This window comes from Cytobacillus sp. NJ13 (assembly GCA_030348385.1).
Classification (GTDB): Bacteria; Bacillota; Bacilli; order Bacillales; family Cytobacillaceae; genus Cytobacillus.
In genome coordinates this window covers 2,870,861-2,928,531 of the sequence record JAUCFP010000006.1, presented here as the reverse complement: position 1 = coordinate 2,928,531, position 57,671 = coordinate 2,870,861, and the positions used below count along the sequence as shown (strand labels likewise).

The window sequence follows — 57,671 nt, the reverse complement described above, 5'->3', positions numbered from 1 at the left end:
TGTGTTTAATTAGATCCGTCACAAAGGTGGCGGTTATTTTTTTATAAATATGAAGAAATTTTAAGATTAAGTTTATCTTTCTTTAAGAAATTATTTAGAGGGAGTTTACATTTTGGTACTAACATAATAGAAGTAGTAACTAAGTTCATTGAGTGGATCTGAGTCATTTTATTTAAAGAACGATAGGCAGGTGAATTTAATGCGGAGGTGGCTAACAATAGTTATTGGAGGTGTTATCCTCCTTCAAGGCTGTGTCTCAGATAATAATGCAGACACAAAATCACAGAAAAAAGAGGTAAGGGAATTTATGGATATGAACGAGCAATTGCTTCAAGCTGCAGAACGCAAGGAAACAGAGACAATAAAGAGATTGATTGAGGAAGGTGTCGATATAAATAAGAAGGACTCAGACGGACGAACTGCTGCTATGATTGCAGCTTATAATAATGATGTCGAAACCGCTAAAGTCCTGATTAAAGCGGGGGCTGACGTCAACATTCAGGATGACATGAAAAACAACCCTTTCTTATATGCCGGTGCAGAAGGATTTGTTGAGATTCTAAAGCTTACGATCGAAGCAGGTGCGGATCCAGCGATCATTAACCGTTATGGTGGAACTGCATTGATTCCTGCTTCCGAACATGGCCATATAGATGCCATCAAGGAACTTCTAACTAAGACTGATATTGATGTAAATCATGTAAATGATCTCGGCTGGACAGCTTTATTAGAAGCAATTATTTTGAATGATGGAAATGTAAAACAACAGCAAACTGTGCAATTGCTAATCGATCACGGGGCGGATGTGAATATTCCGGATGGAAATAATGTAACTCCTCTGCAGCATGCACGTGAGAAAGGATTTAAAGAGATTGAACAAATTTTGTTAACAGCAGGAGCAAAATAGGCTTGGTAAAAGCCTAATTTTCCTCAAAAAATGAGAATAAGGAGACGATAAAAATGAACAAAAAAGCAAAAGCAATAACAGCAATACTGCTCGGATTTACATTAGTATCAACAGGGTGCAGTGCTGGTGCTAACGCTCAGGAAAATCATAGTAAGCAAAAGCAAGAACAAGCTGTTAAAGAGTCTGAAAAGGAAAATAAAGTAACTAAAGGACAGGAAATGGCTAACATTCTTGGCAGTACAAATTGGCAAGGTACAAGAGTGTATGACAAACATAAAAACGACTTAACAAAAGAGAATTCAAACTTCATTGGCCTTGCGAAATATGATGTGAAATCAGGAAGATATGAATTTTTCGATGCGGAGACAGGAGAAAGCCGCGGCGATAAGGGAACGTTCTTTATCACTAATGATGGAAAGAAGAGAATATTAATTTCAGAATCAATGAATTATCAAGCTGTTGTGGAAATGACAAAACTAAATAAAGATATTTTTACTTATAAAAGAATGGGAAAAGATGCTAATGGCAACGACGTAGAGGTATTTGTTGAACATGTTCCATATAAAGAAAAAGAGCTTTCTTTTACTGATCCGGACAAGCAGCTGGACGCTGTTACGGGAGATATCGTTAAAGACATAGATGGAGAAAAAATTTTAGGCAGTACCCTCTGGAACGGAACAAAGGTATTAGATGAAGACGGCAATGATGTTACAAAATATAATACGATGTTTATAAGTCTGGCAAAATTTGATGACAAAACGAATAGATATGAATTTTTCAATCTTGAAACAGGCGAAAGCCGCGGTGACTATGGCTACTTCGATATTGTAAACGAAAATAAAATAAGAGCCCATGTTTCAATTGGAGCCAATAAGTATGGTGCAGCTCTTGAACTTACAGAACTTAATAATAATAAATTTACCTATAAAAGAACGGGTAAAGACAAAGATGGCAAGGACATAACTGTGTTCGTTGAACATGAACCTTATATGGGTGATTTTAAACCGAAATTTACTAAATAAAAAACATCAAATAAGAGCAGCATCTATTCAAAAAGGAATGGATTTTTCCGTTCCTTTTTTGTTTTCCTTTATCTTACACTTTTCTTTTTCTTCTATAGAAACGGGTTAGCTTAATTTGTCATTGAAAAATTCTAATACTAATGGATTTTTCAATTCTTATAATGGAAATGAATATTATGATTATGTACAAATAAAAGGCATATCAGGGCAATTTAGTAAAAGAAGGAAATACTAAAGAAAAAACGAATGAAATTATAGAAAGATATATTTGGGTTGGGGATTCTATGTCAAAGTATATTAGTATTTTTTTCTTATTTGTCATCGTAAGTGTCTTACTCTTTTTTATGTTTGGTTCAGTATATATGAGTGGAGGCAATCCCGCAGAACAATCCGTTTATATATTTGGAACAATAATTGTATTACTGCTATCATTTATAATTTCACAGCTTTACTATTTAATAGATTTGTTTAAGAAGAAACGGTAATTCCCTGCCTTTATGACTGTAAAAATATATTGAAGAAAAGCATCGTTTTTGGGGTAATATGCGTTGGCTATTTTCGATGTGTGCATAGTTAATATGACAATTAATGCAATAAAGTCCGAACGGTTAAATAATCAAGGACTCTTTTTTATTTCCGCTTAGTGAAAGAATAACTTTTAGATTGAGGTGTCACTAATGATATTAGTCAGTTCTTGTTTAGCAGGGTTGGAAGTAAGATATAACGGCACTCATTGCTTAAATCAAAAGATTCGTCAAATGCTGGAGCAGAAGCAGGCAATTACTGTTTGTCCTGAGTTGCTTGGAGGTTTTTTAACTCCAAGAGAACCTGCTGAGATAATAGACGGTGACGGAGCAGCTGTTCTTGATGGCAAAGCTAAAGTAATTGAAAAATCAGGCAGAGATGTTACGGATTTGTACATAGAAGGAGCCTATATCACGTTAAGAAAGGCCCAAGAGCTGCAAGTTACTGCAGTGGTGCTAAAAGAATATAGTCCATCCTGTGGAAGTTCAATGATTTATAACGGTGAGTTTAAGGGCAATAAAATTCCTGGAGAGGGGGTTACATCAGCCTTACTTAAAAGGAATGGAATAAATGTAGTATCAGAAGAGGGGCTGGCAGATTTACTTTTGGAAGAAGGGTCCAATTATACAGACTAAAAATCAAGGGGCTGCGCTTAAGCACCCTTTTTTCAAATGGGAAAATAGCAAAGCATACCCAAGAAATCACGGGTATGCTCGCGTTATTAACTCCGGCTTTGTTGAGCCAATCCTTTATCATGGGTGTTTTTTGGTGATTTTTTAGGCACAAAGAAAACTAAAAGAAGTGTTGCAATGGATAGGACTAACATAAAGACATAGGCAGAACTTGAACCAAAAATAGAAGCTAAGCTCTCCAGTTTGTCCGCTGTCATGTTTTCTGAGAGTTCCGAAGCATGTGAAGCTGCCTGGATCGTATATAAAGTGATGACAACTGCAGTTCCAATCGCACCTGCCAATTGGCGAATGGTGTTGTTAACGGCTGAGCCGTGTGATCCCAGCTCTCTTGGCAAAGCATTCAATCCTGCTGTATTTAAAGGCATAGTAATAAAGCTTAGTCCTATTCTCAAAATAATGGTGCGGACCATTAAATACATATAAGTAGTCGATTCGTTCAAATCGATTACTCCCCACATGGAAATACTGACAAATACTAAACCAGTAATAAAGAGTGGTTTAGCACCGTATTTATCATACATTCTGCCAGTGACAGGCGATAAGAACGCGTTGATGATAGCTCCAGGCAATAAAAGCAAGCCTGCTTCGAACGCTGTGAACCCGCGTCCATCCTGCAGGTAAATAGGCAGAAGGATTAAATCCGCATACATCATCATCGTAACCAGGACATTGATTAGTGAAGTAAGAGTGAAAATCTTATACTTAAAAACAGATAAGTTTAGTAACGGCTCCTTTGATTTTATCTGCCGCAAACTGAATAGGGCTGTTGCGATTATTCCTGAAATAATGGAAATAAGGACGGAGAGATTTTGCCATCCCTTGCTTCCTGCTGAACTGAATCCAAATAAAATGCATCCAAAGCCAATTGTGGATAAAATAACACTTGGGAGATCCAATCTCGCTTTTGATGTTTCCGATACGTCCATTAAATATTTGAAAGCTAGGGCGATGACGATGAGTAAAAAGGGGATTAACCCAATAAACAGCCATCTCCATGAAACAAATTCGATAATGAAACCGGACAGGGTAGGAGCGATGGCCGGTGCGAAGATCACTGCAAAGCCAATTTTCCCCATCACACTTCCGCGCTGTTCAGCGGGATATAAATATAAAATGACGGTCATCATCAGAGGCATGATGATTCCGGCGCCTATTGCCTGAACCATTCTTCCCGTCAGCAGCGTGCCAAAGTTCATCGCAAAGGCGCTGATGACAGACCCAATCAGCAAAAAGAGCATAGAACTAATAAACAGCTGCCTTGTTGTAAACCGCTGCATCAGAAATGCTGTGATGGGGACCAATACCCCATTTACAAGCATAAATCCGGTTGATAACCATTGGACCGTTGCTGCTTTTACGTTGAATTCCTCCATGAAACTGCTCAATGCCACATTTAATAAAGTCTGATTTAAGGTGGATAAGAAACAGCCGGCAATCAGAACGAATAATAATATTTTTTTATTGCTTTCTGTTATTTCCTTGCTCATTTATAAACTCCTTCGTTCTGAACTTGTATTCTCAACATGTTGTCGATAAAATACATAGTAACAAAAGCATCTACTCTTGACCATGAACAGTTTTCTTGTGTGTGTTCACTAATCGACAGGCCGAATATGGGCTGTTGAGAAAGTCCGTGAAAATCTATAAAGGAGGGTTAGAATGTCTGCGCCGAAAAAGGAAGATCCCCGTACAATCCGTTCAAAGGAAATGTTCAAAACAGCAGCTTTTTCTCTGCTATCAGAGGAATCCGATATTTCAAAACTGACCGTTCAGAAAGTTGCGGCCAAAGCAGGATTAAACCGGACAACATTTTACTTGCACTATCAGGATATTCAAGATTTTCTAACGCAAATTACCGTAGAAATTTTAAGCGGGCTATCTGATAAAATCGCAGCATTGATACAATCGGAAGATCTATCAGAGAAGCAGCAGCTGACCCAATTGCTTGATTATTTATATATCCACAGAAAGTATTTGCTGGTCTTATTCAAGATGAATCAATTCGAGGAAAAACTATTCGTATTATTAAAACAGTTAGTAGAAATAAGAAGAAAGAATACACAGAAGGAATTGCCGTATGAATATGTTTCGATAGATATTAAAACAGCCTCACTGGTAGGCATCATCATGTGGTGGCTAAAGAAGGGACTTCACTTTAGTTCCGATTATATGGCTAATGAAATTCATTTAATGTATCAGGTGAGGCCGCAGTAATGTGCTGATAGGAAAAACGCTGTGCAGGAGAATTGATCCCACCTATTTAAGCAGGACTGGATCCCCAAATTGATCAAATGCATGTCTAAAGTCAAATGCAAAAGAATCTGGTCCATGCTGGATATAAAAATCATATCTTTTGAAAGCTTCCTTCCAGGATACATCCGATAACATATCCGTCCACCACACCACATAATTTGGCTGTCTCTCTGGAAGAGGCCCAAACCACTTATTCCTGTCCTGCAATGCCTGCCTATGCAGGCCAGAATAGGTAAACTGATATAAAGATTGAAGGTTTTTCCATACTGTTAAGGTGAGAATGGGGGTACCCTCTCCTTTGATCGTTTCTTCAGGGAACTTCGCTCTATTTGGTGAGAATACTTTCATGAGGTGCCCGGTTTTAGCAGCCTCCCGCATGACTTCATTTCCAACTTCAAAAAACTCCCGGGAGGCAGGATGTTCTTCTGAATGCTTCAGCCGTCCAACCGTCAAAATAGCCACAAATGCCAAGTTAATCCCTCCATTACCATTTTTACCTACATATATTCTATAAGGACTGGACTAATACCTAACTCAACTGGATAATAATTTAATGGTTGCTGCCAGATATAAAACCGTTCTCCAGCAAGTTTAAGAATGGGCATTTAACAGGGGAGGGTTACTTAACTTCCCTTAAGCCCTTCCCTGCAAGAATATCTTGAATACCTTCCTCACAAACGCCATATGAACGCCAGGAACACGATTCGCAAACAGTTTGTATATCTGAGGGAACGGCATACTTTTGGATGTTCGACTCAATATCCTTCCAATACAGGATTTGCCCGATTTTAAGGCCTAATTTTTCTAAAATAGCGGCATCTCTTTCATAAATATCGTCGTGTTCACAATGGTATTCACCTGAGTTGGGATACTTTTCACACAGTTGATCAGGCCCTTTTACAAGCTGTATCCATGTCCTGGGGTTGTCTCTCAAGTCTTGATGCAAACGTGTCATATTTTCCACGTATTCCTGGGAATAGCCCATTCCACGATATCCCAGAAGGCAAAAAAGATGATGACCTCGCAGCTTATACATAAATTCCCCCCAATTTCATCAGGTTCAATTATGTTAAAATGTTAACTAAAACAATAATTTAGTTAACATACTTTTTTATCATAACATATAAAATTGATCAGCTGAGGATCTTTTTGGCTAATCTGGTTCGCTGCCTTTCGGGGCAGGCCATTCAAAATGGAAAAATAAACACTTGTAAATATTGAATTGCCTGTGACAAGTTGATATATTAACTTATATATATATGGAATCAATGATGTGATCAAGTAAATAAGGATTGTGAAACAGAAAATATAGCCTGGGCTGAAAGCTATATCACCCCTCCTTATTGAACCCTGCCACGGAGATGTTAGTAAAGCTAACCGGGTCGTTTCGTTATAAACGCTAAGAGGACTTTAATTTTGATTAAAGTTGAACTAAGGTGGTACCACGTCTATTAGCGTAAAGACGTCCTTTTCATGGACTCTTTATGCTTTTTTTATTTTTTAAAGGAATTTCATTATCCAAGGAGGAAAAGAAGATGTCTCAACAAAAACCAAACAACTTTTCAAAATGGTATCTTGATACGATCCAAAAAGCCGATTTATTTGATTACACCCCAGTTCGCGGCTGTATTGCCTTTAAGCCGGATGGCTATGAAATATGGGAACATATTCAGGCAGAGATGGATATGCGCTTTAAAGAAACCGGTCACCGCAATGCATATTTCCCGATGTTAATTCCAGAATCCTTCTTTCAGAAGGAAAAGGATCATATTGAAGGGTTCTCGCCAGAGCTTCCATGGATAACGGAAGCGGCAGGAGAGAAATTGGAAGAACGTCTGGCACTGCGCCCAACTTCTGAAACAATGATCGGACATTTGTATTCAGATTGGATTAAAAGTTATCGGGATCTGCCTGTATTAATCAATCAATGGGCAAATGTATTCCGTTGGGAGAAGAAAACTCTTCCATTCATCCGCACTTCTGAATTTTTATGGCAGGAAGGCCATACGGCTCATGTGGATGAAGAAGATGCGCGTAAGGAAACCATGCAAATGCTGGCCATTTATAAAGAAGTTGTAGAAGGATTACTTGCGATTCCGGTTTATGATGGCCAAAAGACACCATCAGAACGCTTTGCCGGCGCTGTGGATACATTCTCCATTGAAGCGATGATGAAAGATGGAAAAGCTGTGCAGGCAGGAACCTCACACTACTTAGGTACAAAATTTGCGGAAGCCTTCGATATCAAATATTTGAATAAAGAAAATAAACACACATATGTCCATACAACATCATGGGGTACGTCTACACGGTTAATTGGCTCCGTCATCATGGTTCATGGAGATGAGCAAGGCCTTGTGCTGCCTCCAAAAATAGCACCGACTCAAGTTGTGCTGATTCCAGTAGGGCCATGGAAAAAGAACCCGGCCATTATGGAGAAGTTAGATGAAATCTTTGCCGCATTAAAGGCAGAAGGAATCCGTGTCCGTCTGGATGATTCCGATCAATCACCAGGCTATAAATTTAATGAGTGGGAACTGAAAGGTGTACCTGTCCGCATCGAACTTGGCCCACGTGATTTAGACCAAAATCAATGCTTAATGAAGGCCCGTGATCTTGGAGACAAAGTCGCGGTCCCGCTTGAATCCATTATTGACAGCATTAAAAAAGAGCTTGAAACCATGCAGACTCGTCTATTCGATAAAGCAAAAGCGTTCCGCTCGGAGAATTCGCACACACATATTGATACAATGGACCAGTTAGAACAGCACATAGCAGAATCCGAATCAAATGAGACCATTCCTGGATGGATATTAGCTGGCTGGTGCGGAGAAGACGCCTGTGAAGAAAGTGTAAAAGAAAAAACAAAATTCACCACACGGAACATCCCATTCAATCCGCCGGCATCTAAGCACACATGCATCCATTGTGGAAAAGATGCGAAGCATACGGTTTGGTTTGCGCGTGCTTACTAAGCTGCGAATATGAAATATTACGTGATCTTTCAGGGTCATTTATTTTTAGGGCCGCCCACTCAGGCGGCCTTTTTTCTTAAAGATGATTTAATGAACGTCCTGTTTTCACAGTAATGTATTTAAAAAAGAAACTTTAACATATTTTATTAAACAGATCTTTATGTTAAAATCTAAAATGTCTAAAAATTTCGATAACGTTTTTGGACAATGTTTTAATTTAGGAGGCAGATATTATGACAATCAAATATATTGGCGTGAAAATACTAAGGGGAACAGGTCTAAAATAATTTTATAGGTATTGAAAGGGGAAAATCATTTGAATCAAACCTTATTAATTATTGATGCCCAACAGGAGTTAATTGATGGGAATCAGGAAGAAAGTAAAGTCTTTAATAAAGAGCAGCTTATTGGGAATATCAATTTAGTGATTGAAAAAGCAAAAAAATCCAGTGTTCCAGTTGTCTTTGTCAGGGATTTAGATGTTGCTGAAGGGAAAGGCAAAGGATTTCAGGTTCATGAAGAAATTAATGTGCCTGCGGAAACAAAGTTCTTTGATAAAGCTGCAACGAATTCTTTTCATGGAACAGGACTGCTGGATCATCTAAAATCTCAAAAGGTCAAGCATGTTGTTATAATGGGGTGCAAAACCCAGCACTGTATAGACAGTGCAGTTAGAACTGCAACTATTAGTGGATTGGATGTCACATTAGTAGGTGATGGACATTCAACAACGGACAGCAATGCTTTAAGTGCAGAACAAATTATCAAGCATCATAATGATACTCTTCACGGCCATTACAATGTGGAACATTTTTCAGTTGTCAGAAATGCAGCGGAAGACCTGTTTCATCCAATACATGATTCATATAGGTAAATTGAAATTATAGTATAGAGATATTCCGCATTAACAATAGATTCCCAATTTCTTACTAAGAAATTGGGATATTTAATTTGTTAAAGATACACATTGATGATAGTAGGGGCATAAAGGAGTTTCCTGAACATCAAGAATTCTAACCCCGTATTTTTTCCTCTTTTTTCGCTTTTAGAATCCATTTAATGAACTGTTCCCGGTCATATAGGCGCATATTGTTTGCTTCGGCAAATTCAATTGCTTGACGGGTGAAACGCTCGTTTGTGATGACCCAGCATTCAGCAGCATTATAAAAATCCATTTGTTTTAATGTTTTTTGGACATGGCGTATTCCTGCCTCTCTTTTGTGGCTTTTGACTTTAACAATCGCTTGATACCCAGTTGGAGAGGTCAGTAAAAAACTGATATCCGGATTTTCATCATTCGATTTTGTAACTGTATATCCTAATTTGGATAATAGAGAGCTGGTGAAAGCCTCTAATTGCTTATCTGAAAGTTTGCTGATCTCCCAGATTTCGGAATCCGCCTGCCTTTTCTGATCCCGGCGAAACCAAAACAATCCGTAAACGAGATAAAAAATCACCCCTCCCAAAAAAGTCAGAAATGCCTTTTCCAAATTGTTCGTGTTTATAAATACAATTATCGGCACCAGCATGATCATAATCCAAAGTATTTGATGATGGCGGTCGTTCAAACTGTAACACATCCTTCTTTCTAAAAGTCTTCTAATCTTGTTATATCACAAATCACTTGGGCGGCAACACAGCAGGCTGTAAGAAATAGGATTAGGAGAGCAGAAGTTCATATTGGTAAAATTTACAATTACGAACATGTGTTTTATAATATGATTATCTTAAAATGAAGTTGGATGGGCAGGAAATGGTGTGGTTGGAGCAACAACTAATTGTGGATGAATTACCCAATGTAAATTTCATAATGGAGGTCTCCAAATGAAGATTCGGCTAACGGAATTTAGCGACAATTGGGCACTCATGTTTCAAAAAGAGGCAGAATTTCTCAAAACAATCTTTGAAGATGAAATCATAAAATGTGAACATTTTGGCAGTACCTCGGTCCGGGGGATGAAGGCAAAGCCTGTAATCGATATGATGTGTATTGTGAAAGACATCGAGAAGATAGATGAATCTAATGAAAAAATGAAAAAACTAGGATATGAGGCTGCTGGTGAATGGGGCATTACAGGCAGAAGATTATTTCGAAAAGGCGGAGAAAACCGATCTCACCATTTACATTTCTATCAATTTGATAACCCCCAAATTGAACGGCACCTTGTATTTAGGGATTATCTGCGGACCCATCCTTCTGAAGCAGCAAGGTACACTATTTTCAAGGAAGAATTAGTAAAAAGGTTTGATAACACGAGTGAGTACAGCCAAGCAAAAAAGGCATTTGTGAAGGAAATGGAGCAGAAGGCACTTGTTTGGTTTGGGGAAGTAAGGAAATTAAACTGCTGAGGAATAGACCACATATATTCTGCACCGACTATGATGGAGAAATTAAAATAGATAAGGAAGTTTGAAAATGGAAAATAACATGAAGTTTTTGGCAGTACTGCTAACAGTAGGATTATCAGGTGTAATGGCTGCTTGTGGAAACTCATCGGAAGAATCGAGCAGCCTGCCAGCTAGTAACAGCTCGGCTCAAAATGAAGATGGCGGCTCAATTGATAAGGGTTTTACAGATTCAGAGGGAAGTGAGGCAGAAAACTCTTCTGGCAGCAGTGATAACACACAGCTCAATGAACAAGAAGATACAGACAATCCTTCTGCAGCCTCAAATGAGGGAGAGTCAGTGGAGTCCAGCAATGATCAAAATGAAAATCATGAAAGTAATAAGGATGAATATCTCAAGAAACTAAACAAAATGGAAGAAGCGGACAGATACGCAGAAGCCAAGACAACCACGGCAGAATTGGTGGAACAAGAGGCAGAAAGATATAGAACCTGGGATGAGGAATTAAACAAAATTTATGGTCTGCTAGAAGAGCAGCTTGATAAAGGACAGATGGACCAATTAAGAGAAGAACAGCGGAACTGGATCCATCAAAGAGATGAAACGGCGAAAAAGTCTTCACTAAAATACAAAGGCGGATCGATGGAGCCATTGGAATATGTGGCTACACAAGCAAGTCTTACAAGAGAAAGGTGTTATTTGCTAGTTGCAAGGTATATGAAGTAGTTTTCGGCACTAACGAGTATGTTGCTTTTCCAATTACCCCAATACCCTCTGTACTTAAATTAAATACAAGCTTCTTTTATAGACAGGGACGGAACCGGCACTTATCCGCAAAAGGGTAAGTGCCTTTTTTCTAAAAAAAGAAATAGAAAAATGAAACCTATATCTAACTCATTCGTCTTAGCATTAAAGTGAAAATGGGGTGGGAAGTGTGTGAGGATGGTCAGGGATGAAGGCCCATTAGAAAATCGTGATGCTTGGCTGGAGTTTATTATGGATGAGTATGGTGAACGGCTCACAAAGCTGGCTTATAACTATGTGAAGGACTGGAAGCTGGCGGAAGATATTGTTCAGGATGTATTCATCGTGTGCTACAAATATTATGACAAAATCGATGAAGTGATCTCCTTTAAATCATGGATTTATCGATTGGCTATTAATAAATCAAAGGATGTCTTGAAGAGTTATGCGTTTCGAAAAGTGGTGATGAATTCAAGCTTGTTTACTCTTTTTTCATCTAAGGAATTGTCGCCGGAAAAGAATCTGTTAAAGCGGAGCGAGGAAGAATTTCTTTCCTTGTGTGTATTGTCTTTGCCTGTAAAGTACCGGGAAGTGGTTACACTCTATTATTATGAAGAATGTTCGATTGAAGAAATCCAAGGAATATTAGGCGTGAACCACAACACGATCAAAACCAGGCTGAGCAGAGGGAGAATGAAGCTGAAGAAAATGATGGAGAGGTGGGGATATAATGGAGAGCAAGCTTAAGCAGCTGCGGAGGGCGATGGACTCGACGACTTACAAAGGTGATCACTTTACGGAATTTCAAAAAATGAATATTAGAAAAGCTGTCCGTACAGATAGAATAGTGAAGCCAAACAGGCCCAATAAATTCCTTATATTCGCTATTTCCTCTTTTGCCATCTGTCTCCTGGCCTTCTTTGTTTCAACTGAGATTTTGGTCAGGCAAGATCCCGAAAAGATAAGTGGCGGCATGAATAATGAATGGGAAATACGGCATGAATATAAGGTGAATCAAACTATAAAATTTAGCATATTACCCGATCCTAATCTGAAAGCAGGAATGCCTTATGGCTATATTTTTAGTTTCGCAGAGCCTTTTGACACCTATAAAGGAAAAGAACTTTCCATTTCTGCCCTTCATAAAGAAACAGGTGAAAGAATACAAGTTTTGCCTCATCAAGAAATAATAGAACCATCTCCTGGATACCCAAGTTTGCAGAGGTTCACGACTACATTCACACTTCCTTACGAAGGTCTGTGGAAGTATGAGGTGTACCTGGATGGCAAAGCTTATGGGGATGTAGTTGTCACCGTGGCTGAAAAAGCAAAAGACGCCCCTATTACTTTGCCAGAGGATATACCAGATTTTGTTCAAGTGAGTGATTTTGACACTATTGATTGGGAAAGAAAAGCTGTGGAGTTCGGTGACAGGGGCATTATCGGAAATGAAAACAAGTCCGGTGTGATTGGTGCTGACATGCCGAGTTTAAACGGCCAAAAGTGGATGTGGCATCTTTGGGGAGTTGAAGATGCAGATCTGACGATTGTTGGATTCCATAAAAAATCGCAAACTGTCCATAAAGTATTAAATGGAATGGGATGGACCATTCGTGCTTATGGTCCAAACAACGGGGCCGATGCACATACACCATCATCTGTTAAAATTCCTAAAAAGGGAGAATGGGCCATTTTGCTTTACGTGGATGGGGAGTTATTCGATCATTTGATTTTCGATATAAATGAATGAGTATGCTTTATAAACTTTTCTTCGCAAAAATTTGAAAGTCTTATTTTATACGATATTATTGGGAGGTCTTATATGAAACCGCGAATTTCAGTCATCACATTAGGTGTAGATGATTTAGAAAGGTCCTTACATTTCTATCAGAATGGTCTTGGGTTTCCAACACAGGGCATAGTAGGAAGAGAATTCGAGCATGGTGCTGTTGCTTTTTTTGATCTGCAATCAGGATTAAAACTGGCACTTTGGAATCGTAAAGATATCGCTCATGACACGAGCATGAACCAGACAGGAAAAAGCCCAACTGAATTTACGATTGGGCATAATGTTGGGAGTAAAGAAGAGGTAGATACGGTAATGGAACAGGCTGAGAGTGCGGGTGCCGTTATTACGGTTCAAGCTCACGACACCTTTTGGGGTGGATATTCTGGATACTTCCAAGATCCAGATGGACATTTGTGGGAAGTGGTTTGGAATCCTGATTGGGAACTTACAGAATAAGTCCAAGGCAATGCCATTATCAACAAATAGGTAAAAGAGCTGCCGATCCAGCATGTGGATCGGCAGCTCTTTTTTTATCCAGTCCTCTTATTCTGAAAAAGCTTTTGAATACTGGACAACACCGGCAGCATTTTCAAGAGCATTCTCCGTCAATTCCAGAGCCATGAACACTTCGTCAGGCACTTCAAACGGGGCCTGGATATTCCAAAGGCTGGCTGGCTTAAAGCCGAACTTTGGATAGTAATCTTTATGGCCTAGAACAATTGCGGATTGATATCCGGCCTCTTTTGCCTTGTTAAGTGCAGTACGAATCAATTGACTGCCGATGCTTATTCCTTGATAACCGGGAGCAACAGAAACGGGGGCAAGTGCCAGAGAATCTGCAGCTTTCTCACCATCACCTATTGTGATCTTAGATAGAAGTATATGACCCACAACCTCCTTAGCCTGAGTTAACGCTACTAAAGAAAGCTCCGGAATAAAAGCATCTGAATTTCTGATTCTTTTAACAAGGAAATGTTCTGTCTTGTCGCTGTATTCTTCATTTAAAAAAGCTTCTTTTATCATTTCTTCCGTGGAATGATAGTCTGCAGGGAATTCTTGCCGAATGACAATATCCATTTATAGTCTCCTGTTCTTTAAGTGATGATAAAGTTCAATATAAATGGCACTTTCTCATGCAAATAGTCATGAAGAAAGTGTTACTCCTCCAGCTCTGAACATAAGTTCAACAAACAAAAACCTCCAATTTGGGATGTTTTCATTTTATTAAGGAATGCTGCAGTGGTCAACTATATAAGCACCTCGTGAAAATTGCCTGCAAAGGAGAAATTGCTTTTTTATTGAATATGTAGGTAATGAGCTTAATAAAGAGGTGATGTCTGTGCTTTTTCATTATCATTTTTGGACCCCGCATGTGGAAGAAACAGAAAGATTTTACGTGAATAACGGCTTTCGTATATATCAGCGAATTGGAAAATACCAGGGGGATTTTCAGAACTTTGATCCCCCTTTAGTGTGGGAGGACTTCCGGGAGAAGAAAATCCTTTTTCGTATAATCGAAGCAAGAAAAGGGTCCATAAATATCACTTTTGGATATGGAAAGAAGATAATATTTGACCATATAGGCTTTTGGGTATCTGAAAAAGAACAAGAGCTTATATGTCAAAATGCAGATAATATGAATTGGACTGTTGATAGGGGGGAACGAAGAACGTTTATTACAACCCCTTATTCTTTTAGGATAGAACTTCAATCAAACAAAGATATAGTAGATTCGATGACTGATAACATAAAGATAAAGGAATTAAGATTAGGAACAAAGAAAAAGGGGTTAGAAGATGACCTTTCCATTTTGTTTGGAAAGCCTGTCAATTCCATCAAGTCGATAATTGGTGAGACAGTTACCATCAGGGAAGCTGTTATAAAGGGGTTTTCACCAAAACCATTAGTGGATCCTAATGGTGTAAGGATTTTGAATGGATACTGCTGATTTTTAAAGAGTTATTTAACCTTTCATGAACATTCTGTGACGATTACTAAATTACCACCTGATTTTAGTATCAGGTATTATATTTATCACTATTCAATTAACCCCATTCGCACAATAATGGAGAAGAAATAATTCGACGATGAAATGGGGTATTCTTTTGAGATTTCCGCAATTAAGAATTGGTCATATGGAACCTAAATTTCCAATCATGCAAGGTGGTATGGGCGTAGGTATTTCTTTAAGTGGTCTGTCGTCAGCTGTTGCGAATGCCGGGGGGATTGGAACTATTTCTGGAACAGGAATTAGCATCGAAGATTTAAGATTGCATATAAGAAAGGCTAAGGCATCTATCAAGGGTGAGGGCTATATTGGGGTGAATGTTCTTTTTGCCATGAATGATTTTGCTGAAAAAATGAAAGCAGCCATTGAGGAAAAGGTTGATTTCATTATTTCAGGTGCTGGAATATCAAGAGATATGTACAGCTGGGGCAAAGAATCTGGCACACCGGTCATCTCGATTGTGTCATCTGCAAGGCTGGCCAAAATGTCAGAACGGCTTGGTGCTTCTGCCGTTGTGGTCGAGGGCAATGAAGCGGGAGGACATTTAGGGACCGAAAGACCGCTATTCGATATTTTACAGGAAGTTGTGGAAGCAGTTAAGATTCCTGTCATTGCTGCTGGAGGGATCATGACAGGAAGAGATATCGCTCATGCCATTCGTATCGGTGCTTCCGGTGTTCAGATGGGAACAAGATTTGTCGCAAGTCAAGAATGTGATGCACCATTATCCTTCAAAGAAAAGTATGTCCATGCCAAACAGGAAGATATCGTCATGGTGAAAACCACTGTAGGACTGGAAGGCCGTGCCATTAAGAACCACTTTACAGAGCAGATATCTGACAATAAAAAGGTGAAAATAAAGAAATGTATCGATTGCCTGAAAAACTGCTCTTATCGCTTTTGCACAATGGATTCCTTGATAACTTCCATGGATGGGGACTGCGAGAATGGTCTCGTATTTGCGGGGGCAAGAGTCCATGAAATTAACGAAATCCTGCCTATTCAGACGATCATCAATAACCTCAAAACTGAATATGAAGCTTGTATTTAATTTTATATTGGTGCATTGCTTTAAAGTCCAGCTGCCAAATAGGCGGCTTTTTTGATTTAAAGGGGTGTTTAAATGATGAAGGAAAAAATCATTTAAATATAGAATACCTTTTTGAATGGAATAAAGTGCAAAAAATGGTTCGATGAATGGGAGAAGAAATATGGAGAATAAGGGACACAATCATGAAAAGACAGAGTAATTCTAATTCGTTAATCCTCGTAATCCACGAAATCTATGGAATTAATCAGCATATAAAGAGTTTTTGCGAATTATTATCAAAGCAGGGTTTTGATGTGACATGCCCCAATGTATTAGAGCGAGAGACACCTTTTGATTATTCTCAAGAGGAAGCCGCTTATCGTCATTTTATGGAACATGTAGGATTTTTCAGTGCTGCCCAAAAAATAAAAGATTTATTATTAGCTGTTAAAGATGAATACGAAAAAATATATATCATTGGATTTAGTATTGGGGCAACTGTTGCCTGGTTGTGCGGTGAGGAGGATTGTGTTGATGGAATAGTTGGATACTACGGTTCAAGGATTAGGGACTATTTAGAGTTAACACCCCAGTGTCCTGTAATGCTATTTTTTCCGCAAGAAGAGCAGTCGTTTAATGTTGATGAATTACTATTAGCTTTAGAAAAAAAGAATATTAGTGTACATAAATTTACAGGGAAACATGGATTCAGTGATCCTTATTCCTCTAGATATGATGCAAAATCAGAACAAGAAGCATTTAGCAAAACGATGGAATTTTTATTTCATTGATTGAGGTATTTTGAAGCTAACGGTGAGTGTTATCGACCTGGGAATTTTAATAAAAGGTTTACAAGCTCGTCCAATATTATTAATAAAAAGATGTTAATTTAGATTTAGCGGGGATAGCATGTGTGGCTATCATTGTATTTGGCGCAGGCGGAGCCAAATGCTTTTTTTTGTTTATACAAAGTAATATTGATTTCCTATAACAAGTGCAAGAGCTGAAAATTCATTGAATTTCAGCTTTTTTTAGTGTGTTTAGAGGCCGTTTAGTTTACTGCCGGGAAAACTTAACTATTTACAAAAATTATTTTAAAATATTATAATAATCAAGTGTCTATGTACTATGCTTAATCTTTTTTAAGAACGGGGGACCCAATATTTACAGCGGAGTTTCCGCTTGGGGTGAATCCTATCTATGGAAGGGCTTACTGTTTCCACAGTCCTAACCCGAAAGCTAACCTCGTCAGCGTTTAAGGAAACATAAGAGAATATGAAATAGTGTGAATTGACAAAATCCGCATTTTTGTCGATTTTCTTTTTATCAGGATCATCTTTGTTTCCCTTGCCTGCGCAGCACGTATAAAACTAAAAAAGAAGGTAGGGTAATTGATGAAAAAATTTAAATTAAGTTTAGCCACTCAAATTTTCATTGGTCTTGTTTTAGGGATTGTTGTTGGTGGTATTTTCTATGGAAGTGAAACGGCGCAAAGTATTCTGCAGCCGTTTGGCGATTTTTTTATCCGCTTAATTAAAATGATCGTGGTTCCCATTGTGCTATCAACGATTATTGTTGCCATTGCCGGTGTTGGAGACATAAAGTCCGTTGGTAAGCTTGGCGGTAAATCATTGGCTTATTTTATCGGCATGACTATGGTTGCCATTGTGGTTGGCCTGATTGCCGGCAATTTGATTCAGCCTGGTGCCGGCCTGAATATGGACAGCCTGCAGCAAAGCGATATTTCAAACTATGTTGAAACCAATGAAGAGCAAGAGGGCAAGTCTATAGCTGATACATTTTTGCATATAGTCCCAACAAACCCGGTACAGGCGATGGTGGAAGGCGATATGCTGGCGATCATCTTCTTTGCAGTTGTATTTGGTCTTGGAATTGCAGCAATTGGGGATAAGGGAAAGCCGGTATTGAGATTCTTCGAAGGTACGGCCAAGGCGATGTTCTATGTGACAAACCTATTTATGAAGTATGCACCAATCGGGGTATTTGCCTTAATTGGTGTAACAATCTCTAAGTATGGTTTTGCCTCACTGATTCCATTGGGCAAGCTGGCGCTTACTGTATATGGATCCATGTTCTTCTTTGTTATTGTTGTGTTAGGAGTGATGGCCAAAGTTGTCGGTTTCAGCATCTTTAAATTACTGAAGATGATTAAAGAAGAATTACTTTTGGCATTTTCAACTGCAAGTTCTGAAACAGTGCTTCCGAGAATCATGGACAAAATGGAGAAGGCAGGAAGCCCTAAACATATTGCTTCTTTTGTTATTCCAACAGGCTACTCTTTTAACCTGGACGGATCGGTTTTATATCAGGCCATTGCCTCTTTATTTATTGCCCAGATGTTTGGCATAGAATTAAGCATAGGACAGCAAATCACATTAATGTTAGTACTGATGGTTACATCGAAAGGAATGGCAGGAGTGCCAGGCGTATCATTTGTCGTGCTGCTGGCTACATTCAGCACAATTGGATTGCCTGCAGAAGGCCTTGCCTTTATTGCCGGAATCGATCGTATCCTTGATATGGGACGCACAGCGGTTAACGTGGTGGGGAACTCACTTGCGGCAATTGTTATTGCCAAGTGGGAAGGCCAATTTAACCCTCCGGCAGAAGAAAGATTTGAGCAGCAAGCTTCATAATAGATTGGAAAACACTAACAAATGTTATTCATATTTGTTAGTGTTTTTTTTTGTTTTTTTGTCATTCCATAAAGAGAGGAAGATGAAGCAGGTTCGGACAGAAAAGCGGGAAATCAACGTGAGAGAGTCCGAAGGTGGAGGAGGCTCGAACAGAAAAGCGGGAAATCAACGTGAACGAGTCCGAAGGTGGAGCAGGTTCGGACAGAAAAGCGGGAAATCAACGTGAACGAGTCCGAAGTTGGAGCAGGTTCGGACAGAAAGGCGGGAAATCAACGTGAATGAGTCCGAAGATAGAGTAGGTTCGGACAGAAAAACAGAAAACCAACGTGAATGAGTCCGAAGGTGGAGCAGGTTCGGACAGAAAAGCGGGAAACCAACGAGAATAAGTCCGAAGATAGTGCAGGTTCGGACAGAAAAGCAGAAAACCAACGTGAATGAGTCCGAAGATAGTCAGGTTCGGACAGAAAAGCGGGAAATCAACGTGAACGAGTCCGAAGATAGAGCTAGTTCGGACAGAAAAACAGGAAACCAACGTGAATGTGTCCGAAGGTGGCTCATGAAAAGTTAATGCTGTTCCACTTTTAGCAAATAGCCCTTAAGGGTCATAATTATATTATAATGGAGTAAAAACTAGGAGGAATTAATATGGCAAAAGGAAATATGGAACTGTCACCAGAACAGCGTGAAGAACTGCTGGAAATTCTGAAAGCACGTTTTGAGAAAAACATGCACCGCCATGAAGGTGTGGAGTGGGCTGGAGTACAAGCTAAGCTCGAGGCTAATCCTGAAAAATTGTGGTCGCTCAATGAAATGGAAGGGACCGAAGGTGAACCGGATGTTATCCGCCATGATCAAGAGACCGGCGAATACATATTTTATGATTGTTCAGCTGAAAGTCCAAAAGGCAGGAGAAGTATTTGTTACGACCGTGAAGCGCTGGAGGCACGGAAAAAACACAAGCCGGAAAACAGCGCTATGGATATGGCAGCCGCCATGGGAATTGAACTTTTAACAGAAGAGCAATACCGGGAGCTTCAGGAGCTTGAACATGTCGATAAGAAAACCTCGAGCTGGGTGCAAACACCTGAGAATATCAGAAAGCTTGGCGGGGCTATCTTTTGTGACCGCCGCTACGACACTGTTTTTGTGTATCACAATGGAGCCGATTCCTACTATGGTGCAAGGGGTTTCCGCGGCTCGCTGAGGGTTTAGATTTTATTGCAGAAATTTTGGGAAGACGGCTTTCTGGAGACTGTACTTTAACTAACAGGTATTGTATTTCGCTGCCATTTCGGCGGCTTTTTCTTTATGAAAAAAATGGAATTTTAGTTGAATATAGCACCAAATATCTGAATAATACAATATAAAGGAAACCCATTAGAATGGGAGTGTTGTACTTGAAGATACTGGTCACAGGTTCCACAGGACACCTAGGTTCAGCTTTGCTTAATCAACTAAAGAATTCTGGTTATAAAGTTAAATTAACTTCCAGGAGAAAACCTGATGGAATTGGACATTTCAAGTGGGTTTATAGCGATTTATCGTCAGGTGAAGGATTAGATGAAGCAGTAAAAGATGCAGATGTCATCCTTCACGCAGCAACAAGCCCAATGAAGAATTCAAAAAGTGTTGAGGTTTCAGGCTTTAAGGAGTTCTTAAAAAAATCACAGCACGTAAAACATTTTATTTATCCGTCAATTGTTGGGATAGATGAAATACCATTTAACTATTATAAGCTAAAATTTGAAGCAGAAGAATTGCTGAAAAAAAGCTCTATCCCCCATACAATTGTACGCGCAACTCAGTTCCACCATTTTATTGATCATTTATTTCTAGCCAAACCCTTTTTTAAAAGATATATTGTCCCGGGGGAATTTAAATGTCAAAGTGTGGATGCGGGTGAATTTGCTGATCATCTAATAGGATTAGTGGATAAAGAACCGCAAGGGAGAGCGGAGGATTTTGGCGGACCGGATGTTATGACATTAAGAGAAATGGCTGAACTGAAAATCAAACTAAATAATGAACCTAATAAAGTTTTAAGCTTATCTCTAACTGGAAAACTATATAAATCTTTTTCTGATGGGAAAAATACCAATCCTGCCCGGAATATAGGAAAAATCACCTTCGGGGAATATCTAAGTAAAAAGATAATAGGGGAGTAGTGCACTCTGTTTTAGGCGTTGATCCAGGAAAGGATTAACGCTATTTTTGTGGAACTGCCTTAATATACAAATATGGAATCCAGATTAAAAATTACATAATATAGGTAATCACCTTTTTGCCCAGAATATCTAACACGATGTCCTGGCCGCTTATAACTAGGGCATTAGCAGTTATAATTAGTTATAATCGATATAACTAATTGGAAGGGAGATTCATAATGAAAAAGCAATACCTGTTATTTTTTTCGTTAATGGTGCTTTTTTTATCATTGGCTGGATGTTCAAACAATGACCAATCTAAAAATACAGGAGAGGAGAAGCAAGAAGGAACCGGAGAGAAGGTGGAATTGACTATTTCGGCAGCAGCAAGCCTGCAGGATGCCTTGACGGATATTGAAGCAAACTTCGAAAAGGAGCATCCGAATGTGCTAGTAAACTTTAACTTTGGAGCATCAGGCTCACTTCAGCAGCAAATTTCGCAGGGAGCACCCGCTGATCTTTTCTTTTCAGCTGCAGAGGATAAATTTGATAAATTGGTACAGGACGGTCTTATCGAAGAAAAGAATGGAATTGATTTAGTTGGGAATGAACTTGTTCTGGTGGTGCCGAAAGAATCAGCAATGGGAATTAAATCGTTTAATGATCTTGCTGCAGCAGATAAATTGTCTATCGGCACTCCAGAGTCTGTTCCTGCAGGGCAATATGCGAAGAAGTCTTTAGAATATACAGGTATTTGGGAAAACATAGAAGATAAAGTGGTGTATGCCAAAGATGTTCGGCAAGTCCTTACATATGTAGAGACAAATAATGTGGATGCTGGAATTGTTTATAAAACAGATGCATTAATATCTGAAAAAGTTAACATTGCGGACACGGCAGATGAAAACACTCACGATGCCATTATTTATCCTTTGGGTGTGGTTAAGGATACAAGACATCCAACGGAAGCCAAGTTATTCTATGATTATCTTCAAAATGAAAAATCAATGAGTATTTTTGAAGAGTATGGGTTTAAAGGCCTTAAATAAGTAAATGGCTGCGGATTTTTGGTCACCCGTTGTAATATTTGCGGGAATTATCCCAGGAAAAAGGTCCAGATGATAAAATCTTAAAAATTCATTTAAAATTAGCAGGCATCCTTTTGCGGGATGTCTATTTTTATTGCAAAGAGGCTGGAATTCGCACAAAACGTCAGGTGACAGTTCAAAATGAGGCAAAAAAGAGCCGCCAATATTGGCAGCTAAAGGTTAAAACAAGAAGCAGATTAAAATCCGCCAAGGTATAAGCTATGCGGCTATCCCGATATCAAAATGACTATCCTTTGATAAGCGCCCAGCAGGTTATTCAACAATCTGATCCCAAGTAATATTGAAAGCCAGCTTCCAAAAAATACCCAGGCAAATAATCGCTATCCCCAAATACAGATAGATTCCATATGGCAATAATGTGCTGGCAAAATGAAGGCAGGCTAATAAGGCTACAATCAGCATCAATCCGAATATAATGGCACTATTGCCGTTTTGATTGTACTCATCAAAAGACTCCGAAAAGGGCAGGGATTTCTTTAGAACCATAAAACAAATGACCGCATATAGACAGGCACTGATAAATACAGCGACAAGATCAGGCAGGATTTTTGCCCCGAACAGGAAAAGGAATAGTGCACTTAGGAGCAAGTAAACTGGCAAATATAACTTAAAGATAAATGCCTTGATGGTACCGCTGAACACCGGCTTTAGCTGATTGAGTGGGGCAACCCGGTAAATAAAGGCACCCTTATATTTCCCTGAGTACTTTAGAAGAATCATGATGGTCGGAATGATGATCAAACTAAAGTAAATCGTTAAATACGACTTGCTGTCAGATAGCTGTGCAAAGTCTTCACGAACAGTATTCATGATAAAAATAAACGGAATCACGATGGAAAAACCCAGAGACGGATAGGCTTTCAGCTTAAAATCCCGTTCATTTCTCATCATGCTGCCGGCAAATCTGAAAACGGCTCTTTCTTCAGGTGAGCGGCAAATGATGCTGAGAAGGAATAGCCCCACTTTACTCTGTTTCTTTTCTTTGGCTTTTCCATGATAAGCAAGCTTTTGCAGGTTTTGCTCGAAGGTGCTGGTGAATTTCATATAAATCCAGATGGACAGGATCGGAACAATGAGCCCTAATGCTGAGAAAATGGTATAAAAAGGCTGGAAGGCGCCCTGCATCATCATTTCGATATTTGCCCCAAACCACATGGGAAAGATGAACACCTGCCACCACTTTGGCTGAAGCGAAACCGTTAAGTCTATTAACTCAAATGAGCGGATAAGCAATTGATAGCCAACCATGATCATAAGGGACAGCCCAATTTGGACATAGTTGATGATATCTTTTAACTTTTCCCCATCAAAAAACTGTAAAATCGATAAATAGATCAGTGCGGTTAAACCAACAACCAACAGGTCAATCAGGATGATGTTTACGGCAGCAATAAGGAAAAATAAGAGCCCATTTTTGATAAGTCCCACTATCAAAGGGATTCCCGCAAGCGCAATGGTAAGGAAAGATAGATAAATCATAACATGCACCATTTTTGCCGTGCTGATCGTTTTTCGGTCGACTGGCTTTGGAAACAGGATGTTACGATCACGAATATCCAGTAAAACCGAAGAGAAATCGGAAATCATGGAGGTCATAACGAAAAAGGTGAAAATCCCATAAAAGAGGCTCATCTGGAAAAGGTAATTATCCCCCATAAGCACAAATGGAATCAAAAACAGCCCAAACAATACGTAAATCCATAAAGATTTTATGTACTGATTGTTCTTTTCCTTGTTTTCTTTTTTTGCATTCTGCGAGAAAATGGTGGGCACACGCCGTCCATCCATCGTTAGCTTTACTTGCAGGAGTCTTCTCATGATCTTGTAATCTACGCCAAAGCTTATGAAAATCCGCTCAAAACGATCCAATAGTTTAAGAGTCTGATAGTCCTGCATCCCTACATCTCCCTTACTACTGAAACAAATCTGGCACCAAGTTCCTTATGTTCACTAAATCCCGTAAGCTGGTTGAAGATCTGTTCGAGTGAACCTTCCGTATTTTGCTGCCTTAACTCTTCAAAGGTGCCATCAGCAGCAATTCTGCCGTCATGCAGGAGAATAATGCGGCTGCTTATTTTTTCGACTACATCCATAATGTGAGAAGAATAAAAGATCGTTTTTCCCTGTTCGGCAAGCTGTGCCATGATTTCTTTGAATATCATGACACTATTTGCATCCAGACCATTGATGGGTTCATCAAAAAACAGAAGTTCCGGATTATGCAGTAAGCTCGAGATAATGAGGAGCTTTTGACGCATTCCTTTTGAATAAGAAGCGATCCGGGAATGGTAGACTTCCCCTATGCCGAATAGTTCCATCAGGCTTTTTGCCTTATCACTGGCGAGGTCCGAATCGAGGCCATACAATTCGCCAACAAAGGTCAAATATTCCTGGCCGGTCAAATTATCGTATACTTCAGCGATTTCCGGCACATATCCGATTTTTCTTTTATATTCAATATTTCCATCCGAAATATCCTGGCCAAAGATTTTGACTTGTCCTGAATAGTCATCTTCAATGCCAAGCATGATTTTGACAGTGGTGCTTTTCCCAGCGCCGTTCGGCCCGATATACCCGATGATTTCCCCGCTTTTCACCTGAAAAGATACACCATTCAGCACGGACTTCGGACCATAATTCTTTCTCAGATCACTAATCTCTAAGATAACTTCCCCCATCACCTAACCCCATTTCAAAATTATTCCATTAATTCTAGTGTAACATTAGATTTGTTGTTTGCTAAAGGGGGATTTGGGAATTCCCTTTTTATTAATTTCGATGTAGTGCTGAAGGAATAAGTATTCATGGTTAACGGAGCAGAAGGTATCCTAGTAAGCTAAAAGGCCAGGTTAGTGGAAGCACACCCTTGGCTGCTTCCACTATTTAAGTTTATAAATTGTCTTTATGATAGGGGGAATTCATTTCTTCACTTACTGCACTGAAGGTATTCCCATCAAGGTCAAAGAAATCAAACCCTTTCATAATCCCATAATCGTGAATTTCTGTAGTTTCCACTCCATTTTGTTTCAACAGATCGTATGCTTGCTGGATGTCATCTACTTCGAAATTATAATATACGTTTTTATTTTTCCCTTTGACGGTAAATTCCGTTGGCTGAGGTTTTTCTACCTTTATTAAAGCAAAACCTGTGGTGTCATTCTCAAAAACATAACCCACACCATGATCAGCACCGTTTTCCTGCCACTCATCTACTTTCGTTAGACCAAGATTTACTTCATACCATTTTTTAGATCTTTCCAAATCTGTAACCGGTATAAAAATACTGCCGACCTTAAACATGCAAAATCACACTCCTTATTTTTTGTTCCTATACAAACGATTATAATGAAAGAAAAGTTACAAAATAATGAAAATATTTTTCGGAGGGAAAATGGTTACAGAATCTTTAACTATTGAGGAAATTCCTTTGAGGCTATATAAATATTGTTTATCCTTAACATCCTCAGAATGGCTGGCTGAGGATTTAACCCAGGAGACAATGATTAGATTGATCAAGATAAGAGAAAAAGAGCCAGACCGGGTGATGAACATAACTTTTTTGTACACCATTGCCAGAAATATTTTTATTGATGAAAAGCGCAAGAGAACTGAAATTCTGACGGATCCTCATGAGTTATTTGCAAAAAGCTGGGACTTTACGGAGTGGGACAGTTTATTAGAAATCTTATATAGTACACTTCCACTCCGTCAGGCAATGTTAATAACGTTAAAAGATGTGTTCCAATATACTTCTGAAGAAATAGCCGCAATGCTGAGAGTCAGTAATGAATCCATTAAAATAGCCCTTCACCGGGCAAGAACTTCATTAAAGAAAAATAATTCTCCAGGCATTAATAAACAGCCATACAATGACAATATGATAAATGAGTTTTCATTAGCAGTAAAAAACCAGCAGCCGTTAAAGATATTTTACTATTTTCGACTGCTGCAGACAGAACATTTCAAGGTAATTGCCAATAGGGAGAAGGGTTTCCATGCCATTTTTATATCAGATCCTGATGGGAATATTCTTCAGATATTTTCAAGATAGAGTATAGAAGGTAAGGGGAGAAAAAAAGTGATACCGACATTAAAGACTAAAAGACTGATGCTGAGAGAAATTTTGAAAGAGGATGCTGAGAGTATATTTGCTTGTTTTTCAAATGACAATGTGACTCGTTACTACGGGCAGGAAACATTAGAAAGGATGGAACAAGCTGAAGCAATTGTTGACTTTTTTGCAAATAGCTACAGGGAGAAAAAAGGAATGCGCTGGGGAATTGAACTTAATGGGAAGAAAGGAATAATTGGGACAGTCGGCTTTAATGCATTGTCTCTTAAACATAAGCGGGCAGAAATAGGATATGAAATACATCCTGAACATTGGAGAAAAGGCTATACCTTCGAAGCTGTGTCGAAAGTTATTCAATATGGATTCGAGGAATTGGATCTTACTCGTATTGGGGCAGCTGTATTTATGGAAAATGAGGCATCTATTAAATTGCTGACTAGAGCCGGGTTTCAAAAAGAGGGTATTCTAAGAGATTATATGCAGCAAAATGGAGAAGCACACGATACCTATGTATATTCAATTCTTAAAGATAAAAGGTAGACTCTAAAGGAGAATTAATGTGAAACCTCGCCAGCCAGGTGGCTTATTCAATTTACACAGAGGGGTAAGAAGAGTTTATAACATTTGAGGTGGCTTTAAATGAAAACTTACGCAGTTGAGGATTTACCCAAAAATAAAATAATTGGATTTTTTAAGCTGCATTGGGGAAGCCCGGAAATGGTTACTTCCAGTGGGATTTATGATTGTAGTGCACTGGATGGTTTTGCTCTTGTAGATGAAGGAGAAAAAATCATTGGCTTAATTACTTACCTAATTAAAGGTAATGAATGTGAAATTATATCCTTAGATAGTCTGGAAGAAGGTAAGGGGATAGGCACATCGTTAGTTCAAAAAGTAGAAAATCTTGCTATAAAGAAAAATTGTAAAATCGTAAAACTTATAACAACAAACGATAATTTATTAGCATTAAAATTTTATCAGAAACGAGGATTTATCCTGTCCAAAATTATTCTTAATGCCGTTGAGAAAGCAAGAACGGTAAAACCCGAGATACCCTTAATTGGTTATGATGGTATTCCGATCAGAGATGAAATTGAACTGATAAAGGTATTGAACTAATGGGTGTTAATGTACAAATTTAGCTGCTGATCGAGCAGCTTTTTCTTTTTAAACAAAGGAGATGAACGGGTACAATCACAAAATCGTAATGATTACTATTTACAAATCGTAATCATTACGATAAAATGTTCACTAAGTAAAGGGGGAGTAACATTGTTAAACAAATTTGCAGGCTTACTTAGTATATTTATTGTCATCTTTACGCTGGCTGCGTGTGGAGGAAAATCTGCAAACAGCAGTGAAAGTGAGAGGGAACCAAAAGAATCCAGCAAAGAGTTAAAGATTTATACAACTGTATATCCTCTACAGTTTTTTGCTGAACAAATTGGAGGAGATCATGCTTCCGTGGAGTCTATTCTGCCATCGGGATCAGACTCGCATACATATGAGCCAACCACCGGCGATATGATGAAAATATCTGAATCTGATGCTTTTATTTATAATGGGGCAGGCTTAGAATCATATGCAAACAAAATCTCGGAAACCATTCAATCTGATGACGTTAAGGTACTTGAAGCATCAAAAGGAATAAACTTGGAAAAGCATGTACATAACCATGAAGGAGAGGATGGCGGCCATGAGAGTGACCACACTCATGAAGAAGAAGGCAGTCATGAGGACGAACATGCTGGACATAATCATGGGGACCAAGATCCTCACGTTTGGCTGGATCCTGTTCGTTCTATTCAGCTCGCAGAGCATATAAAAGATTTATTAGTTGAATTAAAACCTGAGCAAGAAGAGACTTTTAACCAAAACTTTGAGGAGCTGAAAGGAAAGCTCAAAAACTTAGACCAGGACTTCCGTGCACAACTTGGAAATTTACCTGAAAATAAAATTATTGTATCTCATGCTGCTTATGGCTATTGGGAGAAAACCTATGGAATCGAGCAAATCGCTGTATCCGGCTTGAGCCCTGCTAACGAGCCTTCACATAAAGAGGTACAAAACATCATTAAGACTGCTGAAAAGCATGGTTTGAAGCATGTATTTTTTGAACAGAATATTACTCCTAAAGTGGCAGACATTGTTAGGAAGGAAATTGATGCAGAGGCTTTACATATACACAATTTATCGGTTTTAACAGAAGAAGATATAAAGAATAATGAGGACTACTTTACTCTCATGCAGCACAACTTAGAGGAACTGACAAAAGCTTTATCGGAACCTTCATCCGAGGGGGCTTCTGAGACAAATGAGCAGGGGGAACACGATCATGGCCATACTCATTCACATAATGAAGAAACAGCAAAAATTTATGAAGGATATTTTGAAAACAGTCAAGTGAAGGATCGATCCTTATCAGACTGGGAAGGTGACTGGCAGTCAGTATACCCATATCTTCAAGATGGCACCCTTGACGAAGTATTTGCTAATAAAGCGGAGCATGGGGGTGAGATGACAGCCAAAGAATATAAGGAATATTATAATGAAGGATACCAAACAAATGTTGGACGAATTCAGATACAGGGGAATAAGGTAACGTTTTTCAAGAACGGAGAAGAATATTCTGGGGAGTATATCTACGATGGGTATGAAATTCTAACATATGATGCGGGAAATAGAGGGGTTAGATATGTATTTAAACTAGAAGCAAATGCTGAAGGTCTTCCTAAATATATTCAGTTTAGTGATCATAGTATCTATCCGACAGAAGCTAGTCACTATCACCTGTATTGGGGTGACGACCGAGAAAAATTGCTGGATGAAGTTTCCCATTGGCCTACGTACTATCCATCTGACATGGATGGCCATGACATTGCCCATGAAATGATGGAGCATTAAACTAAGAAGGATTATAACTTCAGGCTCAGGGGTGCTGGTCAAAAGCTGCTAATCAGGCAGCTTTTTTCTTTTTAAACTAAAGGGGCAGGTTAGTTTAATAAGAATTACAGAGCTGCAAATTTAGTATTAGCTAAAAATAAATCAGCCCGAATAAGGGCCGATTTATTGTAATATCACAATGTTAATTCAAACTGCCGGGAATATAGGTTGGAATAAACTCCATCGCTTTCAAGTAAAGAATTGTGAGTACCTTGTTCCACAATACCATCCCCAGTTAAGACAATGATCCTTTGAGCATTACGGATAGTTGAAAGGCGATGGGCAATAACAATAGTTGTACGCCCTTTCGCCAGCTTTTCGAGTGATTCCTTGATAATGCTTTCACTCTCGTTATCTAATGAACTAGTTGCCTCATCTAATATAAGAACAGGTGGATTCTTAAGAAATACACGGGCTATACTTACTCTCTGTTTTTGCCCTCCAGAAAGTCTAACTCCTCGTTGACCAATAATGGTGTGGTATCCGTTTGGCAAGTTCATGATAAAATCGTGAGCGTTTGCATCCTTAGCTGCATTTATTATTTCCTCATCGCTGGCTGATGGATTTCCGTAACGAATATTTTCCAATATTGTTCCCCCGAATAGGTAAACATCCTGCTGTACAATTCCTATAGCTTTTCTTAAAGACTGAAGGTCAATAGAGCGGACGTTTTTCCCATCCAGTAATACCTCGCCATTTGTTACTTCATAAAAGCGGGGTATGAGCGAGCAAAATGTTGTTTTTCCAGCACCTGATGGACCAACTAAGGCTATATATTCTCCGGTTCGGATATGAAGAGACAAATTTTCCAAGACATAGCCAGAATTATCTTCATAACGGAAGAAAACATTTTTGAACTCTATTTCACCCTGTACTTCTTCCATAGGCAGAGGCACGGCATTCGGTTGGTTTTCGATTGAAGGCTTAAGGTTCATGATTTCCATAAATCGCTGGAAGCCAGTGATTCCTTCCTGAAATTGCGTACTCATATGAGTCAGTTTTTGAATTGGCTCAATCATATAGTTGATATAGAGTAAAAATGTGATTAAATCGGCCAAATCAAATGAGTTGTCTACAATACTGGCACTCCCGATAATAATTACTGTGATTGTAATCAGCTGGATAATTGTTTGAACACTATTGTAAAACTTGGCTTCGACGTTGTAAAACTCTTTTCTGCTCTCAAGAAAACGATTGTTTTCCCGGCTGAACTTCTCAATCTCATATTGCTCGTTGCCAAATGATTTTACTACTCGGATTCCTGATAGACTATCCTCTACCTGTGCGTTTACGTCTCCAATCCTTTCTTTGTTTCTTCTTAATGCCCTGTTTTCAATCTTATTAAAATATAAGGAAAGGGCACCTAACAAAGGAAGAAAACAGAAAGCAACAATTGTTAATTGGGAGTTAATAAAGAATAAAATAACAAAGGCTCCAATAAAACGGACTAGGTATTTGAGATAGTCTTCCGGGCCATGATGATACAACTCGGAAAGCAGCAGCAGATCATTAGTAATCCTGGACATAAGTTGACCTGTTTTTTCTTTATTGAAAAAGCTGAAGGAAAGCTTTTGCATATGAGCGAACAGTTCATTACGCATATCACTTTCCATTCGAGCCCCAACTTCATGCCCTTTGAAGTCCAAAAAATAGTTTGCTATATTTTGGATTGCTACTAAAACAAGCATTAGCGCGCCAATCCAATAAACTTTAGGTAAGGCGATCGATAAATCTCCTTCCAAAACATTTTTCGTTATATACCTAACAAGTAGCGGAAGCACCAAAGTCACACCTGAGACAATTATTGCACAGGCCAATACTGTTAGATACAATTTTACATATGGTTTGTAATACGAGAAAAATTTTTTCATTGGAAAATCCATAAGTTACCCCTTTTTGTGTAATTTAAATAAACACATATTAGGGGGTACACCATAAACAATTAAGAAAGTGTTACACCCCTATATGTTTGAACGGATGTGTTAATCATTTTTCGCATGGAAAATTCCTCCTTGACAATTGATATAACAATTATATGTAAGTACTCCAATAAAGTACAGAATATTTAATTAATTATCTTTGCTATTGAAATATATGTTTTATGGTTTTGTATTTATACCCACAGCTCAATGAACTGGAAGTAATGTATTTATTGCTAAACTTTTTGGTGAGTTAAAGGGTGAGTTGTTCCAAGAAGGATTAACGCCTTTTTTGTGGGATTTCTATTGAACACACGGGGCAGGTTAGTTAAAGAAGGAAAATAAATGAAATTGGTAGAATAAGTAAATTGGATATAAATCTTAACGTCTAAATATTAATAAGAGGAGAATGTCTATGAGAACTAACGAAGTAAAAAGTTTAAACTAAAATAAGCTCGGGGGGTTAAAAAATATGAAACAATTGGGGACGCTATACTTTTTCTGTGGAAAAATGGGAGCTGGAAAATCAACTAAATCAAAACAATTGGCGATAGATAAACATGCGGTACTGTTGTCTGAGGATGAATGGCTTTCATCTCTATATCCCAATCAGCTTGTATCATTTGAGGACTATCTAAAATTCTCAGCGCAGCTCAAGCCGTTGGTGAAAAAGCATGTCCAAAACATATTAAGTGTTGGTACAGATGTAGTGATGGATTTTCCAGCTAACACTCGAAAACTGCGAAAGTGGTTTTTGGATATGGCGTCAGAGGTCAATGCAAGCCATCAACTAATCTTCCTTAATCTAAATAACGAGCAATGCTTACGTCAAATTGCACAAAGGAGTAACGAACAACCCGAAAGAGCAGCTTTTGACACGGAAGCGGTGTTTATTCATGTTACTAAATTTTTTGAAGCACCAGAGGCATCCGAGGGTTTAAATATTTTAGAGTTTAGCGGAAAAGACTTCCTGGGAGGATTCTAATAGCATTGCCCCGCAAATTGAAGATGAAATATTACGGCTTGAATCAGAGGAAGGGATAGAATACTACGAAGATATTGTAGAAAAAATATATCCCGTTCATAAAGTTGGGGGGTATCCTTCTTTTACTCAAGGTGGAGTTTCTTTTGGAGAAGATTACCCCTTTGTATTTCAAATCAGTTCTGATAAAAAGGCCCATTTCAACATTGTAGATAGTGGCAGTTTCTATTTTTTCTACAATCAAGAAAAACATGACTGGATTGTGTACTGTGATTTTTATTAGATTTTTTAGTTAAAAAGATAGCCATCTGTATTAAATACAGGCGGCTTTCTGTCAGCTATTAATCTCTATTTTATCTTCTTTATGAATATCTTCCGTTCCAGCTTCCAGTGCAGTCTTGTAGTATAAGCATTTATGCTCGATGACTTCCATTGTTTTTCTTAGTTCTTCCATTTGTGCTTGTACATTTGCTTTTCGCTCCAGAAACATGTCATATCTTTGCTGAAGTGTGGCATCCCCTTCAGAACACCAATCAATGAAATTTTTAATCTCCTTAATAGGCATCCCGGTGGCTTTTAAGCATTCTATTACTTTTAGAGCGCTAAGGTCGGATTCTTTAAACAAGCGATTTCCGCTGGGGGTCCGTTCTACAAAGGGCATCAGACCTTCTTTGTCGTAGTAGCGGAGGGTATATACTGTCAGATTCAATTCCTTTGCCACTTCACTGATCGTGTATGTTTTCATTATTTATCTCCTATTTTTATAGATGTAGACCTAGAGTTAACTATAAGGTATAACGTGAGATTATCATGGTATCTTATAAATGTCAAAGCCACTTTATTGGGATTGAAAAAATTAATTTTATCGCTTGACCTAGAGTTAACTATAAGCCTTAACATGGTTGTGAAAAGAGAAAAATGATGGGAACTTAACTGAGTTCTTTTTAAAATCTATCATTCTCTTAAAAAATTCAGGAGGTTTTATTCATGATAACTGCTAAAGCGCGGGCCGTTGACGGTCCGGACAAGCCGTTTAGAGCGGCTGAAATTAAAAGGCGCGATCTTGATTTGCATGATGTTCTGATTGAAATTAAATATGCTGGCATTTGCCATTCTGACATTCATACCGCTCACGGCGAGTGGGGTCCTGTGAACTATCCGCTCGTACCTGGGCATGAGATTGCAGGAATTGTTACGGAAGTAGGCGCTGAGGTTACAAAGTACAAGGTCGGTGACCGGGTTGGGGTCGGATGTATGGTTGACTCCTGCGGAGAATGTGATAATTGCCGTAAAGGAGAAGAACAGTACTGTCTCAAAGGCAATGTTCCTACTTATGCGGGTGTGGACAAATATGGCGAGCCTACTCAAGGCGGCTATTCTACTCACATTGTTGTAACGGAGGACTTTGTTGTCAGCATTCCTGATAGCATTGGGCTTGACGCTGCAGCACCACTGCTTTGCGCGGGCATTACCACTTATTCGCCGCTAAATCATTGGAAAGCTGGGCCGGGCAAGAAAGTAGCGGTTGTCGGTATGGGCGGCCTTGGCCATATGGCTGTTAAAATTGCACATGCCATGGGTGCAGAAGTGACAGTCCTTTCGCAAACATTGAATAAAAAAGAAGACGGCCTGCAATTTGGAGCAGACCATTACTTTGCCACAAGCGACCTGGAAACTTTCAAAACACTTGCCGGAACGTTTGACTTAATTATTAACACGGTAAGTGCAAAGATCGACATGGATGCTTACTTCTCACTGCTCACGCTTGACGGAACATTGGTAAACGTTGGTGCTCCTGCAGAGCCATTGTCAGTCAATGTGTTCTCACTCATCGGCCATCGCCGCTCCTTTGCAGGTTCTATGATTGGAGGCATCCGTGAGACTCAGGAAATGCTGGATTTCTGTGCAGAACATAACATCGTTCCAAAGATTGAAGTCATTACAGCTGATCAAATAGATGAAGCTTACAAACGCGTATTAGCTTCGGATGTAAAATATCGATTTGTGATTGATATCGGCACTATGTAAATGGTTCAAAGATGTCCTGAAAGCCTGGCTTTTGGGACATTCTATTTTTAACTTGGATTTTTTTAGGATCATACAAAGAAAGGTGGCTAAAAAATGAACATGGAAGACTTTATAGATTTCTGCCGAAAGGGAAATCCCATTTCAGGTGAGGACAAAGAATTGCATGGGCTATTGACTCAATGCAGCTATGAAGCTCAAAAGATCACTATGAAATTGAATACTTCGTATCATTCAAAAGATGAAATAGCAGAGATATTCAGTGAACTGACAGGTAGTAAAGTTGATTCTTCCTTTATGTGCTTTCCGCCCTTTTATACAGACTTCGGCAAGAATATCACGATTGGCAAGAACGTGTTTTTTAACACAGGGTGTTCTTTCCAGGACAGGGGCGGGATTCGTATTGGAGACGGCACCATGATCGGTATGAATGTCACGATTGCTACACTGAATCATGGGTTATCTTTAGAAACAAGAAACATAACCTACCCTTCTCCAGTTGTCATTGGCAAAAACGTCTGGATTGGTTCAAACGCAACCATCCTGCCTGGTGTGACGATTGGTGAAAACTCTGTGGTTGCGGCAGGAGCCGTTGTCACTAAGGATGTTCCTAAAAATACTGTAGCTGTAGGAGTTCCTGCGAAAGTTGTGAAGAGGATTAATGATGGCTTAGAGTAATTTTAGTGTTAGTTAAAATTGGCGTTTCCTTTTCGAATACATTAGAACAAGCCGATCTTTTAGTAAAATCAGCTTGTTCTTTTTTATAGGATATTAGACTTTAACTAGTTTTGATGGGGAATTTTGCGGACGTGATATTAAAATGGTACGTATGTTTTAATTGCTATATATTCACTATTCCCTCATTAGCTAATTGACTTGAATGCTGTTTTTTAATAGTAATGACAAATAAGCTTGCAAATAAACAGAAAACACCAGCTAGGAAAAACGCCCAAGTATAAGTATTGAAAAATTTATAGATTAGACCGCCTCCATATGCAGCTGCAGCAGCACCTACCTGATGAGATGCGAAAATCCAGCCGTAAATGATTCCGCTCTTTTTAGTCCCAAATATTTGTCTTGAGATATTAATAGTTGGTGGAACAGTTGCAATCCAATCTAATCCATAAAACACAGTAAAGATAATAAGCATCGTAATCGAACCTTCCATTAATGCATAAGGAAGGAATACAAGTGAAGCCCCTCTTAAACCGTAGTACCAAAATAATAGCCATCGATTATCTAAACGATCTGACAGCCAGCCGGATAGGGTTGTTCCTGCTAGATTGAAAATTCCCATAAATGAAAGAAAGGAAGCCGCTGTAACTAAAGGTATTCCAAAACTTATACAGTAAGATACAAAATGAGTGCCAATTAAACCGTTCGTTGAAAGTCCGCAAATAAAGAAACTGCCGGCTAATAGCCAAAATTCTTTTACTTTTACAGCTTCTAATAAGCCATTGAAGGCTAAAACAATAGGATTTTTCTTTTGTTCTTCATTGCTGTCCTGTATTTCTTTTTCCAGTCCATATGGAAGAATGCCAACATCCTTTGGCGTGTTTTTCATAAATAAAAGGATTATGATCAGCATAATGAAACTAAGGATCATAATTAAACCAATCGCCAAACGCCACGAATAATGATCGATTATAGACGCTAAGACAGGAAGAAGAATTAATTGACCTGTTGCAGTACTTGCTGTTAAAATTCCTACTGCAAGTCCTCTTCGTTTCACAAACCAGTGATTCGCCACATATGGACTTACTACCGTTAAAAAAAGACTCGCTCCCAGTCCAATAATTATGCCCCAAATAATCATCAGCTGCCATGACTGGTTCATCATTAAGGTAAGCATGAGGCCAGTCAGCAAAGTCGCCATTGAACCAATCATCATTTTTTTTAACCCGATCACTTCTAATAATGCTGCCATGAAGGGGCCTGATATACCATATAAAAAAAGACTAATGGCAAAAGCAAGTGCAATTATAGGCCGATCCCAGCCAAATTCGTTCTCGAAAGGATCTATGAAAACTCCTGATGATGATATGGCAATTCCGGCAACGATAATGGATAAAAATGTAATGGTAAGAATAAACCAGCTATAGTGAATACGCTTCAACACTCAGACACCTCCGTTATACTCCTGTTTTTTTCTTAATAGTAACCCGCAGCTATTCATTAGTAAAATTGAAGTTTATGAAGTTATCCATTGATTTTTTTGATACTATAAAAATAAGAGAAAAATAAAAGTGGGTGAAATGATGGAAATTCGCCATTTTGTTACGTTTAAAAAGGTCATTGAAACGGGGAGCTTCACACAAGCGGCGGAACAATTAGGGTACACTCAATCCACGGTAACTTCTCATATTCAGGCACTTGAAGAACATTTAGGCTTGCCTCTGTTTGACCGGATGGGCCGAAAGGTAAGATTGACTGATACGGGCAAGAAGCTGCTCCCCTATACTCAAGAGATACTAGATACCTATGGAAAGATCGAAAGTATTGCCAGTGATGGAGAGGATATGAGAGGAGAGTTAAAGATTGCGGCTCCGGAATCACTAACGGTATACCGCCTGGAACCAATATTAAGAGAATATAGAAAGAAGTTTCCCCATGTAAACATCAGTTTAAGTAACGCCAGGTGCAGTGATAACAAGAGAGCAATACTTAATGGCAGTGCGGATATTGCATTTGTCATGATGCCGCAGCTGCAGGATTCCGATTTAATCGTCCATTCGTTTTTGGAAGAACCTATCGTCCTAGTTGGAAGCCCTGACTGTCCGCTGAATATTTTAGATAAAGGCTGCGAAAATCAAAAGATAAGCGAGTGTCTGATTGCGAACGAGAAAGAATGCAGTTATCGAACGATGTTTGAAGAATACCTTGGAGAACGTGGGATCGTCCCTTCCCACACGATGGAGCTTTGGAGTATAGAAGCGACGAAACGTTGTGTCATGAGCGGGCTTGGTATTGCTTATTTACCTCTAATGACAGTATCTGATGAAATCAAGGCAGGAAGGTTAAAAGTTATTCCCTGCGAAGGTGGTTTTAAACAGATTTTCTCCCAAGCGGTTTATCATAAAAACAAGTGGATTTCCCCAGCTTTATCCATGTTTATTGACATTAGTCTGAAACATGCAAGAGACTGGTCATGTGCGGAGACTATTTGTTGAGTTAGAGACTGCGAGAAGTGCATTTAAACAATCGTGGCAACAAAAATAGGAGTTTATTTGATCCTGCAATAATATACTATAAGCCGCTTAATTCTAAGATGTATATTTATGTGAGAATAGCCTGAAAGGAGTTTTCTTCATGAATATTACATCTTTTTTAGTATACTGTTTTATCGTTACATTTACGCCGGGTCCGACGAATATCGTCATATTATCCACTGTGCATAATATTGGGACAAAGAAGGCGATGGAATATACCTATGGTGCTACCATTGCTTTTGGTCTGCTGCTTATGATTTCAGCTATGCTGAATACGATCCTTATGGAGGTCATACCAAAAGTATTAGTCGTTATGCAGTTAATCGGAAGTTTTTATATATTCTATCTCGCTTATCAAATATTCACAGCGGATACTTCCAAGCCTGCTGTAAACCAAAATGGCACCTTTATGTCAGGCTTCCTGATGCAGTTTTTAAATCCAAAGGTCGTATTATTTACAATGACTGTCATTCCCAGCTTCATCATGCCGTACTATACGGAAGTGCCGGCTGTGACAATGGGTGTTCTCGCCATCACTCTTATTGGATTTTTAGCATTTATTACATGGGTGCTTTTCGGTACCATTTTCAAGGCGTTTTTACAGAAGCATGATAAGATTGTAAATATGATAATGGCCATATTTTTAGCTTATTCCGGTGTGATGATCTGGATGTAGATATGCTGTTAAGGGGTGTATCCAATGGACAAATTTATCTATAAAAAATCGGCAGGCATTACTGCGTTATCAGCAAGTATTTCTGAATTTGCTTATAAAAAGCATGCTCACGCGGAATATGCAATAGGTGTGACCCTGCGCGGTATTCAGCACTATACCCTGGATGGTGGTCTGCAATTATCCTATCCTAATGGCGTTATGCTTTTTAATCCGGAGCAGGCACATGACGGAATGGCGCATGATGAGACCGGTCTTGACTATGTGATGTTATATATTGACCCCCAGCTGATTTCAGAGGTCAGCGGGACAAAGGATATCGTCCGTTTTTCAAATCCCGTTGTGTATAATGATCGGCTTGAACAAAAAATTTTGAGTCTTTCTCATGCCATATTAAGCGAAAAAGATGAAGCATTATGCAGTGAATTGCTTTTATCCCTCACAGATCATCTCATTCATACTAAACTTTCATCATATGATAAGAAAGATAATGCTCTAATTAGAAAAGCGAAGGATATGGTTCATGCCAGTTTGGAAAATGTACTTAAACTGGACGACATATGTAAAGAGCTGAATCTATCAAAATTCCAGTTCATCAGATTATTTAAGGCTCATACTGGAATATCACCGTATCAGTATTTTCTTAACTGCAAAATCGAACGAGCCAAGCAGGTAATAGAAAAGAATAAAGACATCTATGCCGCTGTTAGTGAATGTGGTTTTGTTGATTTAACTCATTTAAATAAGCATTTTAAAAGTGTATATGGGACTACAGCATTTGAATATATGTCACATTTAAATTGAGAGGCTGAAAGGTAAGGAGGAGGAGCTTTGGATATTATTTTCTTTGAAAGAAAGTTTCCAAGTGCGAATATGGTTCTGATCAAGGATGAACTTCCGATCCTTATTGATACTGGATTTGGAAGTGATGTCAAAGAAACTGAGCAATTACTGAAAGAAGCAGGCGTTTCACCAGAAGAACTGCACCTTATTGTCAACACGCACTACCATAGTGATCATGTGGGAGGCAATTTTCATTTTCAAAAAAATTATGGCGTTAGGATTGCTGCTCATAAATGGGAAGCGGAATTAATTAACTCTTGTAATCCCGAAGCCTGCAGTGCAGAATGGCTGGATCAGCCTGTAGAGCCTTATCGAGTCGATAAAAAGCTTTCAGATAACGATGAAATTCATACAGGAAGCAGAACTTTTAAAGTCCTGCATACACCTGGACATACGTTAGGGCATATTTCTTTGTATGAACCTGAAGAAGAGGTATTAATTTGCGGGGATCTTTTTCACCAAAATGATATCGGATGGTTGAATATCTTCCGGGAGGGTGTTTCATCTATCCAGCGATCGCTGGAAAGTCTGGAGCGGCTGTCGGGACTCAAGATCAGGAAGGCCTATTCAGGGCATGGACCTCAAATAGAGAATCCTCTGGCTGCCATTGATGCAGCAAGGAAACGGTTTGAAAAGTGGCTTAAGGCACCAGGAAAATTGTCATGGCATGCCTGCAAGAGGATTTTTTCATTCACTTTAATCATGAAAAATGGATTGGCCAAAGAAGAAGTCAGCGATTACCTGCTTAAGTGCGGATGGTTCCAGGATTTTGCGCGCTTTTCTTTCCAGCAGCAGCCCGAAGAATTTATTCCAATTCTGCTTGATGAAATGATTCGTTCCGGAGCTGCAAGCTGGCACGATAACCAATTAATCTCCAACACCCCATACCAGGCGCCGAAGAAGGAATGGGTGAATAAGGATATAAAGCCGAAAGATTGGAAATTCGTAACATAATTAGCAAGTGGAAACTGGGTTAATAAGTTGAATACCATCCTTAATTATTGTAATATTCAGTCGTTAATTGATATATTGTTTAAAACCTTCAGGAGGGTGATTCATATGTCATTAAATGTAGGGGACATGATTACGTTTGAACGGACTTTTACAAAAAGGGATGTTGAACTATTTACAGAGATATCAGGTGATGAAGGAATTCACCATATAACCCCGGATGAACAGGGAAGGCTTGTGGTTCAAGGATTATTAACGGCTACTCTGCCAACTAAAGTAGGCGGAGACCATAACGTGCTGGCCCGTACGATGAATTTTGAGTTTTTGAGACCTGTTTTTACAGGAGATACAATCATTTGTGAAGTAACAATCGATAAGTATGAAGAGCAAGATCGTAATAGAATGGCTATTGATGCTTCTTTCCTTTGTACGAATCAGAATGAGAAACAAGTACTAAGAGGGAATTTTGCAGGTGTAATATTATCTTAAATAGTTCTTATATTAAGCAGCTGCCGAGAAGGGCGGCTCTTCTTTTTGAACTAAAGAATATAAAAATTGAAAAATATGGAACCTTCCACAATGAAATTCGTAATAGTAATAAAGAAATGTATAAGGGGGGATTAGATGGCATGGTTACTCCTGCTGCCAGTGGTTATCTGGTTTATTTTATTTTTCCGCAAAAAGCTCTCATTTAAATATGACTTATCTCCAAAATCATTAGATATAAAACCGATTAAAGGGTTAAAAAAGCTAAGTGATCACCTGGAGAAGTCTCTTAGTAAAAGTTATATGGCAAATGTAGAAGAGAGGGTAATGAAAGAAATTAAGCTAAAAGAAAATGAGTACAGCTGGCGTCTGCTGGATTTAAAGCGCTACTTTATTTTGATTTCTCTTTTAAAAGAGTCACCTATGTTCAGCGAAAAAGTCGATGAACTGTGGCATCAGATGCTCATGTTTACCCGTGAGTATGATGATTTTTCAAAAGAATATTTAGGAAGCACTCTTCATCATAGTCCGAATCTAAAACAGTCGCCTGATCCTGATTTGCGCGGATTTTTTGATTGGGTGTATGGTGAGCTCTTTTTCATAAGGAATGAAAATATCCATCTCTATAAGGGATTTTACAGATTCCCTGTACCTCCAAATATTATTGATGAGTTTAAGAATTTGTCGGAAAATGAACTAATAGAGCTCTATTTTAAGAGTGATAGCCAATACATAAGTACTGTGCTCTCGCTTATTTCTGCCATGAAAAAAACAGCAAAGAAAGTAAAAAATTACGAAAAAAGCGCCATACAAGAAATGATGAGAAAAAGAAAAAGTCAGCAAAATTATAACGCAATGCTTGTTCCTTTTTTATCTGTGTCCTATTTTCATTATGATGATTTTTCCAGTTACATGAAAATCAGCAGCAAGATTTCATCAAGCTGTACAAGCTGCGGGTCAGGCAGCTCCTGCAGCTCGGGCAGCTCCTGCTCATCCTCATCCTGTTCAAGCTGTGGCGGGGGTGGAGATTAATAAAATAGAGAGCCGAGCTGGTGAAAAGGCCAGCGCGGCTCATCAGCGGTAAACCATTGAATGGGGGACTCCCCTCACACAAATAAGGGAGTTAACTTATTTATCCTGTGCAAGTTCTTTCCTATTAGGAGCAAGCGGCGGCTGTTCTAACCACTTGTTTTTCACCATAATACCGAACCATTTTCTGGTGATTCCCAATGTTTTTAGGATGGCTTTTTCATAAGCTAAGGCCAGGTCTGTCCGCATGGCTCCTGCTAAACCTGTTCCGTAATATACTTGTGCAGTTTGTGTCAGGAAACCCATATGATACAACATTAATTTATCGGAAAATGGAGAGTCCTTTGATGTAGTAATCTCTGATTCCCACGACATTGGGACTGGCAAATTATCCTTGTGTAATATTTTTGAAAAGGCCTGCAGGTTTCCATCGGCAGTTTTTTCTAATTCCTCAAAAAACTTTCTTATTTCTTTCGATTCTGTGACTTGACTGAATCCGATGGAAAGGGCTTTTGCCATAATCCCCTTTTTAATGTTAAGAGAAATACTGATTATTTCTGTAGAAGATAAAAGTCTCCCTTTTCCAAAAAATCCATCAGTAAAATCTGTTGCAGTTATAAGTTCAGGGCTCTCATTAGGATAAAAATAAGGATCTCTTTGGAAAACACCTTTTTTCAGCAGCAGCTCAATGGTTAAATCGTACATGCTTTTTGCATCATCCACACATGAATTGTAAAACTCCCTTAAGTCCTTTCTGACCGAAACACTTAAAGCGGTTGTATGACCCAGCAAACCATGTATAGTCATAATATGTAAATAATTTAAGCAGAATGTGTCTGAAAACAATCTCTCTGCACTTTTATTGAGGTCGGACTCTGTAAATCCAATGGGCACTGGAAATCCATCCTTCTTAATGAAGGAAACAAGCTGCTTCTTTTGCTTTTCCCCTGTCTTTATTGCTATTTCAAAGATTTGTTTCATTTCTTCGTCTTCTATAATAGAAATCATATACCTATTTACGATTTCGGTCATTGTTCCGTTTACATACTCCCCCCATAGTGTTCCTATTTCGGAAGCTGTAAGCTTTATATTATCATTTTCCAATTGTTCTCACCTCTTCAGTATTTTTTACTCATACAGAATAAGGTATGCATTCCATTGGACTTAAACCTTTATAAATTGTGCAGATTCTTGGTGCTTACCGTCGAGATTGATAGGGCACCTTCATTAAGCAACCTAAAGGTTGCTCGTATTGACAAGTAACCATGAGGTTGCTTATAATCGTGATATGAATTGGGACAAAGACGCTATATTCAAAGCACTGGCTGATTCGACTCGGCGGCTTATAATGGACGAACTGTCCGAACGCAAAGAGATGACGCTGTATGAACTAACAGCTCGTCTCATTATGAAGCACAATCTTTCCATTTCGCGGCAGGCAATAGCTAAACACCTTTCTGTATTGGAAGAGGCAGAGCTCATAAAATCAGAACGCAAAGGAAAATACCGTGTAATTATTTTTAACAACCAGCCGCTAAAAAATTTGCTGAAAGGCTGGGTAGAGTAATTCACTAAAAACGAAATAGGGATTTTGGACAGATGTGCCTGCTGGTTTTCTGGCAGCCAGATTGTTAGTACAGAATCATAATTTACAAATATCAAGGAGGCAAAAACATGATGAAAGTTATTGTTACCAGTATCTTCGTCCAGGATCAGGATAAGGCATTGAAATTTTATACAGAAACGCTGGGGTTTGTAAAAAAGCATGACATTCCAGTCGGAGAACACAGGTGGATCGCCCTTGTTTCTCCCGATGATCAAGACGGTACGGAGCTTTTGCTGGAACCGAATGTACATCCGGCTGCCAAAGAATATCAAAAGAAGATATTTACCGAAGGAATCCCGGCAACAATGTTTGGCGTTGCGGACGTTCACGAAGAATATAACCGATTAATAAACCACGGAGTGAAGTTTACTATTGAGCCGACAGTAATGGGTGATGTCACATTGGCTGTCTTCGATGATACATGCGGCAACCTTATTCAAATTGCGCAGAATTAGCTTGAAAAAAGGGCATTTTTGGGGGTTCTATTTTCTCATTATGTTGCGTAATATATACGCAGACAAAATAGAGCACATTATTTCAAGATAATGGATGATTGAGGGCCGAACGTTGTGATTCTGCTTTCTATACACGAATAATGTCATTTCCTCTCGAATTCTTTTATGTAAAAAGAAATTGGGGAGGATTTTTTTATGTTAAAGAAATTTAGAAACATGCTGATGGCTCTTGCGGCTGGGGTTCTCATGCTTGCCGCTCCTTCATTTACAGAAGCGGCGCTTGGGGATCGGACACTTGCCAATGGATCATCAGGGTCAGATGTGGCCGAATTGCAGGATTACCTGATGACAAAAGGGGTTTTCCCGTACCATACATCGACAGGATACTATGGAAGTATCACGGTGGAAGCCGTTAAGGATTTTCAGCGTAAGCGCAATCTAAAGGTTGATGGGATTGCTGGGCCGCAAACAAACTATGCGCTAAAAGTGCTGAGATATGGAGATATTGGGAAACAAGTCATCCAAATTCAATATCAATTGAAACAAACAGGTCACTACAAATCTAATTTAGATGGTATTTATGGAAATGGCACAGTGAGCGCTGTCAAGAGCTTTCAAAGACAGCTAGGCCTGACTGCAGACGGAATTGCCGGTCCGAGGACAAGAGCAGAGCTGGATCGAAAGGCCAAGCGCGGTTCAGCTGCCGGTAAAACATTGACTGTGGAAAGCACAGCGTACACGGCTGATTGTGAGGGCTGTTCAGGTGTGACACGGATGGGTCTGGATTTAAAAAAGTACCCTGATGCGAAAGTGATTGCTGTCGACCCCAGTGTCATTCCGCTTGGCTCCATCGTAAAAGTAGAAGGCTATGGAGTTGCGATAGCAGCGGACATAGGAGGCGGCATAAATGGAAGTTCAATCGATGTGTTCATTCCTGACCGCAGTGATGCCCTTCAATGGGGGCGAAAAAGTGTACGTGTGGAAGTAATCGAATAGGTATGGGCTGGCCCGCACAAATGCGGGGCAGCTTTTTTGTTTTGGAAATCTCTAAAGAGATGAAAGCAAATACATATAAAGAAGTATAAGACTTCATCCATATTGTGGACGGAATATGGGATCCGTTACTGATATATTAATGTTAAGAAAATTAGGGAAAGAGGTTAAAGAATGATTAAAGGACTGTATGAAGCACATTTACCGGTAAGTAATATCAGCAAGTCGATTGAGTTTTACAGGGGCTTGGGTCTGGATTTAGCAATAAAATACGAAAAAACAGCATTTTTTTGGATCGTTAAGAATGAAAGCTGGCTGGGATTATGGGAATGTGACCAAGCAAAAATGAACTATCATCCTTCCATCAGACATGTTGCATTTAGAGTAGATTTAGAAGATTTAAAGAATGCAAAAGAGTGGCTTGAAAAGCGAGGCATTGAAATGCGTGAAGAATTCGGCTTTAAACCACTTGAACCCATTGTAATGCCAGACCAGACACATGCTATGGTCTATTTTCATGACCCAGATGGAAATTCATTAGAATTTATCTGTAAATTATCAGCTGAGCCTGAAAATGAACCTAAGATGTATCTAAGCGAATGGGAAAAGTACTTGGAGAATAAAAACTGAATTTTTTTCTTGGTTCGGCGAAATGGGCAGGGTAGAGGAACAAGGGTTATAATTAAAGAAACAGTTTCATTGAAAACTTGTACAAAAAAGGGTGCGTATCATGCCGATTAATTCTTTTGAAAACTATCCTATGACCTGGAAGCCATCCATTGATAGAACAGAAAAGCCCATTTATCAAGCACTGGCAGGGCAATTGGAACAGGATATTTTAAATGGAGTGTTATTGCCCGGAACGAAACTTCCTCCACAGCGGGAACTGGCCGATTATTTAGATTTAAATTTGAGCACCATTTCAAAAGCATTTAAAGTGTGTGAGTTAAAGGGGTTATTAAGTGCAACGGTTGGAAGCGGCACATTTGTGTCCTATGATGCTCTATCGAATGCGTATTTACTTGAAGATACAAAGCCGAAGCATCTAATTGAAATGGGAGCAACACTTCCGGACAATGCTTCTTTCGAGCCGCTGATGCTCCAGCTGAAAAGTATGCTGCAGGAAACAGATTATGAAAAATGGTTCGGTTATGGCCGGGGAGGTGAAAGCCATTGGCAAAAGGATGCAGCGGTAAAGCTTATCCGCAGAGGCGGGTTAGAAACAACCGCTGATCACATTTTATTTGCGAATGGGGGTCAAAATGCGATTGCGGCTGCACTGGCCAGTCTTTGTAAGCCGGGAGAGCGAATTGGAGTTGACCAGCATACATACCCTGGTTTAAAAACGGCTGCTTCGATGCTTAGTGTGCAGCTGGTGCCAATAAAAACAGAAAACTATGAAATGAGCCCGGTGTCTTTTGAATATGCGTGTAAAAATGAAAATATTAAAGGCATTTACTTGATTCCGGATTATCATAATCCGACAGCTTCCTTTATGTCGGTCGGGAACCGAAAAATGATCGCAGCCATTGCTAAAAAATATAATCAGTTCATTATCGAAGATGCATCGTACCATCTTCTCAACAAAGAACCATTGCCGGCAGTCGCATCGTTTGCACCAGAACAGGTCATCTATATTGCAAGTTTATCTAAAACATTTGCACCGGGTCTGCGGCTGGCCTATGCAGCAGTGCCGAGTCAATTCAAGGAGCCAATTTCACGGGCGCTTTATAATTTAAATGTATCCGTTTCTCCACTCCTGGCAGAACTGGCAGCACGTACGATTGTATCGAATCAATTCGAAGTCTTAATTGAGGGCCATCAGAAGCAGACTATTCGCAGAAATCAACTCGTAAACCGATATCTGGCAGACTTTACGTGCTTAGGTGCTGAAACAGGCATCTTTCGCTGGCTGCTATTGCCAGGCAAGATTACAGGGGCTGAATTTGAAGTTTTAGCGAAACAGCAAGGAGTACAGGTATTTGCAGCTGAGCGGTTTGTAGTGGGAAACAGTTGTCCGGAGAGGGCTGTAAGAATTTCTGTTTGTGCCCCGGAAACGCTTAAAGAGCTTGAGCGTGGGTTGATTATCCTTAAACGTCTTTTAGACGGTCTTACCTAATATTGTTTGCCATACAATTATCATATTGTATGGTTTTTTTGTGCGTGTTAAGATAATTTAAATCTAGTTTGAATATTAAGAAAATAGTGTTGGCTGTCTAGAAAGGGAGGTGAATGATCTTGCCTAACAATAGTGAAAAGGTGTTAGACGCCCAATCTGCTTTACTGCAAAGCTGCATAATTTCTTCTGAAAAACAGCAGCAGCTATACAAAAGAACATTAATTGTTATTGTCATATCCCAGATTTTTGGAGGAGCAGGACTTGCAGCCGGAATAACAGTAGGGGCACTTCTAGCGCAAAATATGATGGGGACAGATAGTGTAACGGGAATTCCGACCGCTTTATTTACTTTAGGATCAGCGGGTGCTGCGCTGCTGGTGGGGCGGCTTTCTCAGCGGTTTGGCCGCCGTCCTGGACTTGCGGCAGGATTTTTGGCTGGAGGCATCGGCGCTTTTGGAGTAGTGATTTCATCATTAACAAACAGCATTCTGCTATTATTTATTTCACTGCTCATCTACGGGGCTGGAACGGCTACAAACTTACAAGCACGCTATGCTGGAACTGACCTGGCAAACCCGACACAGAGGGCAAAGGCTATTAGCATGGCCATGGTCTCCACCACATTCGGTGCTGTTGCCGGCCCAAACCTGGTGGATGTAATGGGGGAGTTCGCCATATCCATAGGAATTCCTGCTTTAGCCGGCCCCTTTTTATTAGCGGCTGCGGCGTATATACTTGCTGGATTCGTTCTATTTATTTTCCTTCGTCCTGACCCCTTTATTGCGGCAAAAGCCATATCAGAGGCACAAAGTAAAAACAATCATTTAGTGAAAAGTTCGAATTTGGTATCGATAAACAGGCGAGGCATTTTTGCAGGAGCTGCCGTAATGGTTTTAACTCAATTTGTGATGATGGCCATTATGACGATGACCCCCATACATATGGGACACCATGGACATGCTTTGAATGAAGTAGGGCTTGTCATTGGATTTCATATAGGAGCGATGTTTTTGCCTTCGTTAGTAACTGGTTTTCTTGTTGATAAAATTGGCCGTGCTGCTATGGCTACTGCTTCTGCTATTACACTGCTTGCTTCTGGCATTCTGGCTGCAGCGGGACCTCCTGATTCAATGGCCGTACTCAATATAGCACTTGTTTTACTCGGGCTTGGATGGAATTTTGGCTTAATTAGCGGCACGGCCATTCTTGTCGATTCAACTCACGCTACTACTCGGGCTAAGACGCAGGGTTCTATCGATGTATGGATCGCTTTATCAGGAGCATTAGGAGGAGGTGTATCTGGGATAATTGTAGCGTATTCCAGCTATGCAGCCCTTTCAATTTCTGGTGCTATCCTTTCATTATTGCTGATTCCCATTGTTTTTTGGGCAGGTATCCATCAAAAAGAGAAAAGTATAAGTTTGAGTGACTGAATTTTCAGTATTATAATTAACTCCAAAAAATAAAAAAGGAATGTTTATAAATGGAACATAAATTTGCTGAGAGAGCTCGCTTTGTAACATCTTCTGAGACACGTGAAATATTAAAAGTAACAGAAAGGCCAGAAGTAATCTCTTTTGCAGGAGGACTGCCAGCTCCAGAGCTGTTTCCTGTAGAAGCTATTAAGGATGCATGCAATGCTGTCTTGAATGATGAAGGAGCTGCTGCCCTTCAATATAGTACGACTGAAGGATATATTCCTTTAAGAGAAGCTATTTGTCAGAGAATGAAAATGGCTGGAATTGACTCTGGCATTGAAAATGTTCTTATTACATCAGGATCCCAGCAGGCAATCGATCTTACGGGAAGATTATTTATCAATGAGGGAGATGCGATTATTTGTGAAAGCCCAACCTATCTTGCAGCCATTAATGTATTCAAGTCATATAATGCAAAGTTTATTGAAGCAGCAATGGACGATGATGGAATGGTGATGGAAGAGCTGGAGAAAAAGCTGCAAGAGCATCCCAATACAAAATTTATTTATACGATTCCTGATTTCCAAAACCCTACTGGCCGCACCTTGAAACTCGAGAGGCGAAAAAGAATGATTGAGCTTGCTAATCAATATGATGTGCTGATTGTAGAGGATAATCCCTACGGAGCTGTAAGGTTTGCTGGAGAGGAACTCCCGCCTGTGAAACATTTTGACACAGAAGGCAGAGTCATTTATTTAAGCACTTTCTCGAAAATTTTCACTCCCGGTCTTCGGCTTGGATGGATTTGTGCGGACGAAGTTTTCATTGATAAGTATGTTGCTTTTAAACAAACAGCTGACTTGCATACAGATAGCTTTGCTCAAAGAATTACGGCAAAGTATATGGAGCTTTACGAAATTGAAGAGCACATTCATAAAATAAAAGCTGTTTATAAAGAAAGATGCACAGCTATGTTATGTTGCATTGAAGAATTTTTCCCAAAGAATTTGTCCTACAGTAAGCCGGAAGGCGGATTATTTATTTGGGTAGAGCTCCCGGAAGGCATTGACTCAGCACATATATTTACAGAGTGCCTGAAAAACAATGTAGCTTGTGTCCCTGGTGTTCCCTTCTTTCCAAATGGCACACAAACAAATACATTGCGTTTAAATTACTCCAATATGTCTAAAGAGAAGATTATTGAAGGGATGAAGCGTATGGGAGAAGTATTGCATCGGGAATTAAAAAATGATTCAATGCTGACAGTCTGAAGAGACCTATATTGATGGCAGGAAAGAAAATTATTTTTGCAGGTACAGAGACGAATTCATCATTTGGCGGCCATCTTGCAGGTGCTTTTCTGTCAGCTGAACAGGCAGTTTCTTAAATCGTTAAATTAGATAATAACCTTTTACGACATGAAATTAAGCTAGACATAATTAAATCCAAAGATAAGTGGAGAGAGAAATCAGGATTGAAATGATGTGGTATTTTAACAGTGTGAATACATGATTTCTCCATCACACCTTTTTAATCCCTGTTTCTATATGATATATATTCTAAAAACCTCTTGGACGCAAGAGAAAGTGATTTTTGGTCTCTCACAGCAATACCAATATTTCTAAAAGCAGGAACTTCTAGCTCTTTCGCTATAATTTTGTGAGGAATACGCTGTAAAATCAATTCCGGTAATATACTGATTCCCAGCCCGTTTTCCACCATAGACATAATTGCGTAGTCATCCCATGTTGTAAAATTAACTTGGGGTGAAATATGGTGCATTTCAAAAATTTCGGAGATTTCTGCCTTTGCCCCTTTTTCCAAAAGCATAAACGGGCTGTTCAATAAGCCGCTGATTGGAAACTTCTCGCAATCAGCAAGCGGATGATTTTGCGGAATCACTACCAGCAAACGGTCTTGCTCCAAAAAGATCGTTTCAAGTTCTGCTTTTGACGGCAGCCGCACAAATCCGAAGTCAACACGTCCATCTAAAACCCATCTTTCAATTTCTGTGTAATCACCAAGCAGAAGTTCAAAATCAATCTTCGGATAATCCTTCTTAAAAACTCTGATCATGTTAGGGAGCCAATGAGTTGCTACGCTTGAAAATGTCCCAATACGAATCATCCCGGACTGTATATCGTGTAAGTCTTCGATCTGTGTCATTAAGATTTCCTGCTCATTGCAGATCCGCTTTAATTGGGGCAGCAATTTTAAGCCATCAGAGGTTAAACTGATACCCGCACGGCCTCTTTCAAAAAGGGAAACCCCCCATTCCGTTTCTAAATCGTTAATCATACGGCTGATTCCAGACTGTGTATAGTCCAGTGCTTCTGCAGCTTTTGTGAAGCTGCCGAATTCTGCTGCTTTAACAAATGCCATATATTTTTGGATATTCATATCGCTTTTCCTTTCCATCTGGTTTTGTCATATATATCATGAGAAACATTCGTTTTTGTAATATGTGACACCATGATATGTTATTACTATCAAAAATTCAAGATAGGAAAGGAGAGCTGTAAAAAAAGTTTTTTGTGATTGAAAAGTTTCTTTAATTCTCCTCAAAGAAAGGGTCTGCGAATCATTGAGATTCCATTTGAACTACAGATGAAGCAAACTCAATGGGGACTGTGTCGAGATCAATCAAAACTATGCAAAGCGCTTTCCGACTGAGATTGAAATGTGAAATTAAGCAAACATATTAAGAATCTGCGAAATATAAGCTGATTCGCAGATTGGCAGGAGCAGAAGATGAAATCTAAAATTCAGTTTATATTATCAATGATTACTTTCGGTACAATTGGTCTGGTGGTCCGGTACATTGATTTAGCTTCGAGCGAAAGAGCTTTACTAAGCAGTTTCCTGGGATGCATATTTTTACTGTTGATATTCTTTTTGATGAAGAAAAAAATATCATGGAATTTAGTAAAAACGAATGCTTTATTTTTGATTCTTTCAGGTATTGCATTGGGAGGGAATTGGATTTTTCTTTATCAATCTTATGACTATACGACCATTGCCAATGCAACACTGGGTTATTACTTTGCGCCTGTGCTTGTGATGATTCTTTCACCGTTTATACTTCGGGAACAATTATCCATAAAAAAAATGGTTTGTATTGGTGTAGCCATCATTGGTATGTTAATGATTGTAGGAGAAGGCATGAGTGCATCGGAATCAGAGGATATACTTGGACTTTCCTTTGGATTAATCGCAGCTGCATTTTATGCTGCGTTATTGCTTTTAAATAAATTTATCAAAGATATGGGAAAGTTAGAGCTGACCATCATTCAGCTTGGAACAACCACTTTACTGCTAATGCCATATGTTTTCCTTACCGAAGGATTTGGCATCTTTGAAATATCAGGTTCTTCCATTCCTTTTATTCTAATTTTAGGGATCGTCAACACTGGGATTGGGTTTTGGTTATTTTTCTCTGGTATGGAAAAATTAAAAGGTCAGAGTATAGCTATGCTAAGTTATGTAGATCCATTTGTAGCTATATTGATTTCTGCAATTATCCTGCAAGAACAAATGACAATTGTTCAAATGCTTGGTGGTGTATTGCTATTAGGCTCTACTCTTGTTAGTGAATTCAGATCAGTCAGCCATTCAAAACAATTAATGAAAACACCAGCTGAATAAACTTAAAAACAATGGGAAGCACTCGTTTCCCGTTGTTTTATATTTTTGAGTGAATAATCATAGAATTAGTGAACTATAGACAGCTGCCAAAATGGCGGTTTGTCTTTTGGAACAATCGGAGCAGGTAAGTTAATAGAATATGCGATCAGCTGCCCAAAACATTCACTTGTTATGATTAAATAGAAATCAAGAGCTCTTTAGTAAATGAGAAATCAAGGAAAGGGGAAGTTTTACATGATTTTAGAAGCCGTAATGCTGCAAGTAAAAGAAGGAATGGAGGAAGAATATGAACTAGCGTTTCGTGAAGCATCAAAAATTATCTCTTCCATAAAAGGGTACATATCTCACGAGCTGCAGCGATGTATGGAAGTTAAGGGTAAATATTTATTGCTTGTGAAGTGGGAATCATTAGAGGCCCATACAGTTGGGTTTAGACAATCGAAAGAGTATCAAGAATGGAAAAAACAGCTGCACCATTTCTATGATCCATTTCCTGCAGTTGAACATTTTGAAAACGTTCCTCTTTAATTAGTTATTTCAATATATAAAAAACCTCCTTATAGGGAGCCATGTGGAGGCTTCGAAAAAATTAAGCTATCCTAAGCGGGATAGCTTTTCCTCATTTCAGTGTTTCTTATCCTCAAATTGGAGTGCTGTTTCCCCAATTTGCTGAATCTTTTCCCCAAATTAAGTGCTCGTTTCCCCAATTTCATAATTCTTTTCCCAAAGTTCACATTTACCTATGGCAGCTTTTGTTTAATGGGGCAGGATGGTTGGTGAAGGTAAAGAAATAGTTTAAAAGGAACGAACTAAAATGCAGAAGGGTTAATTGTACTACCGAGCAGTTAATGTCAAATAGCAGGGGGACAACCTACTTTGCTAGAATAGCAAATTTCTTGAAGTAAAAGGGAAAGGTGCTGCCGATTTTCTATAAATGGTTCATCCTCAATTTGGATGAATCATTTTTTGCTTTTAGATACTCATTTTTTATGACAAGAAAATATCTTCCTAATAATCAAATGAATGTTTGACTATTTAAAAAATGATGCATATACTAATACTCAAATAATCGTTTGATTAAGGGGGTGGCTTCTTTTGAAGCACGATGATGTTTGTGAAGTAACCTGCGTCGATGAAGAGAAAGTAAGGCGTGTGAAAGAATCTGTCTCCCAACAGAATACCTCTGCTGTTGCCCAAATATTTAAGGCGTTATCTGATGACACTAGGGTTAGGATTGCCTTTTCCCTAAGTGAAGAAGATGAACTATGCGTCTGTGATGTAGCCAATATTGTGGGGTGCACAACGGCAACGGCTTCTCACCATTTACGGCTTCTTCGAAATATGGGACTTGCGAAATATCGTAAGGAGGGCAAATTAGTCTTTTATTCGCTGGATGATGATCATGTCAAACAGCTGATTCAAATTGCCTTTACACATCAAAGGGAGGTGGAGCACTATGAGTGAGGCACTAGCGAAATCAGATGAAAAAACGGTCTATCGTGTGCAGGGATTCACCTGAGCAGGCTGCGCCACAAAGTTCGAAAAGAACGTAAAACACCTGGATGGTGTTTCTGATGCAAATGTAAATTTCGGTGCTTCAAAGCTGACCGTTTATGGAGAAGCAACCATTGAAGAACTGGAAAAGGCTGGAGCCTTTGAGAATATAAAAATTATCCCTGAGAAGGAGCGGTTTGAGGAGAAGAAGGAACCTTTTCTGAAAAAGCATGCGACTGTTATCGCTTCCTTTGTCCTCCTCGTTATTGGATGGTTTGCAGGGGAACTGAATGGGGAAGGGAGCATTTTCTCCGTTTTAGCGTATGGCGCATCGATGGTTATTGGCGGATACCGCTTATTCACAACAGGGGTAAAAAATCTATTCCGATTTCAGTTTGATATGAGAACACTTATGACGATTGCCGTCATTGGTGCTGCCTTTATTGGGGAATGGGGCGAAGGAGCAACCGTGGTCATCCTATTTGCGATTAGTGAAGCGCTTGAAACGTATTCCATGGATAAAGCTCGTCAATCAATCCGTTCCTTAATGGATATAGCTCCACGGGAAGCTTTAATCCGAAGAGGGAACCAAGAAATGATGGTTGAGGTGGAGGAGATTCAGCTTGGCGACATTATGATTGTCAAGCCAGGGCAAAAAATCGCGATGGATGGCATTGTAGTAAAGGGCTTGTCTTCCGTCAATCAAGCTGCTATTACGGGGGAATCTGTCCCTGTTGCCAAAATGGCTGAAGATGAAGTCTTTGCAGGAACCTTGAATGAAGAGGGACTGCTTGAGGTTAAAGTGACGAAGCATGTAGATGATACGACAATTGCAAAGATCATCCACTTGGTGGAAGAGGCTCAGGCTGAGAGAGCCCCTTCACAAGCCTTTGTCGACAAATTTGCTAAATACTATACGCCGCTCATCATGCTTATTGCCTTAGGTGTGGCCGTTGTTCCTCCGCTGTTTTTTGGAGCTGATTGGGATACATGGATATACCAGGGATTAGCTGCACTTGTGGTTGGCTGTCCTTGTGCGCTCGTGATCTCGACCCCTGTTGCAATTGTGACTGCGATTGGGAATGCCGCAAAAAATGGTGTACTGATTAAAGGCGGTATTCATTTAGAAGAGATGGGGGCAATCAAAGCCATTGCCTTTGACAAAACGGGAACACTAACAAAAGGGATTCCAATGGTAACAGATTATCTGCCGCAACCCCATGCAAATTCTAATGAACTTTTGTCCATTGTTGCCGCATTGGAGAAAGGATCACAGCATCCACTCGCTTCGGCTATTATGAAAAAAGCGGAAGATGAAAATGCGCCATACCAGGACATCAGTATTGAAGACTTTTCTTCTATTACCGGAAAAGGAATTAAAGGAATCTTTCAAAATCAGATGTATTATGTTGGAAGCCCAAATTTGTTTGAGGAACTATTAACAAACGGAATTCCAGCTGAATTAAAAGCAACCATTGCCCGCCTTCAAAAGCAGGGAAAAACGGTCATGGTGACAGGTACTTCAGAAGAAGTATTAGGTCTGATTGACGTTGCGGATGTGTTAAGAGAAAACAGCAAAAATGTTATTGAAAATCTTCATTCTATGGGAATTCAAAAAACCATTATGCTTACTGGCGATAACGAGGGTACTGCAAACGCGATTGGTGAACAAGTAAGCGTATCGGATATTAAAGCTGAATTATTGCCACAGGATAAATTAACGTTTATTAAAGATCTTAGAAAGAAATATGACCGTGTGGCAATGGTTGGTGACGGTGTAAATGATGCCCCTGCATTAGCTGCTTCTACCGTTGGAATTGCCATGGGGGGAGCTGGAACGGATACGGCTCTTGAAACAGCGGATATTGCCCTGATGGCAGATGATCTTGGGAAACTGCCATTTACAGTGAAGTTAAGCAGAAAAGCCCTTAGCATTATTAAGCAAAATATTACGTTTTCATTAGGAATAAAGCTTGTCGCATTACTTCTGGTCATACCAGGCTGGCTAACGCTTTGGATTGCGATTTTTGCAGATATGGGTGCGACTCTTATTGTCACATTAAACGGCTTGCGTCTTCTCAGAATTAAGGACAAATAAGTTAGGGCTTCCCGCTTTTTATGGGAAGCTCTTTTACTAGGGGGAGATATTTTGTTATACGATGTTCTGGTTATAGGGGCAGGTCAGGCTGGTCTTTCTGCAGGCTATTTCCTTAGAAAGTGGAATTTATCTTTTCTTATTCTGGATCAGGGCAATGAAATAGGTGAGAGCTGGAGGAATAGATATGATTCTCTAAAGCTCTTTACACCGCGTTTTTTCAGTTCTCTTCCGGGTTTATCTTTGAGTGGTGATCCGAATGGATATCCAACAAAAGATGAAATCAGTGACTATTTATTGAAGTATGCAAAGGAGTTCTACCTTCCAGTAAAGCTCCGAACAATGGTTACAGAACTAGAGAAAGAAGGGGATTGTTATGTTTTGTCCACCAGCCAAGGTGAATACCGAAGCAAACAGGTGGTAGTTGCCACAGGTCCTTTCCAGAAGCCAAATATACCTGAATTCTCAAAACACCTTTCAGATGAAGTCCTTCAGTTGCATTCTTCAGAGTATGAAAGTCCTGATCAGCTCCAAAGCGGTACCACAGTTGTAGTAGGCGGAGGGAATTCCGGGGCACAAATTGCAGCAGAATTGGCGGATCATCGAGATGTGTATATATCAGTGGGGCACAAACCTAAATTCCTGCCTCAGGACTTAGGTGGCAAAAGCATCTTTTGGTGGTTTGATAAATTAGGATTATTAAAGGCAAACGTAAACAGCCAAGTCGGACAGATGATCAGGAATAAGCCTGATCCGATTTTTGGATATGACCTAAAAGTGAAGCTTAAAAACGGAGGAATACAGCAGAAACCGAAGGCTGTATCTGCCGATAATCATAACCTCATCTTTGAGGACCAAAGCACAGTGAAAGTAAGAAATCTGATTTGGTCCACTGGCTTTAAATCGGATTTTAGCTGGATAAAGATTCCCGCAATCTTTGATGAGAAGGGGATGCCGATTCATAAAAGAGGAGTTGCTGATAGCCAACGGTTATACTTCTTAGGGCTCCCTTGGCAATACAGAAGGGGTTCGGCGCTGCTCCAAGGGGTTGGGGAGGATGCTGAATATTTGGTTCATGAAATGGTTAAGAACCTTCAGCCTCTCCATGAATGATTGAGTCAAAATAATAATGGTATACTTCTGTTGGGATTAAGTATATGAGAAGGGAAATTTACTATGAATAAGATACTAATGTCGTTCCTATGTTTTTTCATCCTATTGCCATCAATGGCAGCTGCTCACACTGGGCTGGAATCTTCAACTCCAAAATCAGGACAAGTGGTAACGGATGATCTAAATGAAATTACTCTTACCTTTGCAGGTGAAATTGAATCTTTGAGTGCAATGACGCTAGTCATAGAGGGACACGAAATCCCTTTTTCTAATGTTGAACCAAATGGCAAGCAAATGAGTGGAACATTAGAAGCACCACTTGAAAACGGATCCTATGTTATTCGCTGGAATATAGTCGGGGAAGACGGGCACCAGATTAATGGGGAAATCCCCTTTACTGTAAAGTCTGAAGAAAATACAAGTCAAGATTTAGAAATGGAAGAATCTCAAATCACTGATGAAGAAAAGATCCAGACAGAAGAAACAGAGAAAAGTGCAGAGGGCGAAAAAGAATCCTCCCCAAATAGGATTATGAATATCTTTATTCCAATTTTGACATTGGCTGTATTAGTGTTTGGATTGTTCCTTCTGTTCCGAAGGAAGCGTTAAAATGAGTGTAGTCGTACCATTAGCCGAAATCGCAGCGTATCTTTTATTTTCGATTTTAATCGGAAACACAGCACTTCAGTTTATACCTGAAAAGAAAAAGCCCAAAATAAATATCTCGAAAAAGACGCTGCTTTTATCAACTTTAGGCATTTATATTTTTACATTTGGACCGGTCGCACAGACGATTTCTTATTTTAGCGATGGCGTAGGTCTTACACTCGCAGCTTATTCAGTTCTGACAGATTTTCAAGTAGGAAGAGCCTGGATATTCATTGGATTAATGTCGGTATTTCTATGGATAACTTTGTTATTAAATGGTTCAAAATATCTGCAGGCGCTTTGGCTGCTCCTGATGGTTTGTGCCATTGGGTACTCCAGTCATGTTGCCTCACTGTCCTTTTGGAACGGGTTTATTGCACACTCCATCCATTTTCTTATGGTGACACTTTGGACAGGGATTCTAATTCACGTCGCCTGGTTTTCAAGTGATAAAGAAAAATGGCCAGAGTTCCTGAGGTGGTTTACCCCATGTGCAATCATAAATTTAATGATCTTGCTTATAAGCGGCTTTGCCCTCATGATCTATGTGGTTGAGCCAAAGGATTATGTAGATTCGTGGGTTTTGCCTTATGGACAAATGCTGCTGTTAAAACATCTAAGCATTATTCCTTTATTGGTATTCGCATTTTTAAATGGAGTGCTAACCAGAAAGTCATTAAGAATTTCCTCTTTTGACCCTCGGCCATGGATCAAAGAGGAGGGTATTATTATTTTCCTTGTTTTTTGTTTT

The 57,671-nt window shown here is 39.3% G+C and carries 59 protein-coding genes, 1 riboswitch and 1 other annotated feature (1 of these 61 cut by a window edge); of the genes, 46 read left to right on the top strand and 13 right to left on the bottom strand.

What is annotated here, in order from left to right; all coding sequences use genetic code 11:
* Window positions 1-199 precede the first annotated feature (199 nt).
* The 3 genes from QUF73_14425 (at window position 200) to QUF73_14415 (ending at window position 3,089) form a co-directional block, all read left to right on the top strand.
* Window positions 200-907 (top strand): ankyrin repeat domain-containing protein, encoded by a 708-nt coding sequence (locus tag QUF73_14425; GenBank protein MDM5227398.1) that lies wholly within the window; start codon window positions 200-202, stop codon window positions 905-907.
* Window positions 908-960: 53 nt separating this feature from the next.
* On the top strand, window positions 961-1,929 hold the full coding sequence (locus QUF73_14420) for a DUF4822 domain-containing protein (GenBank protein ID MDM5227397.1): 969 nt from the start codon (window positions 961-963) through the stop codon (window positions 1,927-1,929).
* Between the two features lie 677 nt (window positions 1,930-2,606).
* Complete coding sequence (locus QUF73_14415) at window positions 2,607-3,089, top strand: DUF523 domain-containing protein (protein MDM5227396.1); 483 nt, start codon at window positions 2,607-2,609, stop codon at window positions 3,087-3,089.
* 86 nt (window positions 3,090-3,175) lie between these two features.
* Here QUF73_14415 and QUF73_14410 read toward each other — a convergent pair whose 3' ends face one another.
* Window positions 3,176-4,633 carry a DHA2 family efflux MFS transporter permease subunit gene (locus tag QUF73_14410; protein ID MDM5227395.1) on the bottom strand — a complete coding sequence of 486 codons (1,458 nt, stop codon included), beginning with the start codon at window positions 4,631-4,633 and terminating at the stop codon, window positions 3,176-3,178.
* A gap of 172 nt (window positions 4,634-4,805) precedes the next feature.
* Here QUF73_14410 and QUF73_14405 point away from each other — a divergent pair, with 172 nt between their 5' ends.
* Window positions 4,806-5,360, top strand: a complete 555-nt coding sequence (locus QUF73_14405) for a TetR/AcrR family transcriptional regulator (protein MDM5227394.1) — start codon at window positions 4,806-4,808, stop codon at window positions 5,358-5,360.
* A 42-nt stretch (window positions 5,361-5,402) separates the two neighbouring features.
* On the opposite strand, the gene QUF73_14400 is transcribed toward QUF73_14405, so the two are convergent.
* Window positions 5,403-5,861 (bottom strand): DUF3291 domain-containing protein, encoded by a 459-nt coding sequence (locus QUF73_14400; protein ID MDM5227393.1) that lies wholly within the window; start codon window positions 5,859-5,861, stop codon window positions 5,403-5,405.
* A 157-nt stretch (window positions 5,862-6,018) separates the two neighbouring features.
* Window positions 6,019-6,435, bottom strand: a complete 417-nt coding sequence (locus QUF73_14395) for a DUF1284 domain-containing protein (GenBank protein ID MDM5227392.1) — start codon at window positions 6,433-6,435, stop codon at window positions 6,019-6,021.
* A 223-nt stretch (window positions 6,436-6,658) separates the two neighbouring features.
* Window positions 6,659-6,872 (top strand) — a binding site (T-box leader).
* Between the two features lie 62 nt (window positions 6,873-6,934).
* Between QUF73_14395 and proS the strand changes: the two genes are divergently transcribed.
* Both proS and QUF73_14385 read left to right on the top strand, forming a co-directional pair.
* The gene (gene proS, locus QUF73_14390; protein ID MDM5227391.1) at window positions 6,935-8,374 is read left to right on the top strand and encodes a proline--tRNA ligase; all 1,440 of its coding nucleotides are present in this window, start codon (window positions 6,935-6,937) and stop codon (window positions 8,372-8,374) included.
* Window positions 8,375-8,690: 316 nt separating this feature from the next.
* On the top strand, window positions 8,691-9,248 hold the full coding sequence (locus QUF73_14385; protein ID MDM5227390.1) for a cysteine hydrolase family protein: 558 nt from the start codon (window positions 8,691-8,693) through the stop codon (window positions 9,246-9,248).
* 139 nt (window positions 9,249-9,387) lie between these two features.
* Here QUF73_14385 and QUF73_14380 read toward each other — a convergent pair whose 3' ends face one another.
* On the bottom strand, window positions 9,388-9,942 hold the full coding sequence (locus QUF73_14380) for a restriction endonuclease (GenBank protein MDM5227389.1): 555 nt from the start codon (window positions 9,940-9,942) through the stop codon (window positions 9,388-9,390).
* Between the two features lie 256 nt (window positions 9,943-10,198).
* Here QUF73_14380 and QUF73_14375 point away from each other — a divergent pair, with 256 nt between their 5' ends.
* From QUF73_14375 to QUF73_14355, 5 genes are all read left to right on the top strand, one after another.
* Complete coding sequence (locus tag QUF73_14375; GenBank protein ID MDM5227388.1) at window positions 10,199-10,723, top strand: GrpB family protein; 525 nt, start codon at window positions 10,199-10,201, stop codon at window positions 10,721-10,723.
* 67 nt (window positions 10,724-10,790) lie between these two features.
* On the top strand, window positions 10,791-11,447 hold the full coding sequence (locus QUF73_14370) for a DUF1311 domain-containing protein (GenBank protein MDM5227387.1): 657 nt from the start codon (window positions 10,791-10,793) through the stop codon (window positions 11,445-11,447).
* A gap of 216 nt (window positions 11,448-11,663) precedes the next feature.
* Complete coding sequence (locus QUF73_14365; protein ID MDM5227386.1) at window positions 11,664-12,212, top strand: sigma-70 family RNA polymerase sigma factor; 549 nt, start codon at window positions 11,664-11,666, stop codon at window positions 12,210-12,212.
* Window positions 12,196-13,215 carry a hypothetical protein gene (locus QUF73_14360; protein ID MDM5227385.1) on the top strand — a complete coding sequence of 340 codons (1,020 nt, stop codon included), beginning with the start codon at window positions 12,196-12,198 and terminating at the stop codon, window positions 13,213-13,215. The genes QUF73_14365 and QUF73_14360 overlap by 17 nt, the downstream gene beginning before the upstream one ends.
* Window positions 13,216-13,287: 72 nt before the next feature.
* The gene (locus QUF73_14355) at window positions 13,288-13,710 is read left to right on the top strand and encodes a VOC family protein (protein ID MDM5227384.1); all 423 of its coding nucleotides are present in this window, start codon (window positions 13,288-13,290) and stop codon (window positions 13,708-13,710) included.
* 87 nt (window positions 13,711-13,797) lie between these two features.
* Here the strand turns inward: QUF73_14355 and QUF73_14350 are convergent, their stop codons facing one another.
* Window positions 13,798-14,331 carry an N-acetyltransferase gene (locus tag QUF73_14350; GenBank protein ID MDM5227383.1) on the bottom strand — a complete coding sequence of 178 codons (534 nt, stop codon included), beginning with the start codon at window positions 14,329-14,331 and terminating at the stop codon, window positions 13,798-13,800.
* A gap of 295 nt (window positions 14,332-14,626) precedes the next feature.
* Between QUF73_14350 and QUF73_14345 the strand changes: the two genes are divergently transcribed.
* The 7 genes from QUF73_14345 (at window position 14,627) to modA (ending at window position 22,142) form a co-directional block, all read left to right on the top strand.
* Window positions 14,627-15,202 (top strand): hypothetical protein, encoded by a 576-nt coding sequence (locus QUF73_14345; GenBank protein MDM5227382.1) that lies wholly within the window; start codon window positions 14,627-14,629, stop codon window positions 15,200-15,202.
* A 139-nt stretch (window positions 15,203-15,341) separates the two neighbouring features.
* Window positions 15,342-16,313 carry a nitronate monooxygenase gene (locus tag QUF73_14340; protein ID MDM5227381.1) on the top strand — a complete coding sequence of 324 codons (972 nt, stop codon included), beginning with the start codon at window positions 15,342-15,344 and terminating at the stop codon, window positions 16,311-16,313.
* 182 nt (window positions 16,314-16,495) lie between these two features.
* A complete protein-coding gene (locus QUF73_14335) occupies window positions 16,496-17,083 on the top strand; it encodes a dienelactone hydrolase family protein (GenBank protein ID MDM5227380.1) in 588 nt (195 codons plus the stop codon).
* A 328-nt stretch (window positions 17,084-17,411) separates the two neighbouring features.
* A riboswitch (cyclic di-AMP (ydaO/yuaA leader) is annotated at window positions 17,412-17,561 on the top strand.
* A gap of 125 nt (window positions 17,562-17,686) precedes the next feature.
* Window positions 17,687-18,949: a cation:dicarboxylase symporter family transporter gene (locus QUF73_14330; GenBank protein MDM5227379.1), complete on the top strand. Its 1,263-nt coding sequence runs from the start codon at window positions 17,687-17,689 to the stop codon at window positions 18,947-18,949.
* Between the two features lie 645 nt (window positions 18,950-19,594).
* Window positions 19,595-20,161, top strand: a complete 567-nt coding sequence (locus tag QUF73_14325) for a DUF4256 domain-containing protein (protein MDM5227378.1) — start codon at window positions 19,595-19,597, stop codon at window positions 20,159-20,161.
* A 185-nt stretch (window positions 20,162-20,346) separates the two neighbouring features.
* Window positions 20,347-21,114, top strand: coding sequence for an SDR family oxidoreductase (locus QUF73_14320; GenBank protein MDM5227377.1), 768 nt, complete (start codon window positions 20,347-20,349; stop codon window positions 21,112-21,114).
* Window positions 21,115-21,332: 218 nt separating this feature from the next.
* On the top strand, window positions 21,333-22,142 hold the full coding sequence (gene modA / locus QUF73_14315) for a molybdate ABC transporter substrate-binding protein (protein MDM5227376.1): 810 nt from the start codon (window positions 21,333-21,335) through the stop codon (window positions 22,140-22,142).
* Between the two features lie 312 nt (window positions 22,143-22,454).
* Here the strand turns inward: modA and QUF73_14310 are convergent, their stop codons facing one another.
* From QUF73_14310 to QUF73_14300, 3 genes are all read right to left on the bottom strand, one after another.
* Window positions 22,455-24,098, bottom strand: coding sequence for a hypothetical protein (locus QUF73_14310; GenBank protein MDM5227375.1), 1,644 nt, complete (start codon window positions 24,096-24,098; stop codon window positions 22,455-22,457).
* 2 nt (window positions 24,099-24,100) lie between these two features.
* Window positions 24,101-24,880, bottom strand: a complete 780-nt coding sequence (locus tag QUF73_14305) for an ABC transporter ATP-binding protein (GenBank protein ID MDM5227374.1) — start codon at window positions 24,878-24,880, stop codon at window positions 24,101-24,103.
* Between the two features lie 211 nt (window positions 24,881-25,091).
* Window positions 25,092-25,502 (bottom strand): VOC family protein, encoded by a 411-nt coding sequence (locus QUF73_14300; GenBank protein ID MDM5227373.1) that lies wholly within the window; start codon window positions 25,500-25,502, stop codon window positions 25,092-25,094.
* A gap of 91 nt (window positions 25,503-25,593) precedes the next feature.
* On the opposite strand from QUF73_14300, the gene QUF73_14295 reads away from it, so the two are divergent.
* From QUF73_14295 to QUF73_14280, 4 genes are all read left to right on the top strand, one after another.
* Window positions 25,594-26,253, top strand: a complete 660-nt coding sequence (locus QUF73_14295) for an RNA polymerase sigma factor (protein ID MDM5227372.1) — start codon at window positions 25,594-25,596, stop codon at window positions 26,251-26,253.
* A gap of 27 nt (window positions 26,254-26,280) precedes the next feature.
* A complete protein-coding gene (locus tag QUF73_14290; protein MDM5227371.1) occupies window positions 26,281-26,814 on the top strand; it encodes a GNAT family protein in 534 nt (177 codons plus the stop codon).
* A 99-nt stretch (window positions 26,815-26,913) separates the two neighbouring features.
* Window positions 26,914-27,393 (top strand): GNAT family N-acetyltransferase, encoded by a 480-nt coding sequence (locus tag QUF73_14285; GenBank protein MDM5227370.1) that lies wholly within the window; start codon window positions 26,914-26,916, stop codon window positions 27,391-27,393.
* Between the two features lie 153 nt (window positions 27,394-27,546).
* Window positions 27,547-29,178, top strand: coding sequence for a zinc ABC transporter substrate-binding protein AdcA (locus tag QUF73_14280; protein ID MDM5227369.1), 1,632 nt, complete (start codon window positions 27,547-27,549; stop codon window positions 29,176-29,178).
* Between the two features lie 173 nt (window positions 29,179-29,351).
* Here QUF73_14280 and QUF73_14275 read toward each other — a convergent pair whose 3' ends face one another.
* Window positions 29,352-31,100, bottom strand: a complete 1,749-nt coding sequence (locus QUF73_14275) for an ABC transporter ATP-binding protein (GenBank protein MDM5227368.1) — start codon at window positions 31,098-31,100, stop codon at window positions 29,352-29,354.
* Between the two features lie 508 nt (window positions 31,101-31,608).
* On the opposite strand from QUF73_14275, the gene QUF73_14270 reads away from it, so the two are divergent.
* A complete protein-coding gene (locus QUF73_14270) occupies window positions 31,609-32,121 on the top strand; it encodes an ATP-binding protein (GenBank protein MDM5227367.1) in 513 nt (170 codons plus the stop codon).
* A 28-nt stretch (window positions 32,122-32,149) separates the two neighbouring features.
* A complete protein-coding gene (locus tag QUF73_14265) occupies window positions 32,150-32,401 on the top strand; it encodes a DUF1963 domain-containing protein (GenBank protein ID MDM5227366.1) in 252 nt (83 codons plus the stop codon).
* A 51-nt stretch (window positions 32,402-32,452) separates the two neighbouring features.
* Here the strand turns inward: QUF73_14265 and QUF73_14260 are convergent, their stop codons facing one another.
* On the bottom strand, window positions 32,453-32,863 hold the full coding sequence (locus tag QUF73_14260) for a MerR family transcriptional regulator (GenBank protein ID MDM5227365.1): 411 nt from the start codon (window positions 32,861-32,863) through the stop codon (window positions 32,453-32,455).
* Window positions 32,864-33,105: 242 nt separating this feature from the next.
* Between QUF73_14260 and QUF73_14255 the strand changes: the two genes are divergently transcribed.
* Both QUF73_14255 and QUF73_14250 read left to right on the top strand, forming a co-directional pair.
* The gene (locus QUF73_14255; protein ID MDM5227364.1) at window positions 33,106-34,146 is read left to right on the top strand and encodes an NAD(P)-dependent alcohol dehydrogenase; all 1,041 of its coding nucleotides are present in this window, start codon (window positions 33,106-33,108) and stop codon (window positions 34,144-34,146) included.
* A 93-nt stretch (window positions 34,147-34,239) separates the two neighbouring features.
* Window positions 34,240-34,821, top strand: coding sequence for a sugar O-acetyltransferase (locus tag QUF73_14250; protein ID MDM5227363.1), 582 nt, complete (start codon window positions 34,240-34,242; stop codon window positions 34,819-34,821).
* A 163-nt stretch (window positions 34,822-34,984) separates the two neighbouring features.
* On the opposite strand, the gene QUF73_14245 is transcribed toward QUF73_14250, so the two are convergent.
* A complete protein-coding gene (locus QUF73_14245) occupies window positions 34,985-36,259 on the bottom strand; it encodes an MFS transporter (GenBank protein ID MDM5227362.1) in 1,275 nt (424 codons plus the stop codon).
* 139 nt (window positions 36,260-36,398) lie between these two features.
* Here QUF73_14245 and QUF73_14240 point away from each other — a divergent pair, with 139 nt between their 5' ends.
* The 6 genes from QUF73_14240 (at window position 36,399) to QUF73_14215 (ending at window position 41,337) form a co-directional block, all read left to right on the top strand.
* On the top strand, window positions 36,399-37,313 hold the full coding sequence (locus tag QUF73_14240; GenBank protein MDM5227361.1) for a LysR family transcriptional regulator: 915 nt from the start codon (window positions 36,399-36,401) through the stop codon (window positions 37,311-37,313).
* A gap of 139 nt (window positions 37,314-37,452) precedes the next feature.
* Window positions 37,453-38,028: a LysE family transporter gene (locus QUF73_14235; GenBank protein ID MDM5227360.1), complete on the top strand. Its 576-nt coding sequence runs from the start codon at window positions 37,453-37,455 to the stop codon at window positions 38,026-38,028.
* 24 nt (window positions 38,029-38,052) lie between these two features.
* Window positions 38,053-38,829 (top strand): AraC family transcriptional regulator, encoded by a 777-nt coding sequence (locus tag QUF73_14230; GenBank protein ID MDM5227359.1) that lies wholly within the window; start codon window positions 38,053-38,055, stop codon window positions 38,827-38,829.
* Window positions 38,830-38,856: 27 nt separating this feature from the next.
* Complete coding sequence (locus QUF73_14225) at window positions 38,857-39,822, top strand: MBL fold metallo-hydrolase (GenBank protein ID MDM5227358.1); 966 nt, start codon at window positions 38,857-38,859, stop codon at window positions 39,820-39,822.
* A gap of 105 nt (window positions 39,823-39,927) precedes the next feature.
* Window positions 39,928-40,308, top strand: a complete 381-nt coding sequence (locus QUF73_14220) for a hotdog domain-containing protein (protein ID MDM5227357.1) — start codon at window positions 39,928-39,930, stop codon at window positions 40,306-40,308.
* Window positions 40,309-40,443: 135 nt separating this feature from the next.
* A complete protein-coding gene (locus QUF73_14215; protein MDM5227356.1) occupies window positions 40,444-41,337 on the top strand; it encodes a hypothetical protein in 894 nt (297 codons plus the stop codon).
* 96 nt (window positions 41,338-41,433) lie between these two features.
* Here the strand turns inward: QUF73_14215 and QUF73_14210 are convergent, their stop codons facing one another.
* Window positions 41,434-42,438 carry a DUF3231 family protein gene (locus tag QUF73_14210; protein ID MDM5227355.1) on the bottom strand — a complete coding sequence of 335 codons (1,005 nt, stop codon included), beginning with the start codon at window positions 42,436-42,438 and terminating at the stop codon, window positions 41,434-41,436.
* A 184-nt stretch (window positions 42,439-42,622) separates the two neighbouring features.
* Between QUF73_14210 and QUF73_14205 the strand changes: the two genes are divergently transcribed.
* The 7 genes from QUF73_14205 (at window position 42,623) to QUF73_14175 (ending at window position 49,196) form a co-directional block, all read left to right on the top strand.
* The gene (locus QUF73_14205; GenBank protein MDM5227354.1) at window positions 42,623-42,901 is read left to right on the top strand and encodes a metalloregulator ArsR/SmtB family transcription factor; all 279 of its coding nucleotides are present in this window, start codon (window positions 42,623-42,625) and stop codon (window positions 42,899-42,901) included.
* A 110-nt stretch (window positions 42,902-43,011) separates the two neighbouring features.
* The gene (locus tag QUF73_14200) at window positions 43,012-43,395 is read left to right on the top strand and encodes a VOC family protein (GenBank protein ID MDM5227353.1); all 384 of its coding nucleotides are present in this window, start codon (window positions 43,012-43,014) and stop codon (window positions 43,393-43,395) included.
* 195 nt (window positions 43,396-43,590) lie between these two features.
* Window positions 43,591-44,391 (top strand): peptidoglycan-binding protein, encoded by an 801-nt coding sequence (locus QUF73_14195; protein ID MDM5227352.1) that lies wholly within the window; start codon window positions 43,591-43,593, stop codon window positions 44,389-44,391.
* 171 nt (window positions 44,392-44,562) lie between these two features.
* Window positions 44,563-45,018 (top strand): VOC family protein, encoded by a 456-nt coding sequence (locus QUF73_14190; protein ID MDM5227351.1) that lies wholly within the window; start codon window positions 44,563-44,565, stop codon window positions 45,016-45,018.
* 100 nt (window positions 45,019-45,118) lie between these two features.
* Window positions 45,119-46,507, top strand: a complete 1,389-nt coding sequence (locus QUF73_14185) for a PLP-dependent aminotransferase family protein (protein ID MDM5227350.1) — start codon at window positions 45,119-45,121, stop codon at window positions 46,505-46,507.
* 113 nt (window positions 46,508-46,620) lie between these two features.
* The gene (locus QUF73_14180; protein ID MDM5227349.1) at window positions 46,621-47,940 is read left to right on the top strand and encodes an MFS transporter; all 1,320 of its coding nucleotides are present in this window, start codon (window positions 46,621-46,623) and stop codon (window positions 47,938-47,940) included.
* A 50-nt stretch (window positions 47,941-47,990) separates the two neighbouring features.
* Window positions 47,991-49,196 carry a PLP-dependent aminotransferase family protein gene (locus tag QUF73_14175; protein ID MDM5227348.1) on the top strand — a complete coding sequence of 402 codons (1,206 nt, stop codon included), beginning with the start codon at window positions 47,991-47,993 and terminating at the stop codon, window positions 49,194-49,196.
* Window positions 49,197-49,455: 259 nt separating this feature from the next.
* Here QUF73_14175 and QUF73_14170 read toward each other — a convergent pair whose 3' ends face one another.
* Window positions 49,456-50,325: a LysR family transcriptional regulator gene (locus tag QUF73_14170; protein MDM5227347.1), complete on the bottom strand. Its 870-nt coding sequence runs from the start codon at window positions 50,323-50,325 to the stop codon at window positions 49,456-49,458.
* Window positions 50,326-50,676: 351 nt separating this feature from the next.
* Between QUF73_14170 and QUF73_14165 the strand changes: the two genes are divergently transcribed.
* The 7 genes from QUF73_14165 to QUF73_14135 all read left to right on the top strand — a co-directional run.
* Window positions 50,677-51,570 (top strand): DMT family transporter, encoded by an 894-nt coding sequence (locus QUF73_14165; GenBank protein ID MDM5227346.1) that lies wholly within the window; start codon window positions 50,677-50,679, stop codon window positions 51,568-51,570.
* A 234-nt stretch (window positions 51,571-51,804) separates the two neighbouring features.
* Window positions 51,805-52,098 (top strand): antibiotic biosynthesis monooxygenase, encoded by a 294-nt coding sequence (locus QUF73_14160; protein MDM5227345.1) that lies wholly within the window; start codon window positions 51,805-51,807, stop codon window positions 52,096-52,098.
* A gap of 567 nt (window positions 52,099-52,665) precedes the next feature.
* A complete protein-coding gene (locus QUF73_14155) occupies window positions 52,666-53,034 on the top strand; it encodes a metalloregulator ArsR/SmtB family transcription factor (GenBank protein ID MDM5227344.1) in 369 nt (122 codons plus the stop codon).
* Window positions 53,027-55,162, top strand: a complete 2,136-nt coding sequence (locus tag QUF73_14150) for a heavy metal translocating P-type ATPase (GenBank protein MDM5227343.1) — start codon at window positions 53,027-53,029, stop codon at window positions 55,160-55,162. Before QUF73_14155 ends, QUF73_14150 begins: the two co-directional genes overlap by 8 nt.
* A 51-nt stretch (window positions 55,163-55,213) precedes the next feature.
* Window positions 55,214-56,272 carry an NAD(P)/FAD-dependent oxidoreductase gene (locus QUF73_14145; protein ID MDM5227342.1) on the top strand — a complete coding sequence of 353 codons (1,059 nt, stop codon included), beginning with the start codon at window positions 55,214-55,216 and terminating at the stop codon, window positions 56,270-56,272.
* Between the two features lie 63 nt (window positions 56,273-56,335).
* Window positions 56,336-56,881 (top strand): copper resistance protein CopC, encoded by a 546-nt coding sequence (locus QUF73_14140; protein MDM5227341.1) that lies wholly within the window; start codon window positions 56,336-56,338, stop codon window positions 56,879-56,881.
* Between the two features lies 1 nt (window position 56,882).
* Window positions 56,883-57,671, top strand: the 5' portion of a protein-coding gene (locus tag QUF73_14135) for a CopD family protein (protein MDM5227340.1). 288 nt of this gene lie beyond the right edge of the window; only the first 789 of its 1,077 coding nucleotides appear in the window; the start codon lies at window positions 56,883-56,885; its stop codon lies off the right edge, out of view.

Coding starts and splice junctions, on each gene's coding strand:
- QUF73_14425 (MDM5227398.1), top strand. CDS start 200: ATGCGGAGGTGGCTAACAATAGTTATTGGAGGTGTTATCCTCCTTCAA.
- QUF73_14420 (MDM5227397.1), top strand. CDS start 961: ATGAACAAAAAAGCAAAAGCAATAACAGCAATACTGCTCGGATTTACA.
- QUF73_14415 (MDM5227396.1), top strand. CDS start 2,607: ATGATATTAGTCAGTTCTTGTTTAGCAGGGTTGGAAGTAAGATATAAC.
- QUF73_14410 (MDM5227395.1), bottom strand. CDS start 4,633: ATGAGCAAGGAAATAACAGAAAGCAATAAAAAAATATTATTATTCGTT.
- QUF73_14405 (MDM5227394.1), top strand. CDS start 4,806: ATGTCTGCGCCGAAAAAGGAAGATCCCCGTACAATCCGTTCAAAGGAA.
- QUF73_14395 (MDM5227392.1), bottom strand. CDS start 6,435: ATGTATAAGCTGCGAGGTCATCATCTTTTTTGCCTTCTGGGATATCGT.
- proS (MDM5227391.1), top strand. CDS start 6,935: ATGTCTCAACAAAAACCAAACAACTTTTCAAAATGGTATCTTGATACG.
- QUF73_14375 (MDM5227388.1), top strand. CDS start 10,199: ATGAAGATTCGGCTAACGGAATTTAGCGACAATTGGGCACTCATGTTT.
- QUF73_14370 (MDM5227387.1), top strand. CDS start 10,791: ATGGAAAATAACATGAAGTTTTTGGCAGTACTGCTAACAGTAGGATTA.
- QUF73_14365 (MDM5227386.1), top strand. CDS start 11,664: ATGGTCAGGGATGAAGGCCCATTAGAAAATCGTGATGCTTGGCTGGAG.
- QUF73_14360 (MDM5227385.1), top strand. CDS start 12,196: ATGGAGAGCAAGCTTAAGCAGCTGCGGAGGGCGATGGACTCGACGACT.
- QUF73_14355 (MDM5227384.1), top strand. CDS start 13,288: ATGAAACCGCGAATTTCAGTCATCACATTAGGTGTAGATGATTTAGAA.
- QUF73_14350 (MDM5227383.1), bottom strand. CDS start 14,331: ATGGATATTGTCATTCGGCAAGAATTCCCTGCAGACTATCATTCCACG.
- QUF73_14340 (MDM5227381.1), top strand. CDS start 15,342: ATGAAATGGGGTATTCTTTTGAGATTTCCGCAATTAAGAATTGGTCAT.
- QUF73_14335 (MDM5227380.1), top strand. CDS start 16,496: ATGAAAAGACAGAGTAATTCTAATTCGTTAATCCTCGTAATCCACGAA.
- QUF73_14330 (MDM5227379.1), top strand. CDS start 17,687: ATGAAAAAATTTAAATTAAGTTTAGCCACTCAAATTTTCATTGGTCTT.
- QUF73_14325 (MDM5227378.1), top strand. CDS start 19,595: ATGGCAAAAGGAAATATGGAACTGTCACCAGAACAGCGTGAAGAACTG.
- modA (MDM5227376.1), top strand. CDS start 21,333: ATGAAAAAGCAATACCTGTTATTTTTTTCGTTAATGGTGCTTTTTTTA.
- QUF73_14310 (MDM5227375.1), bottom strand. CDS start 24,098: ATGCAGGACTATCAGACTCTTAAACTATTGGATCGTTTTGAGCGGATT.
- QUF73_14305 (MDM5227374.1), bottom strand. CDS start 24,880: ATGGGGGAAGTTATCTTAGAGATTAGTGATCTGAGAAAGAATTATGGT.
- QUF73_14300 (MDM5227373.1), bottom strand. CDS start 25,502: ATGTTTAAGGTCGGCAGTATTTTTATACCGGTTACAGATTTGGAAAGA.
- QUF73_14295 (MDM5227372.1), top strand. CDS start 25,594: ATGGTTACAGAATCTTTAACTATTGAGGAAATTCCTTTGAGGCTATAT.
- QUF73_14285 (MDM5227370.1), top strand. CDS start 26,914: ATGAAAACTTACGCAGTTGAGGATTTACCCAAAAATAAAATAATTGGA.
- QUF73_14275 (MDM5227368.1), bottom strand. CDS start 31,100: ATGGATTTTCCAATGAAAAAATTTTTCTCGTATTACAAACCATATGTA.
- QUF73_14270 (MDM5227367.1), top strand. CDS start 31,609: ATGAAACAATTGGGGACGCTATACTTTTTCTGTGGAAAAATGGGAGCT.
- QUF73_14260 (MDM5227365.1), bottom strand. CDS start 32,863: ATGAAAACATACACGATCAGTGAAGTGGCAAAGGAATTGAATCTGACA.
- QUF73_14255 (MDM5227364.1), top strand. CDS start 33,106: ATGATAACTGCTAAAGCGCGGGCCGTTGACGGTCCGGACAAGCCGTTT.
- QUF73_14250 (MDM5227363.1), top strand. CDS start 34,240: ATGAACATGGAAGACTTTATAGATTTCTGCCGAAAGGGAAATCCCATT.
- QUF73_14240 (MDM5227361.1), top strand. CDS start 36,399: ATGATGGAAATTCGCCATTTTGTTACGTTTAAAAAGGTCATTGAAACG.
- QUF73_14235 (MDM5227360.1), top strand. CDS start 37,453: ATGAATATTACATCTTTTTTAGTATACTGTTTTATCGTTACATTTACG.
- QUF73_14230 (MDM5227359.1), top strand. CDS start 38,053: ATGGACAAATTTATCTATAAAAAATCGGCAGGCATTACTGCGTTATCA.
- QUF73_14220 (MDM5227357.1), top strand. CDS start 39,928: ATGTCATTAAATGTAGGGGACATGATTACGTTTGAACGGACTTTTACA.
- QUF73_14215 (MDM5227356.1), top strand. CDS start 40,444: ATGGCATGGTTACTCCTGCTGCCAGTGGTTATCTGGTTTATTTTATTT.
- QUF73_14205 (MDM5227354.1), top strand. CDS start 42,623: ATGAATTGGGACAAAGACGCTATATTCAAAGCACTGGCTGATTCGACT.
- QUF73_14200 (MDM5227353.1), top strand. CDS start 43,012: ATGAAAGTTATTGTTACCAGTATCTTCGTCCAGGATCAGGATAAGGCA.
- QUF73_14195 (MDM5227352.1), top strand. CDS start 43,591: ATGTTAAAGAAATTTAGAAACATGCTGATGGCTCTTGCGGCTGGGGTT.
- QUF73_14190 (MDM5227351.1), top strand. CDS start 44,563: ATGATTAAAGGACTGTATGAAGCACATTTACCGGTAAGTAATATCAGC.
- QUF73_14185 (MDM5227350.1), top strand. CDS start 45,119: ATGCCGATTAATTCTTTTGAAAACTATCCTATGACCTGGAAGCCATCC.
- QUF73_14180 (MDM5227349.1), top strand. CDS start 46,621: ATGATCTTGCCTAACAATAGTGAAAAGGTGTTAGACGCCCAATCTGCT.
- QUF73_14175 (MDM5227348.1), top strand. CDS start 47,991: ATGGAACATAAATTTGCTGAGAGAGCTCGCTTTGTAACATCTTCTGAG.
- QUF73_14170 (MDM5227347.1), bottom strand. CDS start 50,325: ATGAATATCCAAAAATATATGGCATTTGTTAAAGCAGCAGAATTCGGC.
- QUF73_14165 (MDM5227346.1), top strand. CDS start 50,677: ATGAAATCTAAAATTCAGTTTATATTATCAATGATTACTTTCGGTACA.
- QUF73_14160 (MDM5227345.1), top strand. CDS start 51,805: ATGATTTTAGAAGCCGTAATGCTGCAAGTAAAAGAAGGAATGGAGGAA.
- QUF73_14140 (MDM5227341.1), top strand. CDS start 56,336: ATGAATAAGATACTAATGTCGTTCCTATGTTTTTTCATCCTATTGCCA.